Origin of the sequence: Vibrio sp. IB15 (assembly GCF_016406055.1) — a bacterium.
Classification (GTDB): Bacteria; Pseudomonadota; Gammaproteobacteria; order Enterobacterales; family Vibrionaceae; genus Vibrio; species Vibrio chagasii.
Genome location: NZ_JAEFCE010000048.1, coordinates 1 through 40,546, shown reverse-complemented (window position 1 = coordinate 40,546; position 40,546 = coordinate 1). Strand labels below are relative to the sequence as shown.

Sequence of the window (40,546 nt, the reverse complement as noted above, 5' to 3'; positions counted from 1 at the left end):
GTATGAACTCGCCAAGTCTCTTGATTAACCAGACTTGTGATCAAGAGACAGCCCACTAAGGCGCCTTTTTCGTTCTTCGCTGCTGTCATTTACTTACTGTTATTGGATAGTAAGCGAGTGACAATCTTGATTACTGCTCTTGCTCGCGCGCAATCGCACGGTAACCAATGTCATTGCGGTGGAACATACCATTCCAGCTCACTTGCTTCGTTAACGCGTATGCGCGCTCCTGAGCTTCAGAAACCGTGTTACCCAGCGCTGTTGCACAAAGTACACGACCACCGTTTGTCACCACGTCGCCAGCTTCGTTATTTGCAGTACCTGCGTGGAAAACCTTTTGGCCTTCAACTTCGCTTGTTGGTAGTGAAATTACGTCACCTTTTGCGTAGTCAGCAGGGTAGCCGCCAGCCGCAAGAACAACACCAATTGAAGCACGTGGATCCCACTTAGATTCTGCTTCGTCTAGTTTCTCGTCGATAGCCATTAGGCAAAGCTCAACAAGGTCTGACTCCATGCGCATCATGATAGGTTGTGTTTCTGGATCGCCGAAGCGGCAGTTGTATTCGATAACTTTCGGAGTGCCGTCAGCATCGATCATTAGACCAGCGTAAAGGAAACCAGTGTAAGGTGCGCCTTCTGCGTCCATGCCACGTACCGTTGGGTAGATAACTTCTTCAAGGATACGGTTGTGGATTTCAGGTGTTACTACAGGAGCTGGAGAATAAGCACCCATGCCGCCCGTGTTAGGGCCAGTGTCTTTGTCGCCAACACGTTTGTGGTCTTGGCTGGTGGCCATAGGTAGAACGCTAGAGCCGTCAACCATTACTATGAAGCTTGCTTCTTCGCCTTCAAGGAACTCTTCGATAACCACGCGGCTGCCTGCTTCGCCAAATGCGTTGCCTGCTAGCATATCTTTGATTGCGTCTTCTGCTTCTTCAAGAGTCATCGCGACGATAACGCCTTTACCAGCCGCAAGGCCGTCAGCTTTAACTACGATTGGTGCACCTTGCTCACGAACGTAAGCGATAGCTGGCTCAATCTCAGTGAAGTTCGCGTAAGAACCTGTTGGGATGTCGTGACGAGCTAGGAAGTCTTTAGTGAATGCTTTAGAGCCTTCCAGCTGTGCTGCCGCTTGAGTTGGACCAAAGATAGGCAGACCTACTTCGCGGAACGCGTCAACCACACCAATAACCAATGGCGCTTCAGGGCCAACGATAGTCAGTTCGATTTTTTTCTCTTGAGCAAACGCCACTAAACCAGCGATGTCTTCAACGCCGATGTTTACGTTTTCAAGTTTTGGCTCAAGTGCAGTACCTGCGTTACCTGGAGCGATGAATACTGTTTCAACGTTTGGGTTTTGTGCTGCTTTCCAACCTAGTGCATGCTCACGACCACCGGCACCAATAATCAATACATTCATGTTTTAAACCTTCAATCAAAATTGATAGTAGTAGAACTAGAAAATGTCTGAGCAACACTAAATGATAGTGTTGCTCATCTCGGAGCGCAGCGTTCTCGTTTCCCGTAGCGAAGCGCTCTCGTATCTTTTCTTTCTAGTGGCGGAAGTGACGCATGCCCGTAAAGATCATCGCCATGCCGTGCTCGTCTGCTGCTGCGATAACTTCGTCATCACGCATAGAGCCGCCTGGTTGGATAACACATTTGATGCCCGCTTCTGCCGCCGCGTCGATACCGTCACGGAATGGGAAGAATGCATCTGATGCCATCACACAACCTTCAACCTGTAGACCTTCGTCTGCAGCTTTGATGCCAGCGATTTTCGCAGAGTAAACACGGCTCATTTGGCCTGCGCCCACACCGATAGTCATGTCGCCTTTCGAGTAAACGATCGCGTTAGATTTCACGTACTTCGCTACTTTCCAGCAGAATAGGGCATCTTTTAGCTCTTCAGCGGTTGGTTGACGCTTAGAAACCACTTTAAGGTCATCTTCAGACACCATGCCTTGGTCGCGGTCTTGAACCAGTAGGCCGCCGTTAACGCGTTTCACGTCAAAGCCAGTCGTCTTAGTTGTCCACTCACCACACTCAAGTAGGCGAAGGTTTTTCTTAGCCGCTACGATTTCTACTGCTTCAGCAGAAACAGAAGGAGCAATGATAACTTCAACGAATTGACGCTCAGTAATAGCGGTTGCTGTTGCTGCGTCTAGCTCACGGTTGAATGCGATGATGCCACCAAATGCAGACGTTGGGTCTGTTTTGAATGCACGGTCATAAGCTTCTAGGATGTCTTCACCTAGTGCTACGCCACATGGGTTAGCGTGCTTAACGATGACACATGCTGGTTCGTCGAACTCTTTCACACACTCAAGTGCTGCGTCAGTGTCGGCGATGTTGTTGTAAGAAAGCGCTTTGCCTTGGATTTGGCGAGCAGTAGAAACTGATGCTTCTTCAGGGTTTGCTTCAACGTAGAATGCTGCTGCTTGGTGGCTGTTCTCACCGTAGCGCATGTCTTGTTTTTTCTCGAACTGTTGGTTGAACGTGCGAGGGAATTTGCTCTCTTCGTCGCCTTCTTTGTTCTCGCCGTAAGATGGAACCATAGTGCCGAAGTAGTTAGCGATCATGCCGTCGTAAGAAGCTGTGTGTTCGAATGCTGCGATAGCTAGGTCGAAACGAGTTTCTAGTGTTAGAGACTTCTCGTTCGCGTCCATTTCAGCGATAACGCGGTCGTAGTCGTGAGCGTTAACAACGATAGTTACGTCTTTGTGGTTTTTCGCTGCAGAGCGAACCATTGTTGGACCACCGATGTCGATGTTCTCAACGGCATCAGCAAGCGTGCAGCCTTCTTTAGCAACGGTTTCTGCGAATGGGTATAGGTTTACAACAACCATATCGATAGGGTTGATACCGTGAGTTTCCATCACGTCATCGTCTTGGCCGCGACGGCCTAGGACACCACCATGAACTTTTGGATGCAGAGTCTTAACACGGCCGTCCATCATTTCTGGGAAACCAGTGTAGTCAGATACTTCTGTAACAGAGATGCCTTTTTCAGCAAGCAGGCGAGCAGTGCCACCGGTAGATAGGATATCTACACCACGGTTAGCAAGAGCTTGTGCAAATTCAACGATACCAGTTTTGTCTGATACGCTGATTAGAGCGCGGCGAATTGGACGAGCGTTATTCATGCTTCCATCTTCCTCAAATTCATGGGGTTAAAATAAAGATATTTGCCAAAAAAGAACTTGTTTCTATCTTCTCAACGTGGATTATTTTAGATTCCAGTAAGAGATAAAATATTGGCCAGTTTTGGTAAAGACCTTTGAGGTTAGTCTTACGATTAAGCTATAAGATAACCAACTCCAAATTTGATGGCGCAGATTCTAACTAATTTATTACAAAAAAGCTCGCGCAATCGTTTGGCATCTTAAAAATAATTATGAAAAGTGCCATTTCAGCCTAAAAAGTAACGATAAGGTTAATTGTGAAATGGATGAAGGAATAGGAAAAAACATGTTTCAGATCGGTGAATTAGCGAAACGATGCGGTGTGACAGCCGATACCTTGCGCTTCTACGAAAAAAATAATTTGATTGCACCAGCGAGCCGTAGTGAATCGGGTTATCGCCTATATGATGAAAATAACCAAAAACAGGTGACCTTTATCCTCAAATCCAAAGAGTTGGGGCTGAGTTTAGATGAGATTAAAGAATTGCTCGAGATTCGCCTAGAAGCAACACAACATAGTTGTGCTGAAGTGAAGTCCATCACCACTGCCAAGTTGGAGATGATCGATGAGAAGATTACTGAATTAACCAAGATTCGCACCGCGCTTAAAAAGATTAACGATGCGTGTTGTGGCCATATAGACGACGATGCTAGCCATTGTTCAATTCTGGCAGCGTTAGACTCAGCTAATGTTGAAAAAGGGCGCTGCTGCAGCTAATAGGCGCTCTGGTAAATGGGTAACCTATCCATTATTACCCATTTCTCCGTTCTCTAATCTACAAGCCAAAAAAAAGCCAAACTCAATCAATGAGCTTGGCTTTCAATTCAATTAATTACGAAAGAACGATTAGTTCATGCCGTATTTTTTAAGTTTCTTGCGAAGAGTACCGCGGTTGATACCCATCATAGTTGCTGCGCGAGTTTGGTTACCGCGAGTGTACTGCATGATGGTGTCTAGTAGTGGCTGTTCAACTTCAGCTAATACTAGTTCGTATAACTCGCTGACTTCTTGACCGTTTAATTGAGCAAGGTAGTTTTTCAATGATGCTTTCACTGAATCACGTAGTGGTTTCTGCGTGATTTGGTCTTGTGATGTTACTGTAGTCACTGTCAATGCTTCTGAAGTCAGATTTTGTTCGAACATATTCGGTCTAGCTCTTCTCGTAATTATGGTGCAACGTTATCAAAATAACCTTCTAGCGCCTCAAGCTGCAGATCACCTGCTTCGAGTGCGTTGAAGGTACGGCGAAACTCACTCGCTTGTTCATGCTCTTTTAGGTACCAACCCACATGCTTACGAGCGATGCGAGGGCCTAAAAACTCTCCATAAAATTCATGTAGAGCGTGAACATGGCCAAGCATGATGTCTTTCACTTCCGAAACCGGGAGTGGATCCATCGTGGTGCCGTTTTCCAAATAGTGTAGGATTTCGTTAAAAATCCATGGACGACCTTGGGCAGGACGACCAATCATCAAAGCGTCAGCGCCGGTGTACTCCAGCACAAACTTAGCTTTTTCCGGGCTATCGATATCACCGTTAGCAATAACCGGAATAGATACAGCTTGTTTCGCCGCTTTAATGTGTTTGTATTCTGCCTCACCTTTGTACATACAAGCGCGAGTTCTCCCGTGAAGGGCAAGTGCCTGTATGCCGCAGTCTTCGGCTATTTTAGCGATTTGGACACAGTTTCTGTTATCTGTATCCCAGCCTGTACGAGTCTTTAACGTTACTGGAACGTCGACTGCGTTTACCACAGCTTTCAAGATCTCTTCAATGAGGTCTGGATACTGAAGTAGGGCAGAGCCCGCAAGCTTCTTATTCACTTTTTTGGCTGGACAACCCATATTGATATCGATGATTTGCGCACCGTTATCGACATTGAATTGCGCAGCCTCGGCCATAAGCTGTGGATCTGCACCAGCGATTTGTACTGAACGAATGCCCGATTCGCCTTCATGTACCATACGCTGCTGAGACTTCGACGTTTTCCAAACCTTTGGATTGGAGGACATCATTTCACTGACTGCCATCCCCGCACCGTAGCGAAGACACAACTCACGGAATGGTCTATCCGTTACGCCAGCCATTGGAGCGACGATTAGATTGTTCTTAAGTTGATAATTTCCGATTTTCAAAACGTCATCACAGTTCTGTACCAGCAAGGGCGCGCATTTTACGCATTTTTTCGCTGCGTGAAAAGACTAATATTTGAGCATTTACAATTTGTTTTTGTAATTTGCATAAAATTCAATCAATTAGCGCCCAAAGTCTTGTCTAGCCTTGCTTGCGACCAGAGATTCGACACCACTCTTGCTGCTCGATAATCGGATCAATGTGAAGCTCATCACGATAATAAGTCGCAACATCTTCCGCTTGTGTATCTAAAACACCCGACATCGCAAGCACACCATTTGGCTTAACTAGGCCTTTGATGATGCCTGAAAGATCGCGCAGTGGACCGGCAAGAATGTTGGCAACAACAACGTCTGCTAGTAAACCTTCAGGCTGATCTTGTGGCAAGAACACCTCAAGTTGCTCAGCAACGCCATTGCGCTCTGCGTTGTCTTTTGATGCAAGTAGTGCTTGAGGATCAATGTCGATCCCGATAACTTTTGCTGCGCCTAGTTTGATCGCTGCGATCGCTAGGATGCCTGAGCCACAACCGAAGTCGATTACGGTTTTGCCTGAAAGATCTAATCCTTCAAGCCACTCAAGACACAATGCTGTTGTTGGGTGAGTACCAGTACCGAATGCAAGGCCAGGGTCTAGCATTACGTTTACCGCGTCAGGTTCAGGGATATCGCGCCAGCTTGGGCAGATCCATAAACGCTCACCAAACTTCATTGGGTGGAAGTTGTCCATCCATTCACGTTCCCAATCCTTGTCTTCAATTTGCTCAACTTTATGAGCAAAGTCTGCAGGGAACATGTTGCTTGCTTTAATCTGCGCTAGAACGACACCTGTATCAATCTCAGCGTCGTAAAGCGCAAGAATGTCAGTGTCACCCCAAAGGCGAGTTTCACCCGGCAGAGGCTCAAATACAGGGGTATCTTGTGCATCCAGGAAAGTTACAGAAAGAGCACCAGTCTCTTCCATTAACATGTCGCCAATTTGTTCGGCATTTTCATTGGTAGCATTAAGCTTGATTTGAATCCAAGGCATGGCTGAATCTTCTATATGAGAAAAATTGGATGGCGAGTCTAGCAGAAAATATGAGCAAATTCACCAAAACCCCAAGGAATATAATGGGGAATATTGATTGCGTTTTTTGGACGCTTAAAAACAAAAATGCCCACCAAAGTGAGCATTTTATTTTGTCCATTTAAGAACAAATTACACGAGGCTAGTTTCTATTGAAGACCAAGTTTCTTCTCAAGGTAGTGGATGTTTGCACCACCGTGTTGGAAGTTTTCGTCGTTCATAATCGACTCTTGTAGAGAGATGTTTACTTTGATGCCTTCTACAATCATTTCACCTAGTGCGTTCTTCATACGAGAAATCGCAACGTCACGGTTCTCACCGTAAGTGATTAGCTTACCGATCATTGAATCGTAGTGTGGTGGAACTGTGTAGCCAGTGTAGATGTGAGAGTCCCAACGAACGCCCATACCACCAGGAGCGTGGAAGCGCTCAATCTTACCTGGTGAAGGTAGGAACTTCTCTGGATCTTCCGCGTTGATACGACATTCGATCGCGTGACCTTTGATCTTGATATCGTCTTGCGTGAAAGATAGAGGTTGACCAGCAGCAACACGAAGTTGCTCTTTGATTAGGTCAACGCCAGTTACCATCTCTGTTACTGGGTGCTCTACTTGAATACGAGTGTTCATTTCGATGAAGTAGAATTCGCCATTTTCGTATAGGAATTCAAATGTACCTGCACCGCGGTAGCCGATTTCTAGACATGCACGAGTACAACGTTCACCGATGTATTTACGCATCTCTTCAGTGATACCTGGAGCTGGTGCTTCTTCAACAACTTTCTGGTGACGACGCTGCATTGAACAGTCACGCTCACCAAGGTGGATAGCACCGCCTTGACCGTCAGCAATTACTTGTACTTCAACGTGACGTGGGTTTTCTAGGAATTTCTCCATGTAAACCATGTCGTTGTTGAAACATGCTTTTGCTTCAGCACGTGTCATTGCGATTGCTTCTGTTAGTTCACCTTCAGTGCGAACAACACGCATACCACGACCACCGCCGCCGCCAGACGCTTTGATGATCACTGGGTAGCCAATGCGCTTAGCATGTGCTTTGTTTGCTGCTTCGTCGTCGTTTAGCGGGCCGTCAGAACCAGGTACACAAGGTACACCTGCTTTCTTCATTGCCGTGATTGCTGAAACTTTGTCACCCATGATACGGATAGTTTCTGCTTTAGGACCAACGAAAATGAAACCGCTTTGTTCAACTTGTTCAGCGAAGTCTGCGTTTTCAGATAGGAAGCCGTAGCCAGGGTGGATAGCAACAGCGCCTGTAACTTCAGCTGCACTGATGATACGAGGGATGTTTAGGTAGCTATCGATACCACGAGCAGGGCCGATACAAATGGTTTCGTCTGCTAGCAGTACGTGCTTAAGGTCACGGTCAGCTGTTGAGTGAACAGCAACCGTTTTAATGCCTAGCTCTTTACATGCTCGCAGAATACGTAGTGCAATCTCACCACGGTTCGCGATTACTAATTTATCTAACATAATGAGGCTTCTCTATTATTCGATAATTACTAGAGCTTGGTCGAACTCAACTGGTTGGCCGTCTTCAACAAGGATTGCAGTTACAACACCAGACTTATCAGCTTCGATTTGGTTCATCATCTTCATTGCTTCAACGATACATAGTGTGTCGCCAGCGTTAACTTGTTGACCAACTTTTACGAATGGTTTTGCGTCTGGGCTTGGTGCGCCGTAGAACGTACCAACCATTGGAGAAAGAACTTGGTGACCTGCAGGTGCTGCTGGAGCTTCTGCTGCTTCTGGAGCTGCCGCTTGAGCTGGAGCTGCTGCAGGAGCTGGTGCCGCTGCTGGAGCCGGAGCTGCTGCGTATTGAATTGGTGCTGCTACAGGTGCAGTGCCGTTGCGGCTGATGCGTACTGACTCTTCACCTTCAGAGATTTCTAGTTCTGCGATACCAGACTCTTCAACCAATTCGATTAGCTTTTTGATTTTGCGAATATCCATCGTTTCTTTCTCTTTTGTTAATTAACTATGCTCTATGACTAGAGCTGGTGTCTATTAGTTCGGTTATGTTCGTTATTTTGACTGCAACTTGTGAATCGCAGCAGTCAAAGCAAATTGGTAGCCTTGTGCGCCTAAGCCACAGATTACCCCTTCGGCTTTATCTGAGAGGTAAGAGTGGTGCCTAAAAGGTTCGCGTGCATGAACATTCGATAGGTGCACTTCAATAAATGGGATCGCTACGCCAAGTAGTGCATCACGCAACGCCACACTGGTATGTGTAAAGGCCGCTGGGTTGATGATAATGAAATCAATATCTTGATATGCATTATGGATAGCTTCGATCAGTTCATACTCACGATTTGACTGTAAGTGAGATAGCGCAACATCTTGTGTTTTCGCTTGCTCTGTTAGTGAGCTAATAATCTGCTCAAGTGTTTGAGAGCCGTAGTGTGCCGGTTCTCTTAGGCCTAACAGGTTAAGGTTTGGGCCATTTAAAACTAGAATGCGAAACTTTGTAGACATCGTGGGGCTATCTTCCTTTATCGTGATTACGACCTTGAATGTTGCCATTTTATTGAAAATTTGGGGTTAATTTCCAGTGAGAAAAACCCAAATTTAAAAATTAGAACCAGATTATAGCTAATTCAGCGCAAATCGCAGCAATTTACTGGTCTAATCTCCTATTGATAGCAAGTGAAATTGTTACCAACTTAACAAAAAAGCGTTATTACCTTAATTGTGGTGTGGATATTTGAGAGCAAGATCAGTCATAAAAAAACCGCCACATAGGTGACGGTTTGGAAATGATCTGTTTTAAACAGTGATTCTGGTGTGACAGCTATTATGCCAATTCAGCTTTCTCTGCAATCAGCTTATCAACCACACTTGGGTCTGCTAGCGTTGAAGTATCACCAAGGTTGCCAGTATCGCCCGTTGCGATCTTACGCAGGATACGACGCATGATCTTACCTGAACGGGTTTTCGGTAATGAATCGGTCCAGTGCAGCACGTCTGGTGTCGCAATAGGGCCTATCTCTTTACGCACCCAGTCTTTCACTTCTTTATGAAGCTCTGCGGTTGGGAACTCACCATCATTAAGCGTGATGTAAGCGTAAATCGCTTGGCCTTTGATGTCGTGAGGAATACCGACAATCGCAGCCTCTGCAATCTTATCGAATGCAACGAGCGCTGACTCAATCTCTGCAGTACCCATACGGTGACCAGATACGTTCAGCACGTCATCAACACGACCAGTAATCCAGTAGTAGCCGTCTTCATCACGACGAGCGCCATCACTGGTGAAGTACATGCCTTTAAACGTAGAGAAGTAAGTCTGTTCGAAGCGGTCATGATCGCCATGAACAGTACGCATTTGACCTGGCCACGAGTCTAGAATGACTAGGTTGCCGTCGGTTGCGCCTTCAATGATATTACCCATGTTATTTACTAGCGCAGGTTGTACACCGAAGAATGGACGAGTCGCTGAACCCGGTTTTAGGTCGGTAGCGCCTGGTAGTGGGGCAATTAGGATACCGCCCGTTTCGGTTTGCCACCATGTATCAACAATAGGAGACTGCTCGTTACCAATCGTTTTGTAGTACCACTCCCACGCTTCTGGGTTAATGGGTTCACCTACTGAGCCCATGATTCTCAAACTGTCACGAGAGGTGCCTTCAACCGCTTCATTGCCTTTCGCCATCAATGCACGAATAGCCGTTGGTGCAGTGTAAAGAATGTTGACTTGGTGCTTATCCACCACTTCACTCATTCGACTTGTGTTCGGGTAGTTTGGTACACCTTCAAACAGGATTGTCTTAGCGCCGTTAGCCAGTGGTCCGTATACAAGGTATGTGTGGCCAGTAATCCAACCCACATCTGCAGTACACCAGAAGGTTTCGCCTTCTTGGTAATCAAATACGTATTTAAAGGTCATCGCTGCGTAAACAAGGTAACCACCGGTAGTGTGCATTACACCTTTCGGTTTGCCTGTTGAGCCTGATGTATAAAGGATGAATAGTGGGTCTTCCGCATTCATCTCTTCTGGTGGGCAGTCTGCTGACACGTTTGCTGTCGCCTCATGCCACCAAATATCACGGTGCTCATGCCATGCAACCTCACCGCCAGTACGCTTAAGCACCATCACTTTTTCGATGGTTTTCACTTCTGGGTTGGTCAGTGCTTCGTCGACGTTTTTCTTAAGAGGAACAGCTCGGCCGCCACGCACGCCTTCATCGGCTGTGATCACGACTTTAGCATTCGAATCGATAATACGACCTGACAGTGCCTCTGGTGAGAAACCACCAAATACCACGGTATGAACTGCACCAATACGAGTACACGCCAGCATAGCAACTGCAGCTTCAGGAACCATAGGCATGTATAAACAAACCACATCGCCTTTACGTACGCCTTGCTCTTTTAGAGCGTTAGAGAACAGACATACTTCTTTGTGCAGTTCATTAAAAGTTAGGGTTTTATCATCTGCAGGGTCATCGCCTTCCCAGATGATGGCGACTTCATCACCGCGCTCAGCAAGGTGGCGGTCAATACAGTTCGCCGACACATTCAATGTGCCATCTTCAAACCAGCGAATATCGATGTGGCCTGGGTCGAAAGAGGTATTTTTTACTTGTGTGAAAGGTTTAATCCAATCCACGATTTTTCCGTGTTCACCCCAAAAGCCTTCTGGGTCAGAAACAGATTGTTGGTACATGGCTAGGTAAGTGTCATTATCCGCGTGTGTGGTTGATTTAATATTTTCTTTTACCGGATAAACGTGGGCTTCACTCATTGCATCTCTCCTTGTGCCTACATTCCTAATGAACTGGCAACTTCCTTTGTGTTCAGTTTCTAGGTCTATTACAGAACCGTCTTTGTGTTATCACTCTCGGCTAGGACGGCGATTTCCACAATTAGACTTTAGGATGAGACGCCGCTTTTCACTTACAAACTAGCGAGTTAAGTTCATTTTTGAGATGTTGCTCTCTATGTCTAGCTGCAAGGGTTGAATTAGGTGTACGAAGAGTTGAAGCGGGGCAGATCACCATGTTTCAGGCGGACAAAGATCAGCGCAGCAGAGATAGCATCTTGTAATGCATCATGTTTATTGACTGGAATTGGTAAGTCGAGCTGGCGACAAATTGCATCCATGCTGAGGTCGAAATAGGCATTGGGCAGCTGTCTTTCGAGTTTGTCTTGATAGAGTTGGCTCACTTCGATTAATCGGTTAGGCAGCGGAAATCCGAGTTGTTTTAAACAGGCGCGGTCGAGAATTTTTTTGTCATAGCGGATGTGATAGCCGACTAAAGGACGATTACCAATGAAGCTTAGCAGTTCAATTAGGGCTTGTTTCTCTTCGATTCCGTGTTTGAGGTCTTGATGGCGGATGCGGTGGATTTTTATTGAATTGCAGTCGAGCGATTGAGGGGCTCGTAATCTAACTTCGAAGGGCTTACTGGTGATGATGCGGTTACCGATGATCTTGGTCGCGGCAATGGTCACCAGTTCAGCCTGATTAGGGTCGAGGCTGGTGGTTTCGCAATCGAGTGAGACATATTCTTGATGAAGAGGCGCAGTAAACAGAGGCTGATGCGGAGAGCCTTTGAGCTTGTGATGCCAGTAATAGCGAACCAGTCTATTCATCGTGCAATCGCCTAGTCCCTTATCTGATAGTGGTAGCCGAGCCATTGCTTGAATTTCTTAACCACGTGCAGGCTATGACGAAGCAGATCTCGATCTGCTCGCTCCATTAGTTTGACGTCGATTTTATTGCTGCTGTGCTGTTGCGACAGGCGTTGTGATAAACGCCACTTAAAAAACTGCTTGATCGCTTCACTGAGGTTATCCGCGGTACTTTGCTCTAGTACCTTCTTACTCACGAGATGCTCAATGCGTTCAAAGGTGTTATTGACCGTCACGCCGTGTTCAAGGCTCAGTGCTCTAACACCATGCACTATAGGGAAAATACCACCTTGTTTTATGTCGAGTCCGGACTTGGACTGCTTTACATTACCAAACAGGGTCAGGGGAACTGAGAAGTTAAGGGCAGGGCGGCAGAACTCGGTCAGAATCAATTCCTGTCCGAGCATCAAATCACTCAAGTGCTGCTTAACGGGGAGTAACAGGTCTCTATTGCCTGCAACAGCATGTGCATCCGCCATGATGGCAATATCCATCACTGTCTCTGGCGTTGCTTTTTTTACCCACCTCGTCAGAGTTTGTTTCCATTCTTGTTCTGAGTGAACCCACTTCGGGTTGTTGACCATGACGTTGCCAGGACACAGTGGATAACCTAACTGTTGCAACGTATGAGTGAGATCGTTCATGGCGTTTTGGCATTGGTGCCACTCTAATCCGTCTTGAATGATCAACGCATTGTCTTGATCGGTTTTGAGTATCTGTTCTCCGCGTCCCTCTGAACCCAGCACGATGAGGCAGCAATGGTTGTGTAGTGCAGGGGGAATAACCAGTTCAAATGCCTTTTCAATAATCTGTTCATTGACGGCCGAAATTAGCTCCATGATGAAACGTGTACGAATACCATTATTGAGCAGGCTTTCGACCAATTGACGTTGCTTGTTGGAGGCCATGGCCAATTCTTCAATGCTGGTGGCTCGAGCGATATGCAAAGTAAGAACATGCGAGTGAGTGGAGAACGCACTGAGTATTTGCGTCATATCCACCATGCCGACCGCATTTAACCCATCACAAACCATCAGCCTTTTTACACGATTCCTTGTCATGGTGATCATGGCGTTAAACAAGAAGTCACCATGATTAACATGCAAAACAGGGTAGGTTGCTATCTCGCCGACAGGTGTATCGAGCGGGCGATCATCAAGCATCACCGCGTGTAATAAATTGGTCCGTGTGACGATTCCGTACGGAAAGGAACATGATGATCCAAAAGCTTTTGGATCATCATGTTCCAAATGAACCAAGGCCGAGTCTAAGCCTTGTTCTTTAAGGGTTTGAGTGACTTGATTGATAGGTTGGTCAGGTTCAAGTATCAGTGGTGGGTGGTAAATCGAGTCGTCGACTTTGGTCAGTATGAACTCAGCAAGATTCTGCTGTTGCTGAGCGGCTTCAATCAATGCTTTTCGGGTCGAGAGGTTACTATCAAAGTAAGCGGCGAACTGGCCGTTGGCGTGGTATAGCTCAAGAAAAACGTCGTTTGGTAATAGGTAACTTAAGGTATCTTCTAATGCGATATATTGATGTTTGGTATGAGGCTCAAACTGGCTGCGCACATCGAAAATATCGTCATTGGCATAGTGCGCATAGATCTCTCCGTCACTGCTAGCGCGCTCTTCGACAGCCCCTTTAATCAGAATATGCAGGTGGCGGCTCGGGCGGTCGGCCTCCAATATCACTTCGTGAGCTCGGTAGTAAACCACATCTAAAGCTGAGCGTAGCGTTAACTGTTCCGCTTCAGACAAGCTATCGAAAGGCGGGTGCTGCATATTAAATTTATCAGGCATAAGCAATCGCAAGGGAGTTAGAGTCTCTTTTTAGTGTGACAAATTACCAGCGAAGCTCCAGACGACTTTAGTCTAAGTGAGAGAGTGGCGATTTGGAGAGCTTAGATATCTTGCTGAAATGCGATATCTGAACTAATTGAATATGGGAATACTATCCCCGCAATAATTCCCTTTTTCATCTTTTGTGACCTAGGCATAATTGGCGCTTCCTTGTTCCGCACATTTTTATAGGTTGCCTATGTTTAAACCTTCCCCTTATGGCTGGATATCCCAGTATTTTCTCGGTTTCTTTTTTGCCTATGGTGTTTATCTGCCATTTTGGGCGCTATGGTTTGAAGACCAAGGCGTTTCTGCGGGGGACATTGGCGTATTGATTGGTGTGGGTTTGGCTACGCGTTGTGTTGCCAACTTTGTGATAACACCACGTATCTATAAAGTTGAGCATTTAATGCCAGCATTGCGTTGCCTCAGTTTTGTCGCGCTATTATTTGTTGGTTTCCATTTCTTTACTGGTGGTAGCTTTTTATTGATGCTGCTAGCAACGGTAATGTTCAACCTCTGCTATGGACCGATTATTCCGCTTTCTGATGCAATGGCGAACCATTACAGCCGTCTCAAGATGCTCGACTACGGACGTACACGCTTGTGGGGTTCAGTGGCATTTATTGCGGGTTCTACCGTGGTTGGTTATCTGGTGGCTGAATTTGGTACGGATATGATTTTGTATACTGCACTGGCAGGGGTGTTAGTGTCTTTATTGTTCGCGATGAGAACCCCGAACGTAATGCCAGTGACAGAATCAGAGCAAGTGGCTGAAAGACCTAAACTTGGTCAACTATTACGTGAATCATCGGTAGTGAAGTTTCTTGCATTGATGGCACTGCTTCAAGGAAGCCACGCTGCGTATTACAGCTTTAGTGCGATTTACTGGAAAGAGGCGGGGCACTCTGAGGCGATCATCGGTTATCTGTGGAGCTTGGCTGTGGTTGCTGAGGTGGCAGTATTTGCTCTGAGTAAGCGACTGTTTGCTGGATTATCATTGCGCACTCTGTTTGTGATTGCTGGTATCGGGGTCATGGCTCGTTGGGGTATCACCGCATCAACGACTGCGATCCCAGTATTGATAGTGGCTCAGCTGTTGCACGGGGTGACATTCGCCATGGCACACATCGCTGCTATTCAATACATTCAGTCTCAAGAGTCGAACAAAATGGTGGCATTGCAGGCTCTGTACAATGCGATACCACTTGGCGCCTTTATCGCATTAATGACGACCCTAAGTGGCTGGGGCTACGAACTGTGGGGCGCGAATATCTTCTGGGGAATGGCTGCGATGGGTGTAATTGCCCTGTTTATCAAGCTTGATGAAAGAAGCTCTGTGGTTGAAGTTAATCAACCCGAGTCAGAAGTTCATAGCTGATAACCAATCGTGATTATTAGAGTCTAAAGCACAGAATTTAAGCGATGCGATTGAGTTAATGACTCATCCTTAGTTAAATGAAACCTCTCCCTTATGGAGAGGTTTTTTATGGATGAAGAAAGGGTTTTCAATGCAAGGATGGGTAGTAATTCCAGTCTCTTTAGCCTACTTGGGCGTGTTATTTCTGATCGCTTGGTATGGAGACAGGCAGGTTCGTTGGCTATCGCGTTGGCGACCGTGGATCTATAGCCTCTCTATTGCGGTGTATTGTACCTCTTGGACCTTCTATGGAACGGTGGGTCAGGCGAGCAATAACCCTTGGTCTTTCTTACCCATCTATCTTGCACCGATTTTGGTCTTCACCCTTGGGTGGCGGATCTTAGCGCGACTGATTCTGATCGCGAAGCGGGAACATATTACCTCAATTGCCGATTTCATTGCGGCTCGCTATGGTAAATCTCAAGGTTTAGCGGTAGCGGTGACGGTTATCGCAGTGATCGGTATTCTGCCTTATATCGCCTTACAACTACGTGGTATCACCATGGGGTTGGATATCGTTGCCCCGAGTCTGGCTCAAGATTTTGGCTATCAGGATTACCATGTTTCTTGGTTTGTGGTCGGTGCGCTGGCCATTTTTACCATGCTGTTTGGTACAAGGCACATAGACAATACGGAACACCACCGTGGCATGATGATGGCGGTGGCGTTTGAGTCGATCGTTAAGCTGGCGGCATTTTTGATTGTTGGCCTATTTATCATGTATTTGGCGATGAGCAGCGACAAGATTGACCTGCTCGACGTGGCGGCGAGCACTTATGAATCGCCGAATATTCCGACCTTAATTATCCATACTGTTTTGACCATGTTGGCGATTGTCTGCTTACCGCGTCAGTTCCATACCATGGTCGTTGAGAATGAACGTCCTCAAGATCTGCACACCGCTCGTTGGTTATTTCCGCTTTATCTGATTTTGATGGGGCTGTTCGTTCTGCCAATTGCATGGGCTGGGCAAGGACTGCTTCCGAGCATGCCTGCAGATACGTATGTGATCAGTCTGCCGATGGCTGAAGGCGCCAATCATATTGCCTTGCTTGCGTTCCTTGGTGGTACATCTGCTGCTAGTGGTATGGTAATTGTGTCGACCATCGCGTTGGCGATCATGGTGTCGAACGATTTAGTGATGCCGCTATTGCTGCGCCGCATGCGACTTACCCAAAGGACTCATCGCCACTTCTCTGGGTTGCTATTGGTGATTCGTCGTGGGCTTATTTTATTGCTTCTACTTGGTGCTTGGTTGTTCTATCAGGCGCTCGATACCATTCATTCCTTGTCTGCGATTGGCTTCCTTTCGTTTGCGGCGATTGCTCAATTTGCTCCGGCACTGATTGGTGGTTTGTACTGGCGCCCGGGTAATCGCAAGGGTGTTTATGTCGGTTTAATGGTTGGCTCGGTGATTTGGCTCATTACCTTGATGAGTCAAACCAGTATGTTGGCTGGCGACAGTCAAAGTAACTTGCTGCTGTGGGTCATCACACCACCAGAGTTACTCAGTAGTTGGGATATTAGCAGTTCAAACTGGGGGATAGTCCTGAGTATTGTGCTCAATACTTTGTGTTATGCCGTGGTTTCTATTTCGACCAGGCCAAGCCTAAGTGAGCGCTTACAATCGGCGGCATTTGTTGGTACGCCGCTGCCTGAAAATGAGAACATTAGCCTTTATCAAAGCCGTGTAACCGTGGCTGAACTAGAGATGCTGGCGTCGCGGTTTGTTGGTCGAAAGCGAGCGAAAAGCGCTATCCAAAGTTACTGGCAGCAACACGGTCAACCGCTGCTTCCTAATCAACAAGCGCCAGCAAGCTTGATTCGACATGCTGAGCGTGTACTGGCGGGTGTGTTTGGAGCCTCCTCCGCTAAGTTAGTACTCACTTCTGCTCTGCAGGGCAGAAATATGCAGCTTGAAGAAGTGGCAACCATCGTTGATGAAGCCTCTGAGTTGTACGATTTCAGCCGTGGCTTGCTACAAGGTGCGATTGAGCATATTGGTCAAGGTATTGCAGTGGTTGATAAACAGATGAGGCTGGTGGCATGGAATCAGCGTTACTTAGAACTGTTTGAATTCCCTGCTGGTTTGATACAAGTGGGCAGGCCGATCTCCGATGTGATTCGCCACAATGCTCAGCAAGGGTTGTGTGGTCCGGGTGACCCTGAAGATCATGTGCGTCGCCGTGTTTATCACTTGGAGCAAGGCACACGACACACCTCTTCTCGCATTCGTCCTGATGGTCGCGTGATTGAGGTGCAAGGTAATCCAATGCCGAGCGGCGGCTTTGTGATGAGCTTTACCGATATCACGGTATTCAGACAAGCAGAACAGGCGCTAAAAGACGCCAATGAAAGCTTGGAATCAAGAGTGCACGAACGAACTCAAGAACTCGAAAAACTGAACCATCGCTTGGTCAAGGCGACACAAATTTCTGATCAAGAATCGCAATCTAAGAGTCGTTTCTTGGCCGCAGTAAGCCACGATTTGATGCAGCCACTGAATGCGGCGCGCTTGTTTGCTTCGTCACTTTCGGAGGTAGCAAAAGAGCAAGAGGTGAAGCAGCTTTCATCCCATATTGAAAGTGCACTGGGTGCGGCAGAGGACTTGATTGGTGATTTGTTGGATATCTCACGATTAGAGTCCGGCAAACTGGAAACCAACATTCACGCCATTGCGGTGCATGATGTGCTCGCTAACTTGAATGCTGAATTTAGCGCCTTAGCGACGCAGCAAAAAATTGATTTCAAGATGATCCCATCATCCCTGTTTATTCAATCTGACCCTAAGTTGCTGAGACGAGTGATTCAGAACTTTTTGACTAACGCCTTCCGCTATAACCCAGAGGGGAAAGTAGTGCTCGGAGCAAGACGAGTCAGGGGGCAGGTGCGAATCGATGTGTGGGATAACGGAACCGGTATTGATGAAGACAAGCAACAAGAGATCTTCGAAGAGTTCACTCGTGGTAGCCAAGTGCGTTCCGATCAAGGTTTAGGGCTGGGGCTCGCTATTTCTAAAGGTATTGCTCATGTGCTTGGTCATCAAATATCGATGCGCTCATGGCCGGGGCAAGGCAGTGTTTTCTCTATAACCTTAGCAAGAGCGGAACAAGTGGCTCCGGTTGTACAAGTAGCAGCGACAGTGGCGAGCAGTGACATCGAGCACCTTAAAATCTTGTGTGTTGATAATGAACGAGAGATTTTGGTTGGTATGGAGAACCTGATTGGTCGCTGGGGTTGTGAGGTTAAAACGGCAGTTGATTTGGTCGAGAGTTTGAAGTGCCTCGATGGTGACTGGAAACCCGATGTGATTTTTTCTGATTACCGCCTCGATAATGGGCGAACAGGGCTTGAGGTGTTGCAACAGTGTCGCTTGCGCCTTGGAGATTCCTTTGAAGGGGTCATCATTAGTGCCGACAGAACCGATGACATGTTGGCGGCGATAAAGGCCAACAGCTTTAGCTTTATTGCCAAGCCAGTGAAACCGCTAAAACTCAGAGCAGTATTGAATCGCGTGAGTTAGTTTAAGTCATTATTAGATCCTAATAAGGCCTCTGATGAGGCCTTTTTCGATCCGGTAGACTTGTTATGAGTTACTGGTTTTAACCTGCGATACCACCTTGAGTGAGAGCAGTTGGGTCAAGCAGCTTGCTGAGTTCTTCTCGGCTAAGATCGGTTTCTCTTTCTGCAACATCAAGGATAGGTAAACCCTCTTTGTAAGCTTTCTTGGCAATATCTGCTGCCTTTAGGTAACCAATCACAGGATTAAGTGCAGTCACCAAAATTGGATTCTTTGAAAGCGCTAAATCAAGATTGTCTTGGCGTACAGTGAAAGTCGCAATTGCTCTATCTGCCAGCGCAACAGAGCTGTTAGCTAAAAGCTCGATACTTTCTAATACGTTATGAGCAATCACTGGCAGCATCACATTCAGTTGGAAGTTGCCAGACTGGCCAGCTACTGTAATGGTGGTGTCGTTACCAATCACCTGCGCAGCGGCCATTGCTGCGGCTTCTGGTATTACAGGGTTCACTTTGCCCGGCATGATCGATGAGCCTGGCTGTAGCGCCTGCAATTCAATTTCTCCTAAGCCAGCTAATGGGCCAGAGTTCATCCAGCGAAGATCGTTTGCGATCTTCATGATCGCAACTGCTGCAGTTTTGAGCTGACCCGAAAAGGCAACGATCGCGTCTTGACTGCTGAGGTTAAAAAAGAAGTTTTCACTCGAGTTAAAGCTGATCTTTGTCGACTGCGACAGGTTACTTGCAAACTTATCGGCAAAGCGGGGATCAGCATTGATGCCTGTGCCAACCGCCGTTCCACCTTGAGCAAGCGCTTTAATAGCAGGCAGGGTGCTTTCAATCGCTTGTTTAGCGTGTTCAATCTGGAACTTCCAGCCACCCAACTCTTGAGCAAAGGTAATCGGCATCGCATCCATTAGGTGAGTACGGCCGGTTTTCACGACCTCAGCAAGCTCTTGCTGTTTAACGCTCAGTGCTTCAGACAAGTGACTTAGTGCTGGTAGCAGCTTGTTTTCCGCAGTGAGTGCGACACTGACTTGGATCGCGGTTGGCACCACATCGTTACTGCTTTGGCCCATATTGACGTGATCGTTCGGGTTCACGTCGCCTTGCAAACTTCTGGAAGCGAGTGTTGCAATCACTTCGTTGGCGTTCATGTTAGAGCTAGTACCAGAGCCGGTTTGGTAGACATCGATCGGGAATTGATCGAGATGTTTGCCATCAATGATCTCTTGGCTCGCATCGGCGATCGCATTGGCAATATCGCCTTCCAATAAACCTAATTGAGCATTGGTGTCAGCAGCAGCTTGTTTGATTAACGCCAGTGCTTGGATAAAGCTGGTGGGCATTTTGTGGGAGCTAAACGCGAAGTTATCTGCGGCACGTTGAGTTTGTGCTTGGTAGAGTGCATCAGCTGGGACTTTTACTTCCCCCATGCTGTCTTTTTCAATTCGATATTGTAGGGTCATCTTTTATCCTTGTTAGCCAAGTGGGGCTTGGACTTGTTGTAGTGTCTGGCTGAGATTCAAAAAACGCGCTTGGCCATGTGGTTGCTGGCAGTAGTGGCGTTTTAGATAAAATAGTGGTGAGTGAATTGAGTCTAGGCAGATATGACGAAAGGTAAAACTGCGCTCAGGAGACTCAATCGCTTCAATCAGATGGAAGAAAACTTGGCGCAGGTACAGCTCGCATAGCAAGATGTTTTCTTGTGCGGCGTGTTTTTCATAGTATGCGGCAAGCGTTTGTGCACACTCGATGTAGTCTCGAATGACAAACGGCTCGTGACCGTGAACTTGCTCTGAGGAAGTAAAGCGATCCTGCGCTTTGTAGAACCTCGAATAGAGAACCTGCTGCTCTTTCATCATCATTTTCATCTCTTTACTGGATGTTAATGATAATTATTATCAAATAATATTTTAAAAACAACCCTTTGTTTCTGTTTTTATAAAACGGTAGGCAAAAGAAAAAAGCCGATACATAACGTATCGGCTTTCTGAGATTCAGTACCTAATCCCTACAATGTAAGTACTGATTCATTTTTGCTAAACATCTTTGTTTCGTGGTCATGCTTAGTGGTCGTGAGCTTCACCAGCACCCTTAGGGTAACGGATGTTTTCAACCATCTCTTGTACGTCTTGTGGTACTTCAGCAGTCACTTTGTTTACCGCAATTGAAACTACGAAGTTTAGACACATACCTAGTGTACCGATGCCTTCTGGGCTGATACCAAACCACCAGTTTTCAGGTGTGCTTGCTGCTGGGTTAATGAACTTGAAGTAGATGATGTAGCTTGCTGTGAAGGCAATACCTGTCAACATACCTGCAATCGCACCTTCCTTGTTCATCTTCTTGTAGAAGATACCTAGGATAATTGCTGGGAAGAAGGATGCTGCGGCTAAGCCGAAGGCAAACGCTACCACCTGAGCTACGAAGCCTGGTGGGTTAATACCCAAGTAACCTGCACCGATAATCGCGACCATTGCTGCCAAACGAGCGGCTAGTAGCTCCTGCTTGTCGGTCATGTTTGGTCTGAAGCCTTTCTTCAACAAGTCATGTGAAATCGATGTTGAGATAACCAATAGTAGACCAGCGGCTGTTGATAGTGCGGCTGCTAGGCCACCGGCTGCCAGTAGCGCAACAACCCAGTTTGGTAGTTTTGCTAGTTCTGGAGAAGCCAGTACGATGATGTCACGGTTAATCTTCATCTCGTTGCGCTCATCGCCCGAGTAGAACATTTTGTCATCGCCGTTCTTATCTTCCCAACCTACTAGACCAGTGCTTTCCCAGTTTTTGTACCAGCTAGGTGCGTCTGCTGCTGCGACACCTTGCATGTCTGGGCCGTTAATCGTTTCAATCATGTTTACACGAGCGAATGCTGCAACGCCTGGTGCTGTTGTGTATAGCAATGAGATGAACAGTAGTGCCCAACCTGCTGAGATACGAGCATCACGTACTTTCGGTACTGTGAAGAAACGGATGATTACGTGTGGAAGACCTGCAGTACCCACCATTAGAGCTGCACAGATGAAGAATACATCCACCATGCTCTTGTTACCTTCGGTATAGGCGGTAAATCCGAGCTCTTCAGTCAGTCCATCCAGTTTATCGAGTAGGTAAACGTCTGTGCCTGAAATCGTTGAACCCATACCAACTTGTGGAAGCGGGTTACCTGTCATCATGATTGACGTGAAGATTGCTGGAACAAGGAAGGCGAAAATGAGGACACAGAATTGAGCTACCTGCGTATAAGTGATGCCTTTCATGCCACCAAGTACTGCGTAGAAGAACACAATACCCATACCAATGATGATACCTAGGTTAATGTCGACCTCTAGGAAACGAGAGAATACTACGCCCACACCACGCATTTGACCTGCAACGTATGTGAATGATACGAAGATTGCACAGAATACCGCTACCATACGTGCTGTTTTCGAGTAGTAACGTTCGCCGATAAAATCAGGAACCGTAAACTGACCGAACTTACGTAGGTAAGGTGCTAAACATAGCGCAAGTAGTACATAACCACCTGTCCAGCCCATTAGGTAAACCGCACCGTCGTAACCAACGAATGAGATGATACCTGCCATTGAGATGAATGACGCTGCCGACATCCAGTCAGCGGCTGTCGCCATACCGTTTGCTACTGGGTGTACACCACCGCCCGCAACGTAGAATTCACTCGTAGACCCTGCGCGAGCCCAGATTGCGATGCCGATATACAGTGCGAAAGTGATACCGACGAGAATAAACGTCCAAGTTTGAATATCCATGTTCTAGCCTCTAGTCTTCCTGTACGTTGTATTTTTTGTCGAGCGCATTCATGCGGACAACGTAAATGAATATCAGCGCCACGAAGGTGTATATCGAACCTTGTTGAGCGAACCAAAAGCCGAGCTTAAACCCGCCAAACTGAATGGTGTTGAGGGCATCAACAAATAAGATGCCTGCGCCGTAAGACACTGCGAACCAGATCGCGAGCAGTGTTCCCATAATTCCCAAGTTTTCCTTCCAGTAGGCTTGAGCATGTTCCGTAGATTCGAACGCCATTGCCTTCTCCTTTATTCCGTTTCCGTAGAATGTCGTTGTGTTAACGTAATGTTACGATTTGAAATGTAGCAAGGATAAGTCAAGGGATCTGTGCAACTTTAGTCGGGACGGTATTAGCCCTAATCCACTGAAATATGGGAGTTAGGAGACAAAACCATATAAAAATGTGATGTTACAAGGTTGTTAAATTGGCCAAAGGTCTAACAAAAAGGGATGAATTAGTGAGGGAGTAATAAAATTTAACAACTAAATGACAGAGAATCATTATTTAGTCCTGCATATGACACGAAGGGAAATATAAGTTTGTTATAGTAATTACGCTGCTTTTAGAGCCCTTTTCTTGCTTAATAGCAGAAATTCGACATGCTTTAATCACGAGTTTTATTCTTTGGGGGAACGAATTGGACGCAATAACTATTAATCACTTATTTTTAACTGGTGCCGTGCTTATCGCCATCAGTGTGCTTTTCTCACAAGTGTCCTCACGATTGGGCGTTCCGATTCTTTTGATCTTTTTGTTTGTTGGTATGTTGGCGGGCGAAGATGGCCCCGGCGGCATCAATTTTGACGACTATTCATTAACTTACTTGGTGAGTAACCTCGCGCTTGCCGTGATACTGCTTGATGGTGGTATGCGCACTAAGGTGGCGAGTTTTAAGGTCGCGTTTTGGCCTTCGCTGTCGTTAGCCACGATAGGTGTAGCTTGTACTGCGACTCTCACCGGCTTAATGGCGGCTTGGCTATTCGACTTATCACTGATGCAAGGCATTCTAGTGGGCGCGATTGTGGGCTCGACTGATGCTGCGGCGGTATTTTCTCTGCTCAAAGGACAGAGCCTCAACGAGCGTGTTGGGTCAACCTTAGAGATAGAGTCCGGTACCAACGACCCAATGGCGGTCTTCCTAACGGTGACCTTAATCGCACTACTTGGCACCCCAGATGTCGAGATGGGGATGAACTTCCTGCTGAAAAGCTTCGCGATGCAATTTGGTGTTGGTACCCTTATTGGTCTTGGTGGCGGTTGGGTTCTGTGGAGTCTAATCAACCGAATACAGTTGGCTGATGGTCTTTACTCGATTCTGGTACTGAGCGGCGGTGTGGCTCTGTTTGCTTTCTCTAACATGCTTGGCGGCAGTGGTATCTTGTCTATTTACCTTGTGGGCTTGTTTATTGGTAATCGTCCAACACGCTCTCGACACTCGATTCTCAATGTCCTTGATGGCATGACGTGGTTAAGCCAAATCGTGATGTTCTTGGTGTTGGGTTTATTGGTCACACCATCGACACTGATGGACATTGCTCTGCCTGCGCTAGCATTGGCTTTCGGTATGATTTTGTTTGCTCGTCCGCTGTCGGTTTGGTTAGGTTTGCTACCATTTCGACGTTTTACCACCAAGGAGCGTTGGTTTGTTTCTTGGGTTGGGTTACGTGGCGCGGTGCCGATCATTTTGGCGGTGTTCCCGATGATGGCTGGCCTGCCTAATGCTCAGCTGTATTTCAATATCGCCTTCTTCGTGGTTATGGTGTCGCTGATTGTTCAAGGCGGCAGCTTAATGAAAGTCGCGAGATTGGCTCAAGTGACGCTGCCTCCAACGCCGACACCTGTTTCACGCACTGGTATCGAGATCTACCCGACCAGTGAGTGGGAGATGTTTGTCTACAAGTTGAAAGAAGAGAAGTGGTGTGTCGGTGAGCCGCTTAAGCGCTTATCGATGCCGGAAGGAACACGTATTACCGCACTGTTTCGACAGGACGCCTTGCTTCATCCATCGGGCAGTACAGTATTGGAAGCGAACGATATTCTTTGTGTGCTTGGTCAAGACAAAGACTTAGATAGCTTAAGTGAGTTGTTCAGTGAAGCGCCTGAGGCTGAAGAGGCTGCGCGATTCTTTGGTGATTTCTTCCTTGAGGTTGGCTTGTCGATTGCTGCGGTGAGTGACTGCTATGGCATTGAGCTTGGCTCGGAAGAAGAGCGCGACATGACGTTAAAACAATTGGCTGATCGCGAGCTTGGCGCGCACCCAGTATTGGGCGATAGCTTCGAGTGGCATGACATCAATTGGGTGGTTGCAGAGATAGAGGATCATAAAGTCGTCAAGCTGGGTTTGTGTTTGCCTAAGACGACTTTAGAAGAGGATATGAGTGAAGCCTAGTTATGGACTTCTTGTAGCAAGATAACTGCTTGAGTTCGGTTTTTCACATCCAGTTTACGGAAGATGGCTGTCATATGCGCTTTGATGGTCGCTTCCGAAACATTCAATTCATAGGCGATTTGCTTGTTCAGCAGGCCGTCAGAAAGCATCCCTAATACCTTGTATTGCTGAGGCGTCAGTGTGGCAATTTTTTCCGCAAGGTCGCTACAGGCAGTATTGTTGGTAATCAGCCCTTCAGGGAAGAAGGGGTCGCCATTCAGCACTTGATTGAGTGCACTCACCAATTCACGCATGTCACTCGACTTTGGAATAAAGCCAAACGCACCATGGCTTTTCACTTGAGTGACAACGCTAGCGTCTTCACTCGCTGAGATCACGACAATCGGTAGATCTGGGTATTCCGCACGAAGTTGAATCAGACCAGACATTCCATTGGCTCCCGGCATTTTTAGGTCGAGCAGCAGCAGGTCGGGTTCATCTTCTTTTTTAAGCAGAGTCAGTAACGCGTCGAGAGAGTCGGCCTCAAGTAGGTTCGCACCGCTGATCGCCATATGAACCGACTGAAATAGGGCGTTGCGGAAGAGAGGGTGGTCATCTGCAATGATGATGGTGTAGGTCGAGTCCATGACGTCCATACTTTTAACAATTTAGTTAATATTTATTATCATCCTGATTGAGTATGTGGACAATATCTATGCATTAAAAGTCTGAACCATATCGACTTTTATCCCTGTTCTTGGAAAGTGTTTCCTATAATCACAAAAAAGCCGCACTGCCATCTCGTTATGAGGGGCGGTGCGGCTTTGTTTGGTGTTACATTCCGACCAATGTTGCCGTTATAGCTGGTGGTCTTGCATGTGTTTTAGGAATACATCGGCAGGCATAAAACCAGTCACACGAGCATTTGGAACATGGTTACCCTCGCTATCCCAGAACTCAATGGTTGGTAAGCCAAGTACTTGCAGTTGCTTCAGCAATTCAATGTTTTGAGGCATGTTTCGCGTCACGTCTGCTTGAAGTAACACGAAGTCAGACAGTTTGTTCTCGACGTCTGCTTGATGGAAGGTGTACTTCTCAAACTCTTTACACGCCACACACCAATCGGCGTAGAAGTCGAGCATCACTGGCTTGCCTAGTTTCTTCGCTTCGATGAGCTGGATTTCAAGCTCTTCAACGGTGTTAATTCGAGCAAACTGGATCTGTTGTTCCACTACAACGCTCTTTTCTGCAAACCAGTAATTTAGTGCAGGTTGAGCAGAAGCAAACAGACCAAGCATTGCGATGATGCCCACAGCGCTCTGCTTCCAACCACCAAATGGCAGTGCGTTCTTGCTGTGATACAACCAACCGAAGGCGATGAAGCCAAGGGCAGACCAAAGCACCGTTGCCCATAGTTCTGGGATGATGCGTTCTAGTAGGAAGATTGGTGCTGCCAACAAGATAAAGCCGAATACGACCTTCACTTTATCCATCCAGCTGCCTGCTTTTGGCAGTAGCTTATTGCCAAATACCGCAACCAAGATTAGCGGAATGCCCATACCCATAGCTAATGCATACAGAGCAATCGCACCGGTAAATAGGTCGCCACTTTGAGCAACATACAGCAGCGCACCCGAGAGTGGTGCCGTAGTACAAGGTGAACATACCAAGCCAGAGATAGCACCCATCGCGAACACGCCCAAGGTATTGCCACCTTGCTGCTTGTTGCTTTGGTTATTCAGCCAAGTTTGGACACTGCTCGGCAGTTGAAGGTTATATACGCCGAACATCGACATCGCTAATGCTACGAATAGAACGCTCAACGCAATCAGCACATAAGGATGTTGCATCGCAGCTTGGAATTGCATACCCGCAGAGGCAACCACCAAACCCAGTAGGGTGTAAGTTAGCGCCATGCCTTGCACGTAGATGAAGGACAACATCAGCGCGCGACCTTGGCTGAGTTTGCCACCACCCAACACGATGCCCGTTAGGATTGGATACATAGGCAGAACACACGGTGTGAAGGCTAAGCCAACACCGAGCGCTAAGAACAGTAATGGGGTCCACCAACTGTCACCGAGTTTATCGGCTAGGCTCGCTTCCTTTGAAACGGGTGCGTTTGATTGTGGTGTTGTGTTATTTGCCACCTCTGCTTTTGGAGAAGCAACTTGTGGTGAAGTGTTCGCTTGGTTACTGGTAGTTTTAGCTGCAGTGTCGCTTGAGTCCGTCGCTTCAAACGGTGCAATGTCGATGACGCGAGTTTCTGGAGGGTAGCAGAAGCCAGCCTCGGCACAGCCTTGATACTTAACGATCAGCTGCGAGCCATCTTGGTAACTTTGTAGGGGAACTTGTACGAATAGCGGCTGAGTATAAACACTCACCTCACCAAAGAACTCATCTTGGTGTGGCTTACCATCTTCTAACTCAACATTACCGATAGCGAGATTTTGGCCGCTAAAAGAGAGGCTATGTTGATAGAGGTAGTAGCCTTCTTTTACCTGCCAGTCGAGAAGCACCTTGCCATCTTGCTGGTAGTAATTGAAAGGGAAAGCTTGGTCTACAGGAACAAAACCGTTGTTATTGCCTCCGAAGCTTGGCTCGGCGTTGTCATTTCCAAAAAGCGCCCACGCAGGCTGGGTGAACAGGGAAATACAAACAAAAAGTAATGTGGCAAGTCGTCGCATACTATTTAGTCATTTAATGGAGTTATGGGTATCTTAACTCAATCAGACCGTAATAGTTTGCTATTAGTTTCATTGGCTAGCAAATATCCCTTAGGGCGGGAAATCCACTTTCTTAGGTAATCGAGATAAGGTCAGCCTTGCAGCAGGCATAGGGAGCCCTTGCCAGTAATCCATTTAAGCGACACCTAAGCGTGCTTTTACCACTTGCTCACAAGCATCGATATTGGTTGTGTCTTTTGGAATAATTAACACGGTGTCGTTGCCGCCAACGGTACCGATAATCTCAGTATGTGGGTCGATATCCACTAACCTTGCGACTAACTGCGCACAACCTGGGTGGGTTTTAACTATCACCATTGCTTGGTTATGAGTGATTAATTCGATTTGCGAAGAGATGGAGGCATCGACACGTACAGGCGCGCTTTCAACCGTAATACAGTAGACTTTTTTACCACAGGCATTTTGGATTTTGACTACGCCGAGCTGTGACAAAATACGAGATACCGTCGATTGGCTAATACCGGTATAGCCGATCTCGACCAGCTTTTCGCGCAGCTGGTTTTGGGTTGAGAAGCTTTGTTGTTGTAGTAAGCGTTTGCATGCTGCAGTCAGTGTTTTATCTTCAGCTGAATACAAGCAACCGTGCTCAGTGATCGGGTTCATGAACAACTCCTTAAGGTCAACAGTGATACCGCTTGTCCATAGCGTCGTGCGCACTCCCAAAGCCGTAGAGTACGATTTGTTAATTAGGGCTTACCGACGAATCCTGAAGTAAAGAAGGGCGGGTATGCGAGATGTATGATCATCTATTCATCCAGTCTACCACTAAAGGATAGTTATCTTTTTGAAGGCGATCACCAAACAAAATTCTGGTTATTTGCTTGTATTTTGGTGCTTTATTCTTGAGGTGAGTGGATATTTATTCCGCATTGGGAATAAATATCCATGTGCTTGGGAAGGTTTTGACCTAGGCACTAATGAAGATAAGGGTTAGCGAATTTCACTCATGATCTCGCGAGAGAATACTTTTTCACAGTAATGGCATTTTAGCTGCACGTTTTCCTGTTTTAGCTGAACTTTAAAGCTACTTTCAACGGGTTCACCGTGTGAAATACAGTTGCTATTTGGACATGAGAATACGCTGTTGATTTGCTCTGGCAGTACAAGCGTGAGTTTGTTCACTACCTTGTACTCTTCAATCTGATTGACCGTCGCTTGTGGCGCATACAGAGCCAATTGGTTCGCCTGTTCTTTGGTTAGAAAGATGTTCTCAATCTTGATCAGATCTTTGTGTCCCAACGCAGATGATGGCAGATTTAATCCCATGGTGATGCGCTGTTCTGTTTTGTGCATCTTGAACAGTTTGAGGATTTTGATACCAAGGTGAGCAGGGATGTGGTCAATGACGCTGCCGTTACGGATCGCTTCTACTTGTAGTTGAGTTTGTTTAACCATGACTGTGTCTCCTGCTTATAAAGTGTCGTTTAGAACTAGGGCTAATAGGGCTTCGCGAGCGTATACACCATTTTCAGCTTGCTCGAAGTAGTAAGCGTGTGGTGTTTTATCAACGTCGGTGGTGATCTCGTCGACGCGTGGCAGCGGGTGAAGCACCTTCATGTTTTGGCGAGCCTCTTTCAATGTGTCGGCGGTGAGGATGTAAGCCGATTTCATGTGTGCGTATTCTGATGCATCAAAGCGCTCTTTCTGTACGCGAGTCATGTATAGCACATCCAGTTCCGGTACCACTTCTTCAATGCTGCTGTGTGTGCTGTATTGAATGCCCATCTCTTCCAGTTCTTCACAGATGTAATCTGGCATCGCTAATACTTCAGGTGCGATAAAGAAGAAACGCACGTTATCGAATTTTGATAGTGCTTGCGTCAATGAGTGCACGGTGCGGCCATATTTAAGGTCGCCGACAAACGCCACATTGAGGTTGTCGAGAGTGCCTTGTGTTTCGTAAATCGAGAACAGGTCTAGCAGGGTTTGAGTTGGGTGTTGGTTCGCTCCATCACCGCCATTCACTACTGGCACACCGTTAGAGAACTCAGACGCCAAGCGTGCTGCCCCTTCTTGTGGATGACGCATCACAAAGGCATCAACGTACGATGAAATCACCTGCACTGAATCGGCAAGTGTTTCGCCTTTCTTAGCCAGTGATGTGTTACCGCCATTATCAAAACCGATGACTGTGCCACCAAGGCGTTGAACTGCGGTTTCGAATGAGAGGCGAGTTCGAGTTGAAGGCTCAAAGAAACAGCTCGCAACGACTTTATTTCTCAGCAACTCTGGATTTGGTTCAGCCTTGAGCCTTGCTGCGGTATCGACGATAAGCTCCAGTTCATCACGAGAGAGCTCAGGAATGGAGATGATGTGCTTGTTAAATAACGAATGCGCCATAACGGGTCTTCCTTCTATGCATACAGTCAAATTGCGGACAAAAAAAAGCCCCCTAAAAATAGGAGGCTTCGAAACGATCAATAGAACAAAATAAAAATGACACCAACACCACTCTTTGGCGTGTAGTTTGACAATCATGTGCGACAAAACTGCGGTTCATTTTTTGCTCTCTTTTGACAAATTGCGGAGGATTATACTCAGATAAAAACAGCGCGCAATAGTTTATGTAAAGTATTCATTTCATGGATATTTATGCCAAATTAGTCCGTGCTTTTACTTCTTTTTAAGCCTTTGTTGAAGCAGAAAAACTTCGACTTTTTTAGGCAATAATCTTTTCAAACGAATGAAAAAAAATGCGGGTTTTATCCAAGGGAAAAGTCCCATGCACGCCACCCGCATTTCCCTGTTATTGCACTCAGCTTATCGACTGGTTTGTAAATAAGAGAGTGCTTTGCTTCTAAGCTTTTTAATTACTTAGCTTATTAACTACCTAGTGTTGCAACCATCACAGCTTTGATAGTGTGCATACGGTTTTCAGCTTCATCGAACACGATAGAGTATTCCGACTCGACCACTTCATCAGTCACTTCCACACCGTCTTTTAGCTGTGGATATTCTGCAGCAAGCTGTTTGCCTACCGTGGTATCTTCGCCATGGAAAGCTGGCAGGCAGTGCATGAATTTCACGTGTGGGTTACCGGTTGCTTTTAGCATTTCCATGTTCACTTGGTAAGGCATCATTAGGTTGATACGCTCAGCCCATGCTTCTTTCGCTTCACCCATCGATACCCAAACGTCGGTGTATAGGAAGTCACAACCTTGCACGCCTTCTTGAACATCTTCAGTTAGAGTGATTTTGCCGCCAGTGTGCTCTGCGATTTCACGGCATTGAGCCAATAGCCCTTCTTCTGGCCAGAATTGCTTAGGAGCAACAAGGCGAATGTCCATGCCCATTTTCGCTGCACCAACCATTAGAGAGTTACCCATGTTGTTGCGAGCATCACCTAGATAAGCAAACTTGATTTCATGCAGCTGCTTGCCACGACCGTATTCAGTCATGGTCAGGAAGTCTGCCAAGATTTGAGTTGGGTGGAATTCGTCAGTCAGACCATTCCATACAGGTACACCAGCGTAAGCGCCTAGCTCTTCAACAATCTCTTGACCGAAGCCGCGGTATTCAATGCCATCGTACATACGACCAAGAACGCGAGCGGTATCTTTCATCGATTCTTTATGGCCAATTTGAGAACCAGATGGACCTAAGTAAGAGACGCGAGCACCTTGGTCGAATGCTGCCACTTCGAATGCACAGCGAGTACGAGTTGAGGTTTTCTCAAAGATAAGTGCGATGTTTTTGCCAGTCAGTTTTGGCTGTTCGTAACCGTTGTACTTCGCTTTTTTAAGCTCCATTGAAAGATCTAACAAGTGTTGAATTTCGCGTGGAGTGAAATCTAGTAGTTTTAGGAAGTTACGATTGCGTAGGTTAAAAGCCATGATGTATTCCTTCTTAGATTTAGGCGCTTTCCTGTTACAGGGAAAGAAAATTCAAGAAAGCGCGATTCAATTTTTGTGTATTAATTTCAGTTCAAACGGTGATTCAGTTTTCTCGCAAGGTTTGAAAAGCTTACGAGTGGATTAATCTTTGGTGATGTTGGTACCCGCTTGGCCTTGCAGAATTTGCAAACCATCTTCGAGCGCACCAATACCGACGACTTTGCCGCCTTGTTGGATGAATTCGCATGACGCTTCAATTTTTGGTCCCATCGAGCCAGCATCAAATTCAAACTTCGCCAGTTCACTTGGCGTAGTGCTGCGCAGCGCGTGTTGAGTCGGTTTGCCCCAATCTAGGTAAACCGCGTCTGCGTGTGTCAGGATCAGTAGTGCATCGGCATTCAATTGTTTTGCTAAGAAAGCAGCTGACATGTCTTTGTCGATAACCGCTTCGACACCAACCAATTTGCCATGCTCTTTTTTCACTGGAATGCCGCCACCGCCAGTACAGATCACTAGGTGACCCGCTTCGATAAGCTGGGTGATCGCTTCATGTTCAACGATGCCGGTTGGTCTTGGGCTTGGCACTACACGACGGAAGTGTTGGCCGTCTGGTTTTACGATCCAGTGGAACTTCTCTGCCAATTCACGCGCTTCTGCTTCTTCGTAGATTGGGCCGATTGGTTTGGTTGGATCAGCAAATGCAGGGTCATTTGGATCAACCGTCATTTGGGTCAACATGCATGAGATGTTGCGGTTCGGCAGATAGTTTTTGAACTCTTGCATCAGCATATAACCGATCATGCCTTGTGTTTCGCTACCCAATACATCCAGTGGATATGGATTTACTTTCTTGTATTCCAAACCTTGCAGAGCAAGTAAGCCAACTTGTGGGCCATTACCGTGCACTAACACCACGTTGTACTCTTTGGCGATTTCCGAGATGGTTTTCACCGCTGTTTCAATATTACGGCGCTGAACGTCAGCTTCTAACGGCTCACCGCGACGAAGTAGGGCGTTACCACCGAGTGCAACAACAACAGTTTGTTTAGTCATAATTGTGTTCTCTCATTGTGGCCAAGTTGAGGTTATTTGAGTGCTTCAACTTGGCCGTTTCGTCTTAGTGATTAGATACCATCACGCTCGATTGGGCAGCTCATGCAACGTGCGCCACCACGACCACGACCAAGCTCGTCTCCAGGAATTGGCAGTACTGTGATGCCAGCTTTGTCGTATTTCTCGTTGGTGTAGGTGTTACCTTCGTAGCCAATAACGACGCCAGGTTTCACCGTAAGAACGTTGTTCGCATCATTCCACTGCTCACGCTCTGCATGGAAGTTGTCACCACCAGTAGTGATCAGGTTTAGCTTGTCTACACCCAGTGCTTTTTCGATAGCGGTAACGAAGTAGCCTTCTTCTTTCACTTTCACGGCTCCAAACTCATCACCAGTTAGGTTCCAGCACTTCACATCTTTACTCACCACCTCAGGGTAGACAGAGAACGTATCTTCGTTCATATGTGTCATTACCGTGTCTAGGTGCATGCAAGAGCGGTGTTTTGGTAGCTGCATAGCGATAACTTGCTTCGCTTGGCCGTGCTTGAACAGGCTTGACGCTAAGTGCTCAACACCTTGTGGCGTGGTACGTTCTGACATACCGATAAGCACTGTGCCGCGGCCGATAACCAGAACGTCACCACCCTCAATCGTTGAGTTGTCGTAGTTGATACTTTCTTCATCGCCGAAGTATTTAATGAAGTCTTGGCCTGCGAAGGTTGGGTGCCAACGGTAAATCGCACGCACGTGGTTGGTTTCGCGTTGACGTGCTGGTTTCGCCATTGGGTTGATCGATACACCACCGTAAACCCAGCAAGAGGTGTCGCGAGTAAATAGGTGGTTTGGTAAAGGCTCAATAATGAAGTCGGTTGGTGTGAACATGCCTTGCATCATTGAAGAAGACTTCATCGGCATTTCAGCGTAAGACAGACCGCCGGTTAGGATTTTTGCAAGCTCTAGGTTTGGTAAGTCACCTAAGTAGCAGCGTACGTCGTTAGCAAAAGTTTTACCCAAACGGTAATCAGACACTTGGCAGTTCAGTAGCCAATCTTTCGCTTCCGGCACAGCTAGCGTATCTGCTAGTAGGTCAGTAAGAAGAAGAACCTCAACACCCTGATCACGTAGCGTTTGAGTGAATACGTCATGCTCTTTACCTGCACGCTCAACAGCCAGTACGTCATCAAACAGCAAATCGTGACAGTTAGATGGTGTTAAGTGAGTCAGTGCGCGTCTTGGGCGGTGAACTAGAACACGACGCAATTGACCTATTTCAGAACCTACATAGAACTTACTCATGATCGTCTCTCTCTTATATATTTGAATTACTTTTATTGCTAAGAGTAATTATTTATTTTCAGTTGAGAAGAATGAATTATTTATTCATATCTCTTGTCTGGAATTAATATTACGCCTGCTGCTCAGGTATTCTTAGAGATCTATCACAAATCATTTTTTATCCCTCAGCCCTTTAAAAACAAGGGTTTTAACAAATTTTATGCACTTTGACCTATCATCGATTGCTTCTAAATAGTTAATCCTGGGGGAACATTATTCATGTTTTTATAATCTGGATTAGTAAAATCTAAATAGTGGGGGTTTATATGCAATGTACTTTAATTGATAAAAGTGAGCTTAAAGTGGAAGTATGCAGTGTTTTTATTTAGATATTTAATTTTGAATGTGGAATTAATTATCTGTTAACAAATTAAATTCGTATAAAGTTATTCTTGTCACACTTTAAAATAGGACTTATGAAGGTGTTTTTAATTAGGTTTAGTCGTTTATTTATCTTTTGCTGTTACTTTTAATAAACCTGTAAATATAATTAACGCTAATAAATGACTAAATATTTCGCCATATATCACCTTGGTAAATAATGAGTGGTCTTGTTAACTTTGTCTGTGATGTTTGCAGATGAGTAGGAGTGTTGAGATGGGGCTTCTCGGGAGCTGCTGAGTTCGCAATGGGCTGCAGTAACGGTAAAACTAGCTGAGCTAACGATAGAGCTAAAAAAGCCGCTATCGAAGCGGCTTTGAATGGAAGTGTGTTTGCTTAAGGGATGCTAGATAAGCGCACCAATACTCAGTACTACGATGCAGAACACCGTTAAGATACCGATCAATGGCATGACCCATTTCACCCAGCGTACGTAAGGTACACGAGCTATCGCCAAGCCACCCATTACCACCGCAGAGGTTGGGGTAATAAGGTTTACCAAGCCTGAAGCCGATTGGTAAGCGGTAATCACAAGGTCTCTACCAACACCAGCGAAGTCAGCCAATGGTGCCATGATAGGCATGGTCAATACCGCTAGGCCAGATGTCGATGGCACTAGGAATGACAATAGAATCTCTAGGAAGAACATCACGTTAATAAAGATAACTGATGAGAGCCCTGTGACCATCTGCTCTGCAGAGAACAGAATCGTATCGGTGATCATACCGCGGTCCATCACCACCACAATACCACGTGCAATACCTATGATTAGCGCTACACCGAGCAGGTCACGAGCACCGTCAATGAAGCTTGAGGTAAACTCTTCTTCGCTCATGCGAGCCACAATACCGACAATGATGGTCGCTGCTAGGAACATTGCAGAGATCTCTGCCATCCACCATCCAGCAACGGATACGCCGTAAATCATTACCGCGAATGAGCCACCAAAAATAGTCAGAATCAGTTTACGAGTCGCAGTGAATTCCAGTTTTTCTCCGCTTGAGTTACCAAGGAAGTGCGCTTTGTTTTCTTCGTACTTGTCATACACAATCGACTTGCTTGGGTCTGCTTGCACCATTCTTGCGTAACGCATGACGTAAGCGACACAGATGCCCCAACCAATAATCAGCATTGCCACACGTAGCACGATACCGTCAGTAAATGGGATGCCAGAGGCGTTAGCTGCGATAACCGTTGCGAACGGGTTAATGGTGGAACCTAACACCCCTATGCCTGCGCCTAGAAGTACAGTCGCTGCAGCCACTAGAGGGTCAAAGCGAGCCGCCATCATGACAGGCACTAGAAGTGTATAGAATGGGAGTGATTCTTCCGCCATACCATAGACAGTACCGCCAGCGGCAAACAGTGCCATCAGTATTGGTATCATCAACTCTTCTCGCCCCTCGAGGCGCGCGGTGACGCGTTCGATACCAGCATCTATTGCACCAGTCTTGGTGACTAGCCCTAAGAAGCCACCAATGATCAGAATGAACAGTGAAACGTCGATTGCAGCAGCTTCATAGCTATTGTGGTCGTAGAAGCCATCAATCGGCGCTAGCAGCACGTCAATCACTCCTTGAGGGTTACCTTCAACCGCTTGATAGGTTCCGGTTACCGGCACTTCTCGGCCTAATTCTTCATTCATTGCTCGGTCATATTGACCCGCTGGAACAATCCAGGTCAGTAGAGCAACGAATGCAATTAAAATAAATAGAATGGTATAAGCAGAAGGGAATTTAAAGTTGGCAAAGAAGCCGCCCTTTTTTTTCTCGCTTGGCATCGTTTGAGTTGTCATGGCTATCTCCTTACATCATCTTAAATAAAAGTGATGTGAATTAGCGACTAATGATTTATAGACTGTAAATACACCGACACTTATAAATTACCCAACGATATAAATTGCGGGTTTTAAATTAAAGTTATTTGATATTTACTAATCCAGATGAAGTTGTATTTAATTTAGCTTCGGTTATTTTATTCTTTACTTAATCATTTAAGTTTGGTGCTGTTCACAAAAATAGTGGCCAGTAAAAGGGCTAAAAAATGTGAGAGAAACCGTAAGGTTTTTTGGTTAATTAGCTTGGATTAATATTCGGTTTGGTTAGTTGGTAAATAGGGGGAAGGTTGATTTGATAGGTATCGATAGAGAATGGGTTGGATAGTCTTGGGATTTTATTCAAACTTTATTTTTGAACGTATTTTAAAGTTTGTCATGGTTATTTGACGGGCATCAAAAATCACATTAAGCCATAAACAAAAAAGGAAGCCGAAGCTTCCTTTTAGAGTCATATCATCAGTGGTTTTTAGATAAACAGACCACCGAATGCGAAGCCTAGTGCTACCGCAGTACTGATTGTTACCACACCTGGAATGAAGAACGGGTGGTTGAATACTAGGTTACCGATACGCGTTGAGCCTGTGTCATCCATCTCAACTGCAGCCAGTAGCGTAGGGTAAGTAGGAAGAACGAAAAGTGCACTTACCGCAGCGAAAGAAGCAACGGCTGTTAGTGGTGCTACGCCAATTGCTAGTGCTGCAGGCATTAATGCAACCGTTGTTGCGCCTTGAGAGTAAAGCAGCATAGAAGCGAAGAACAGAACAAGAGCCAGCATCCATGGGTAGTCAGCCAGTAGCGCGCCTGCAACGTCTTTGATTTCAGCAACGTGTGCGTTTACAAACGTAGAACCTAACCAAGCTACACCAAGTACACAGACACACGCAGTCATACCAGAGCGGAATGTCGGTGCTGAAGAAATTTTCGCTGCATCGATCTTAGTGAACATTACGATTGCCGCTGCTGCGGCCAACATTACCGACATGATCGCTTCGTTACGACCTAGTGCAGGGTTCTCGATTAAGCCAACAGAGCTAGAGATAGCCGCTGCGTAACAAACAACAAAACCAATTGCTGCTAGGAAGATGTAGGTTGCTTTCTTCGCTGTTGGAAGGATCTCGCGCTTCTCATCTGACGCTAGTTTGATTAGACTTTTCTCTAAACGCTCTTGGTAAACAGGATCGTCTTTTAGCTCGCTACCCATGTAGTTAGCAACAACAGCACCCACCATACAAGCAATGAAGGTTGTTGGAATACAAACCATCAGCAGTGTTAGGTAATCAACACCGAATGGTGCAAGCATTGCTGCGAAAGCTACAACCGCCGCTGAGATTGGCGAAGCTGTGATCGCGATTTGAGACGCAACAACAGCAATAGACAGTGGACGAGAAGGACGTACACCTTGGCCTTTCGCTACTTCGGCAATAACTGGCAGAGTTGAGAATGCTGTATGACCAGTACCTGCCATTAGCGTCATTAAAAAGGTCACAATCGGTGCGTAAAAGGTGATGCGTTCTGGGTGCTTACGCAAAAAGTTTTCTGCAATTTGCACCAACCAGTCCATACCGCCAGCAACCTGCATTGCAGCAATTGCGGTGATAACCGACATGATGATCAGGATTACATCAATTGGGATATAAGATTGGCTTGTTGGTACGCCAAGAATAAGTGAAAGAGCAATAACACCAGCACCACCGGCAAAGCCGATACCGATGCCGCCAATTCTGGCCCCTAAGAAGATAAAGAGCAGGACGATAAACAGTTCTACTGCAATCATAATTAACACCTCATGTAGATTTTATTATGTGACCACTCGTTGAGAGAATGTTCAGATAATAGTTCTATGGTTTAGATTCAATTAAGCAAAAGCGCAACATATAGAAAACCACAAAATAAACAGGGTTAACCGTATTGGAGCCTAAAAAAGGGCTCCGTTTGGAGCCCTTTCTCGCTAGCGTTACTCGTAGCGTTTTGCTTTATACTGAGGATGCATCAAATTTTCAACAGAGAAAATGTCATCAAGTTCTTCTTCGGTTAATAAACCGCGCTCTAGAACTACATCACGAACACTCTTACCTGTTTCTGCACAGATCTTACCGACAATGTCACCTTCGTGGTGGCCAATGTATGGGTTTAGGTAAGTTACGATACCGATAGAGTTAAATACGTGCGCTTCACAGATTTCTTTGTTTACCGTAATACCGTCTACACACTTGTCGCGTAGGTTCACACAAGCATTAGTTAGGATGTCTAGAGACTCAAACATGCTTTGTGCAATAACAGGTTCCATAACGTTCAGTTGAAGTTGACCACCTTCAGCTGCGAAAGAAACGGTGTTGTCGTTACCTAGAACTTTGAAGCAAACTTGGTTCACTACTTCAGGTACTACTGGGTTTACTTTAGCTGGCATAATTGAAGAGCCTGCTTGAAGCTCAGGTAGGTTCAGCTCGTTCAAGCCTGCGCGAGGACCAGAAGACAGTAGACGTAGGTCGTTACAAATCTTAGACAGTTTAACTGCTAGACGCTTAAGTGCGCCGTGCGTCATTACGTATGCGCCACAGTCTGAAGTTGCTTCGATTAGGTCTTCTGCTGGAACACACTCTAGGCCAGTTACTTCAGCTAGGTGTTTAACAGCAAGGCCTTGGTAACCTGGTGCTGCGTTTAGACCAGTACCGATTGCCGTTGCGCCTAGGTTAACTTCAAGCAGTAGCTTAGATGTGTATTCTAGGTTTTTGATTTCTTCATTGATGGTTACCGCCCAAGCGTGGAACTCTTGGCCAACCGTCATTGGAACTGCATCTTGAAGTTGAGTACGACCCATCTTCAAAACGGTGTTGAATTCTTGGCTCTTAAGCTCGAATGCACCTTTAAGGTATTCAATTGCATCGATCAGTTTTAGTACGCTGTTGTAAACAGAGATACGGAAGCCAGTTGGGTAAGCACAGTTAGTTGATTGGCTGCGGTTTACGTGGTCGTTCGGGTTGATGAACTCGTATTGGCCTTTTTCTTTGCCCATTAGCTCAAGCGCAACGTTCGCTACAACTTCGTTCGCGTTCATGTTTACAGAAGTACCAGCACCACCTTGGAAAACGTCTGATGGGAACTGATCCATGCACTTGCCAGTGTCTAGAATTAGGTCACAAGCTTGGATGATGTATTTAGCCACTTCGCTAGGAATTACACCTAACTCTTTGTTTGCTAAAGCCGCTGCTTTTTTTGTCATCACCATACCGCGAACGAATTCAGGTACATCTGAGATCGTTACATTTGAGATGTTGAAGTTTTCAACTGCGCGTAGGGTGTGGATGCCGTAGTAAGCATCAGCCGGAACATGACGTTGACCTAAAAGATCTTCTTCGAGACGAGTAGCTTGAGGAGCATCAACTTGTGCTTCTGATAGAGTAGCCATAACAGGATCCTTAGAGAATAATTCTGATTATATAGTTAGTTATTAGCCTATTCTGTGTGCAAATACTCCGTTCGCTAGAATATTGGGCTGATAAATCCGTCCTGACTTATGTGGCACATGATACTGTACCTAGCGCATAAAAATAGTAAGTTGATCACCTTTTTCGCTTTTGTTTAGTCAATATTTTGCAAAGTTAATTTGGGTCAATAAACACGCTTATTTACAGGATAAATTTGAGATTGGTAGACCTTTCAGCGTAAACTGAAAGCAACAAAGGAGGGCATGTGTTTCCTATCTTATTATTACTATTTATCTTCGTACCCATCATTGAGATTGGGCTATTTATTCAAGTTGGTGGCTTCTTAGGATTGTGGCCAACTATTGCATTGGTTTTGATCACGGCATTTGTCGGTGCATCGTTGGTTCGTAGCCAAGGCATTCAAACACTGATGTCTGTTCAAGGTCGACTACAGCAAGGCGAGATGCCGGCACAACAGATCCTTGAAGGCGTGATGCTGGCGGTGGCTGGCGTACTGCTGCTGACTCCAGGCTTTATGACTGACGCTCTGGGTATGCTGGTATTGTTGCCAGCACCAAGAGCCATGATCGCTAAGAAAATGATGGAAAAAATGGTGGTTAAAAACATGTCTGGCGGTTTCCACGCTGGTGGGCAGGCTGGCTTTGGTCAGAGTCCATTTGGAGACGCTCCATTCAACCGCGACCCATTTGACCAATCAAAAGGCGGTAACACCTTTGAAGGTGAGTTTGAGAAGAAAGACGACGACAACGATCGTAACCGCTTAAACTAATCCTGCTGCTCAGATATAAAGACAACAACTGAAAAGGCTCTTACCTTTATCCTTCGCAAGAAAGAGATAATGGTGAGAGCCTTTTTTTAGGTTCATCGCGGATTAGCGGGAACTAAAAACAAAAACGGTAGTAAGTGATATGG

31 protein-coding genes are annotated in these 40,546 nt (G+C 46.2%); 5 read left to right on the top strand and 26 right to left on the bottom strand.

Annotated elements, in window-relative coordinates; genetic code table 11:
- Positions 1 to 130 precede the first annotated feature (130 nt).
- Together purD and purH are read right to left on the bottom strand one after the other, a co-directional pair.
- On the bottom strand, positions 131 to 1,420 hold the full coding sequence (gene purD / locus JC606_RS16930) for a phosphoribosylamine--glycine ligase (protein WP_061033581.1): 1,290 nt from the start codon (positions 1,418 to 1,420) through the stop codon (positions 131 to 133).
- Between the two features lie 133 nt (positions 1,421 to 1,553).
- Positions 1,554 to 3,146 (bottom strand): bifunctional phosphoribosylaminoimidazolecarboxamide formyltransferase/IMP cyclohydrolase, encoded by a 1,593-nt coding sequence (gene purH / locus JC606_RS16925; RefSeq protein ID WP_004737088.1) that lies wholly within the window; start codon positions 3,144 to 3,146, stop codon positions 1,554 to 1,556.
- Positions 3,147 to 3,471: 325 nt separating this feature from the next.
- Here purH and zntR point away from each other — a divergent pair, with 325 nt between their 5' ends.
- Positions 3,472 to 3,903 (top strand): Zn(2+)-responsive transcriptional regulator, encoded by a 432-nt coding sequence (gene zntR, locus JC606_RS16920; RefSeq protein ID WP_008219537.1) that lies wholly within the window; start codon positions 3,472 to 3,474, stop codon positions 3,901 to 3,903.
- Positions 3,904 to 4,032: 129 nt separating this feature from the next.
- On the opposite strand, the gene fis is transcribed toward zntR, so the two are convergent.
- The 9 genes from fis to JC606_RS16875 all read right to left on the bottom strand — a co-directional run bounded on the left by fis (position 4,033) and on the right by JC606_RS16875 (position 13,849).
- A complete protein-coding gene (gene fis / locus JC606_RS16915; RefSeq protein WP_004729744.1) occupies positions 4,033 to 4,329 on the bottom strand; it encodes a DNA-binding transcriptional regulator Fis in 297 nt (98 codons plus the stop codon).
- A gap of 23 nt (positions 4,330 to 4,352) precedes the next feature.
- The gene (gene dusB / locus JC606_RS16910) at positions 4,353 to 5,321 is read right to left on the bottom strand and encodes a tRNA dihydrouridine synthase DusB (RefSeq protein WP_008219544.1); all 969 of its coding nucleotides are present in this window, start codon (positions 5,319 to 5,321) and stop codon (positions 4,353 to 4,355) included.
- A 139-nt stretch (positions 5,322 to 5,460) separates the two neighbouring features.
- The gene (gene prmA, locus JC606_RS16905; RefSeq protein WP_137406933.1) at positions 5,461 to 6,348 is read right to left on the bottom strand and encodes a 50S ribosomal protein L11 methyltransferase; all 888 of its coding nucleotides are present in this window, start codon (positions 6,346 to 6,348) and stop codon (positions 5,461 to 5,463) included.
- A 188-nt stretch (positions 6,349 to 6,536) separates the two neighbouring features.
- Entirely contained in the window at positions 6,537 to 7,880 is a 1,344-nt protein-coding gene (gene accC / locus JC606_RS16900) for an acetyl-CoA carboxylase biotin carboxylase subunit (protein WP_063525207.1), read from the bottom strand.
- 15 nt (positions 7,881 to 7,895) lie between these two features.
- The gene (accB, locus tag JC606_RS16895; RefSeq protein ID WP_061033584.1) at positions 7,896 to 8,363 is read right to left on the bottom strand and encodes an acetyl-CoA carboxylase biotin carboxyl carrier protein; all 468 of its coding nucleotides are present in this window, start codon (positions 8,361 to 8,363) and stop codon (positions 7,896 to 7,898) included.
- Between the two features lie 72 nt (positions 8,364 to 8,435).
- Positions 8,436 to 8,885 (bottom strand): type II 3-dehydroquinate dehydratase, encoded by a 450-nt coding sequence (gene aroQ / locus JC606_RS16890; RefSeq protein WP_102425463.1) that lies wholly within the window; start codon positions 8,883 to 8,885, stop codon positions 8,436 to 8,438.
- A 319-nt stretch (positions 8,886 to 9,204) separates the two neighbouring features.
- A complete protein-coding gene (gene acs / locus JC606_RS16885; RefSeq protein ID WP_198779024.1) occupies positions 9,205 to 11,154 on the bottom strand; it encodes an acetate--CoA ligase in 1,950 nt (649 codons plus the stop codon).
- Between the two features lie 218 nt (positions 11,155 to 11,372).
- The gene (locus JC606_RS16880) at positions 11,373 to 12,005 is read right to left on the bottom strand and encodes a 3'-5' exonuclease (RefSeq protein ID WP_137406931.1); all 633 of its coding nucleotides are present in this window, start codon (positions 12,003 to 12,005) and stop codon (positions 11,373 to 11,375) included.
- Positions 12,006 to 12,016: 11 nt separating this feature from the next.
- Positions 12,017 to 13,849 (bottom strand): DUF294 nucleotidyltransferase-like domain-containing protein, encoded by a 1,833-nt coding sequence (locus tag JC606_RS16875; RefSeq protein ID WP_198779025.1) that lies wholly within the window; start codon positions 13,847 to 13,849, stop codon positions 12,017 to 12,019.
- Between the two features lie 232 nt (positions 13,850 to 14,081).
- On the opposite strand from JC606_RS16875, the gene JC606_RS16870 reads away from it, so the two are divergent.
- Together JC606_RS16870 and JC606_RS16865 are read left to right on the top strand one after the other, a co-directional pair.
- Complete coding sequence (locus JC606_RS16870) at positions 14,082 to 15,263, top strand: 3-phenylpropionate MFS transporter (RefSeq protein WP_137406929.1); 1,182 nt, start codon at positions 14,082 to 14,084, stop codon at positions 15,261 to 15,263.
- 130 nt (positions 15,264 to 15,393) lie between these two features.
- A complete protein-coding gene (locus JC606_RS16865; protein WP_137406928.1) occupies positions 15,394 to 18,825 on the top strand; it encodes a hybrid sensor histidine kinase/response regulator in 3,432 nt (1,143 codons plus the stop codon).
- Between the two features lie 79 nt (positions 18,826 to 18,904).
- Here JC606_RS16865 and JC606_RS16860 read toward each other — a convergent pair whose 3' ends face one another.
- The 4 genes from JC606_RS16860 to JC606_RS16845 form a co-directional block, all read right to left on the bottom strand.
- Entirely contained in the window at positions 18,905 to 20,290 is a 1,386-nt protein-coding gene (locus tag JC606_RS16860) for a class II fumarate hydratase (protein WP_102425547.1), read from the bottom strand.
- Between the two features lie 12 nt (positions 20,291 to 20,302).
- Complete coding sequence (locus JC606_RS16855) at positions 20,303 to 20,689, bottom strand: hypothetical protein (protein ID WP_004737102.1); 387 nt, start codon at positions 20,687 to 20,689, stop codon at positions 20,303 to 20,305.
- A gap of 201 nt (positions 20,690 to 20,890) precedes the next feature.
- Entirely contained in the window at positions 20,891 to 22,594 is a 1,704-nt protein-coding gene (locus JC606_RS16850) for a sodium:solute symporter family protein (protein ID WP_137406927.1), read from the bottom strand.
- Positions 22,595 to 22,604: 10 nt separating this feature from the next.
- On the bottom strand, positions 22,605 to 22,871 hold the full coding sequence (locus tag JC606_RS16845) for a DUF4212 domain-containing protein (RefSeq protein ID WP_102425052.1): 267 nt from the start codon (positions 22,869 to 22,871) through the stop codon (positions 22,605 to 22,607).
- 401 nt (positions 22,872 to 23,272) lie between these two features.
- Here JC606_RS16845 and JC606_RS16840 point away from each other — a divergent pair, with 401 nt between their 5' ends.
- The gene (locus JC606_RS16840; protein WP_137406926.1) at positions 23,273 to 25,024 is read left to right on the top strand and encodes a potassium/proton antiporter; all 1,752 of its coding nucleotides are present in this window, start codon (positions 23,273 to 23,275) and stop codon (positions 25,022 to 25,024) included.
- On the opposite strand, the gene JC606_RS16835 is transcribed toward JC606_RS16840, so the two are convergent.
- From JC606_RS16835 to aspA, 11 genes are all read right to left on the bottom strand, one after another.
- The gene (locus JC606_RS16835) at positions 25,021 to 25,650 is read right to left on the bottom strand and encodes a response regulator (RefSeq protein WP_137406925.1); all 630 of its coding nucleotides are present in this window, start codon (positions 25,648 to 25,650) and stop codon (positions 25,021 to 25,023) included. The genes JC606_RS16840 and JC606_RS16835 overlap by 4 nt on opposite strands.
- A 210-nt stretch (positions 25,651 to 25,860) precedes the next feature.
- Complete coding sequence (locus tag JC606_RS16830) at positions 25,861 to 27,690, bottom strand: protein-disulfide reductase DsbD (protein WP_137406924.1); 1,830 nt, start codon at positions 27,688 to 27,690, stop codon at positions 25,861 to 25,863.
- A 174-nt stretch (positions 27,691 to 27,864) separates the two neighbouring features.
- Positions 27,865 to 28,353 carry an arginine repressor gene (locus JC606_RS16825; protein ID WP_004737108.1) on the bottom strand — a complete coding sequence of 163 codons (489 nt, stop codon included), beginning with the start codon at positions 28,351 to 28,353 and terminating at the stop codon, positions 27,865 to 27,867.
- A 327-nt stretch (positions 28,354 to 28,680) separates the two neighbouring features.
- Positions 28,681 to 29,145, bottom strand: coding sequence for an aspartate carbamoyltransferase regulatory subunit (pyrI, locus tag JC606_RS16820; protein WP_004737110.1), 465 nt, complete (start codon positions 29,143 to 29,145; stop codon positions 28,681 to 28,683).
- Between the two features lie 15 nt (positions 29,146 to 29,160).
- Entirely contained in the window at positions 29,161 to 30,090 is a 930-nt protein-coding gene (gene pyrB / locus JC606_RS16815) for an aspartate carbamoyltransferase (RefSeq protein ID WP_102424400.1), read from the bottom strand.
- 482 nt (positions 30,091 to 30,572) lie between these two features.
- A complete protein-coding gene (locus tag JC606_RS16810) occupies positions 30,573 to 31,583 on the bottom strand; it encodes an ornithine carbamoyltransferase (RefSeq protein ID WP_004737112.1) in 1,011 nt (336 codons plus the stop codon).
- Between the two features lie 141 nt (positions 31,584 to 31,724).
- Positions 31,725 to 32,636, bottom strand: coding sequence for a carbamate kinase (gene arcC / locus JC606_RS16805; RefSeq protein WP_198779023.1), 912 nt, complete (start codon positions 32,634 to 32,636; stop codon positions 31,725 to 31,727).
- Positions 32,637 to 32,707: 71 nt separating this feature from the next.
- Positions 32,708 to 33,931 carry an arginine deiminase gene (arcA, locus tag JC606_RS16800; RefSeq protein WP_137406922.1) on the bottom strand — a complete coding sequence of 408 codons (1,224 nt, stop codon included), beginning with the start codon at positions 33,929 to 33,931 and terminating at the stop codon, positions 32,708 to 32,710.
- Between the two features lie 766 nt (positions 33,932 to 34,697).
- Complete coding sequence (locus tag JC606_RS16795; RefSeq protein ID WP_008219590.1) at positions 34,698 to 36,146, bottom strand: YfcC family protein; 1,449 nt, start codon at positions 36,144 to 36,146, stop codon at positions 34,698 to 34,700.
- Positions 36,147 to 36,654: 508 nt separating this feature from the next.
- The gene (locus tag JC606_RS16790; RefSeq protein WP_137406920.1) at positions 36,655 to 37,962 is read right to left on the bottom strand and encodes an anaerobic C4-dicarboxylate transporter; all 1,308 of its coding nucleotides are present in this window, start codon (positions 37,960 to 37,962) and stop codon (positions 36,655 to 36,657) included.
- A 180-nt stretch (positions 37,963 to 38,142) separates the two neighbouring features.
- Positions 38,143 to 39,594, bottom strand: a complete 1,452-nt coding sequence (gene aspA, locus JC606_RS16785) for an aspartate ammonia-lyase (protein WP_004737119.1) — start codon at positions 39,592 to 39,594, stop codon at positions 38,143 to 38,145.
- A 284-nt stretch (positions 39,595 to 39,878) separates the two neighbouring features.
- Here aspA and JC606_RS16780 point away from each other — a divergent pair, with 284 nt between their 5' ends.
- Positions 39,879 to 40,403, top strand: coding sequence for an FxsA family protein (locus tag JC606_RS16780; protein WP_063525225.1), 525 nt, complete (start codon positions 39,879 to 39,881; stop codon positions 40,401 to 40,403).
- Positions 40,404 to 40,546 lie beyond the last annotated feature (143 nt).

Excerpts from the sequence above, each read along its gene's own strand:
- accC (WP_063525207.1), bottom strand. The coding sequence starts at position 7,880 with ATGTTAGATAAATTAGTAATCGCGAACCGTGGTGAGATTGCACTACGT.
- JC606_RS16865 (WP_137406928.1), top strand. The coding sequence starts at position 15,394 with ATGCAAGGATGGGTAGTAATTCCAGTCTCTTTAGCCTACTTGGGCGTG.
- JC606_RS16835 (WP_137406925.1), bottom strand. The coding sequence starts at position 25,650 with ATGGACTCGACCTACACCATCATCATTGCAGATGACCACCCTCTCTTC.
- arcC (WP_198779023.1), bottom strand. The coding sequence starts at position 32,636 with ATGACTAAACAAACTGTTGTTGTTGCACTCGGTGGTAACGCCCTACTT.
- acs (WP_198779024.1), bottom strand. The coding sequence starts at position 11,154 with ATGAGTGAAGCCCACGTTTATCCGGTAAAAGAAAATATTAAATCAACC.
- arcA (WP_137406922.1), bottom strand. The coding sequence starts at position 33,931 with ATGAGTAAGTTCTATGTAGGTTCTGAAATAGGTCAATTGCGTCGTGTT.
- JC606_RS16790 (WP_137406920.1), bottom strand. The coding sequence starts at position 37,962 with ATGATTGCAGTAGAACTGTTTATCGTCCTGCTCTTTATCTTCTTAGGG.
- JC606_RS16860 (WP_102425547.1), bottom strand. The coding sequence starts at position 20,290 with ATGACCCTACAATATCGAATTGAAAAAGACAGCATGGGGGAAGTAAAA.
- prmA (WP_137406933.1), bottom strand. The coding sequence starts at position 6,348 with ATGCCTTGGATTCAAATCAAGCTTAATGCTACCAATGAAAATGCCGAA.
- aroQ (WP_102425463.1), bottom strand. The coding sequence starts at position 8,885 with ATGTCTACAAAGTTTCGCATTCTAGTTTTAAATGGCCCAAACCTTAAC.
- JC606_RS16825 (WP_004737108.1), bottom strand. The coding sequence starts at position 28,353 with ATGAACCCGATCACTGAGCACGGTTGCTTGTATTCAGCTGAAGATAAA.
- JC606_RS16880 (WP_137406931.1), bottom strand. The coding sequence starts at position 12,005 with ATGAATAGACTGGTTCGCTATTACTGGCATCACAAGCTCAAAGGCTCT.
- fis (WP_004729744.1), bottom strand. The coding sequence starts at position 4,329 with ATGTTCGAACAAAATCTGACTTCAGAAGCATTGACAGTGACTACAGTA.
- purD (WP_061033581.1), bottom strand. The coding sequence starts at position 1,420 with ATGAATGTATTGATTATTGGTGCCGGTGGTCGTGAGCATGCACTAGGT.
- JC606_RS16830 (WP_137406924.1), bottom strand. The coding sequence starts at position 27,690 with ATGCGACGACTTGCCACATTACTTTTTGTTTGTATTTCCCTGTTCACC.
- JC606_RS16810 (WP_004737112.1), bottom strand. The coding sequence starts at position 31,583 with ATGGCTTTTAACCTACGCAATCGTAACTTCCTAAAACTACTAGATTTC.
- aspA (WP_004737119.1), bottom strand. The coding sequence starts at position 39,594 with ATGGCTACTCTATCAGAAGCACAAGTTGATGCTCCTCAAGCTACTCGT.
- pyrI (WP_004737110.1), bottom strand. The coding sequence starts at position 29,145 with ATGGTTAAACAAACTCAACTACAAGTAGAAGCGATCCGTAACGGCAGC.
- JC606_RS16845 (WP_102425052.1), bottom strand. The coding sequence starts at position 22,871 with ATGGCGTTCGAATCTACGGAACATGCTCAAGCCTACTGGAAGGAAAAC.
- JC606_RS16795 (WP_008219590.1), bottom strand. The coding sequence starts at position 36,146 with ATGACAACTCAAACGATGCCAAGCGAGAAAAAAAAGGGCGGCTTCTTT.
- accB (WP_061033584.1), bottom strand. The coding sequence starts at position 8,363 with ATGGATATTCGCAAAATCAAAAAGCTAATCGAATTGGTTGAAGAGTCT.
- JC606_RS16855 (WP_004737102.1), bottom strand. The coding sequence starts at position 20,689 with ATGATGATGAAAGAGCAGCAGGTTCTCTATTCGAGGTTCTACAAAGCG.
- pyrB (WP_102424400.1), bottom strand. The coding sequence starts at position 30,090 with ATGGCGCATTCGTTATTTAACAAGCACATCATCTCCATTCCTGAGCTC.
- zntR (WP_008219537.1), top strand. The coding sequence starts at position 3,472 with ATGTTTCAGATCGGTGAATTAGCGAAACGATGCGGTGTGACAGCCGAT.
- JC606_RS16850 (WP_137406927.1), bottom strand. The coding sequence starts at position 22,594 with ATGGATATTCAAACTTGGACGTTTATTCTCGTCGGTATCACTTTCGCA.
- purH (WP_004737088.1), bottom strand. The coding sequence starts at position 3,146 with ATGAATAACGCTCGTCCAATTCGCCGCGCTCTAATCAGCGTATCAGAC.
- JC606_RS16870 (WP_137406929.1), top strand. The coding sequence starts at position 14,082 with ATGTTTAAACCTTCCCCTTATGGCTGGATATCCCAGTATTTTCTCGGT.